The 54,524-nt window shown below is 62.3% G+C and carries 58 protein-coding genes and 1 tRNA gene (2 of these 59 running past the window's edge); 27 read left to right on the top strand and 32 right to left on the bottom strand.

All coding sequences use genetic code 11. The annotated features are described in order from the left end of the window. Together ACR30Z_RS10505 and ACR30Z_RS10510 are read right to left on the bottom strand one after the other, a co-directional pair. A protein-coding gene (locus tag ACR30Z_RS10505) for a glycoside hydrolase family 43 protein (protein ID WP_144652631.1) crosses the window boundary here: on the bottom strand, positions 1–511 show its 5' end (the start). The gene continues 1,070 nt to the left of window position 1, outside the view; the window shows 511 of its 1,581 coding nt (coding positions 1–511); its start codon is at positions 509–511; the stop codon falls past the left edge of the window. 5 nt (positions 512–516) lie between these two features. After that, positions 517–1,377: a PmoA family protein gene (locus ACR30Z_RS10510; protein WP_434372499.1), complete on the bottom strand. Its 861-nt coding sequence runs from the start codon at positions 1,375–1,377 to the stop codon at positions 517–519. 299 nt (positions 1,378–1,676) lie between these two features. Here ACR30Z_RS10510 and ACR30Z_RS10515 point away from each other — a divergent pair, with 299 nt between their 5' ends. The 5 genes from ACR30Z_RS10515 (at position 1,677) to ACR30Z_RS10535 (ending at position 8,387) form a co-directional block, all read left to right on the top strand. Further along, positions 1,677–2,987 carry an ABC transporter substrate-binding protein gene (locus tag ACR30Z_RS10515; RefSeq protein WP_434372500.1) on the top strand — a complete coding sequence of 437 codons (1,311 nt, stop codon included), beginning with the start codon at positions 1,677–1,679 and terminating at the stop codon, positions 2,985–2,987. A gap of 33 nt (positions 2,988–3,020) precedes the next feature. Beyond that, a complete protein-coding gene (locus ACR30Z_RS10520; protein WP_434372501.1) occupies positions 3,021–3,971 on the top strand; it encodes a carbohydrate ABC transporter permease in 951 nt (316 codons plus the stop codon). Positions 3,972–3,980: 9 nt separating this feature from the next. Next, positions 3,981–4,877 (top strand): carbohydrate ABC transporter permease, encoded by an 897-nt coding sequence (locus ACR30Z_RS10525; RefSeq protein WP_144652635.1) that lies wholly within the window; start codon positions 3,981–3,983, stop codon positions 4,875–4,877. A gap of 62 nt (positions 4,878–4,939) precedes the next feature. Beyond that, on the top strand, positions 4,940–6,922 hold the full coding sequence (locus ACR30Z_RS10530; protein ID WP_434372502.1) for a pectinesterase family protein: 1,983 nt from the start codon (positions 4,940–4,942) through the stop codon (positions 6,920–6,922). Between the two features lies 1 nt (position 6,923). After that, positions 6,924–8,387 (top strand): pectinesterase family protein, encoded by a 1,464-nt coding sequence (locus tag ACR30Z_RS10535; RefSeq protein ID WP_434372503.1) that lies wholly within the window; start codon positions 6,924–6,926, stop codon positions 8,385–8,387. 69 nt (positions 8,388–8,456) lie between these two features. On the opposite strand, the gene ACR30Z_RS10540 is transcribed toward ACR30Z_RS10535, so the two are convergent. Further along, the gene (locus ACR30Z_RS10540) at positions 8,457–8,888 is read right to left on the bottom strand and encodes a universal stress protein (protein WP_144652638.1); all 432 of its coding nucleotides are present in this window, start codon (positions 8,886–8,888) and stop codon (positions 8,457–8,459) included. A gap of 160 nt (positions 8,889–9,048) precedes the next feature. Between ACR30Z_RS10540 and ACR30Z_RS10545 the strand changes: the two genes are divergently transcribed. Together ACR30Z_RS10545 and ACR30Z_RS10550 are read left to right on the top strand one after the other, a co-directional pair. After that, positions 9,049–9,855 (top strand): SDR family oxidoreductase, encoded by an 807-nt coding sequence (locus ACR30Z_RS10545; protein ID WP_434372504.1) that lies wholly within the window; start codon positions 9,049–9,051, stop codon positions 9,853–9,855. A 106-nt stretch (positions 9,856–9,961) separates the two neighbouring features. Further along, on the top strand, positions 9,962–10,171 hold the full coding sequence (locus tag ACR30Z_RS10550) for a dodecin (protein WP_144652640.1): 210 nt from the start codon (positions 9,962–9,964) through the stop codon (positions 10,169–10,171). Positions 10,172–10,225: 54 nt separating this feature from the next. Here the strand turns inward: ACR30Z_RS10550 and ACR30Z_RS10555 are convergent, their stop codons facing one another. After that, a complete protein-coding gene (locus ACR30Z_RS10555; RefSeq protein WP_144652641.1) occupies positions 10,226–11,104 on the bottom strand; it encodes a helix-turn-helix transcriptional regulator in 879 nt (292 codons plus the stop codon). Between the two features lie 198 nt (positions 11,105–11,302). On the opposite strand from ACR30Z_RS10555, the gene ACR30Z_RS10560 reads away from it, so the two are divergent. Genes ACR30Z_RS10560 through ACR30Z_RS10580 form a run of 5 tightly spaced genes read left to right on the top strand, consistent with a single transcriptional unit; the run spans position 11,303 to position 16,086 of the window. Then, positions 11,303–12,124 (top strand): aldo/keto reductase, encoded by an 822-nt coding sequence (locus tag ACR30Z_RS10560; protein WP_434372505.1) that lies wholly within the window; start codon positions 11,303–11,305, stop codon positions 12,122–12,124. Positions 12,125–12,152: 28 nt separating this feature from the next. After that, positions 12,153–13,124 carry an aldo/keto reductase gene (locus ACR30Z_RS10565; protein ID WP_434372506.1) on the top strand — a complete coding sequence of 324 codons (972 nt, stop codon included), beginning with the start codon at positions 12,153–12,155 and terminating at the stop codon, positions 13,122–13,124. Then, a complete protein-coding gene (locus ACR30Z_RS10570; RefSeq protein ID WP_434372508.1) occupies positions 13,121–14,158 on the top strand; it encodes an SDR family oxidoreductase in 1,038 nt (345 codons plus the stop codon). Before ACR30Z_RS10565 ends, ACR30Z_RS10570 begins: the two co-directional genes overlap by 4 nt. Positions 14,159–14,218: 60 nt before the next feature. Continuing rightward, positions 14,219–15,049 (top strand): aldo/keto reductase, encoded by an 831-nt coding sequence (locus tag ACR30Z_RS10575; RefSeq protein ID WP_144652645.1) that lies wholly within the window; start codon positions 14,219–14,221, stop codon positions 15,047–15,049. 14 nt (positions 15,050–15,063) lie between these two features. Then, entirely contained in the window at positions 15,064–16,086 is a 1,023-nt protein-coding gene (locus tag ACR30Z_RS10580; protein ID WP_144652678.1) for a lactonase family protein, read from the top strand. A 72-nt stretch (positions 16,087–16,158) separates the two neighbouring features. Here the strand turns inward: ACR30Z_RS10580 and ACR30Z_RS10585 are convergent, their stop codons facing one another. After that, the gene (locus ACR30Z_RS10585) at positions 16,159–16,389 is read right to left on the bottom strand and encodes a hypothetical protein (RefSeq protein ID WP_144652646.1); all 231 of its coding nucleotides are present in this window, start codon (positions 16,387–16,389) and stop codon (positions 16,159–16,161) included. After that, positions 16,386–16,583: a hypothetical protein gene (locus ACR30Z_RS10590; RefSeq protein WP_434372509.1), complete on the bottom strand. Its 198-nt coding sequence runs from the start codon at positions 16,581–16,583 to the stop codon at positions 16,386–16,388. Before ACR30Z_RS10590 ends, ACR30Z_RS10585 begins: the two co-directional genes overlap by 4 nt. A 307-nt stretch (positions 16,584–16,890) precedes the next feature. Between ACR30Z_RS10590 and ACR30Z_RS10595 the strand changes: the two genes are divergently transcribed. Next, positions 16,891–19,698 carry an alpha-amylase family glycosyl hydrolase gene (locus ACR30Z_RS10595; RefSeq protein ID WP_434372510.1) on the top strand — a complete coding sequence of 936 codons (2,808 nt, stop codon included), beginning with the start codon at positions 16,891–16,893 and terminating at the stop codon, positions 19,696–19,698. Positions 19,699–19,935: 237 nt separating this feature from the next. Here ACR30Z_RS10595 and ACR30Z_RS10600 read toward each other — a convergent pair whose 3' ends face one another. From ACR30Z_RS10600 to ACR30Z_RS10610, 3 genes are all read right to left on the bottom strand, one after another. Continuing rightward, positions 19,936–20,499: a GNAT family N-acetyltransferase gene (locus ACR30Z_RS10600; RefSeq protein ID WP_434372512.1), complete on the bottom strand. Its 564-nt coding sequence runs from the start codon at positions 20,497–20,499 to the stop codon at positions 19,936–19,938. Positions 20,500–20,633: 134 nt separating this feature from the next. Further along, the gene (locus ACR30Z_RS10605) at positions 20,634–21,671 is read right to left on the bottom strand and encodes a hypothetical protein (RefSeq protein ID WP_144652650.1); all 1,038 of its coding nucleotides are present in this window, start codon (positions 21,669–21,671) and stop codon (positions 20,634–20,636) included. Between the two features lie 5 nt (positions 21,672–21,676). Next, entirely contained in the window at positions 21,677–22,186 is a 510-nt protein-coding gene (locus ACR30Z_RS10610) for an RNA polymerase sigma factor (protein ID WP_434372514.1), read from the bottom strand. Positions 22,187–22,339: 153 nt separating this feature from the next. On the opposite strand from ACR30Z_RS10610, the gene ACR30Z_RS10615 reads away from it, so the two are divergent. Further along, positions 22,340–23,317, top strand: coding sequence for a serine hydrolase domain-containing protein (locus tag ACR30Z_RS10615; RefSeq protein ID WP_434372515.1), 978 nt, complete (start codon positions 22,340–22,342; stop codon positions 23,315–23,317). On the opposite strand, the gene ACR30Z_RS10620 is transcribed toward ACR30Z_RS10615, so the two are convergent. The 8 genes from ACR30Z_RS10620 to ACR30Z_RS10655 all read right to left on the bottom strand — a co-directional run bounded on the left by ACR30Z_RS10620 (position 23,314) and on the right by ACR30Z_RS10655 (position 29,748). Next, a complete protein-coding gene (locus tag ACR30Z_RS10620; RefSeq protein ID WP_434372516.1) occupies positions 23,314–24,360 on the bottom strand; it encodes a HoxN/HupN/NixA family nickel/cobalt transporter in 1,047 nt (348 codons plus the stop codon). The two genes, ACR30Z_RS10615 and ACR30Z_RS10620, sit on opposite strands and share 4 nt — an antisense overlap. Then, complete coding sequence (locus ACR30Z_RS10625) at positions 24,360–25,280, bottom strand: urease accessory protein UreD (RefSeq protein WP_434372517.1); 921 nt, start codon at positions 25,278–25,280, stop codon at positions 24,360–24,362. Before ACR30Z_RS10625 ends, ACR30Z_RS10620 begins: the two co-directional genes overlap by 1 nt. 136 nt (positions 25,281–25,416) lie before the next feature. Next, the gene (gene ureG, locus ACR30Z_RS10630) at positions 25,417–26,034 is read right to left on the bottom strand and encodes an urease accessory protein UreG (RefSeq protein WP_144652655.1); all 618 of its coding nucleotides are present in this window, start codon (positions 26,032–26,034) and stop codon (positions 25,417–25,419) included. Positions 26,035–26,049: 15 nt separating this feature from the next. Next, positions 26,050–26,721 carry an urease accessory protein UreF gene (locus ACR30Z_RS10635; RefSeq protein ID WP_434372518.1) on the bottom strand — a complete coding sequence of 224 codons (672 nt, stop codon included), beginning with the start codon at positions 26,719–26,721 and terminating at the stop codon, positions 26,050–26,052. A 138-nt stretch (positions 26,722–26,859) separates the two neighbouring features. Continuing rightward, a complete protein-coding gene (ureE, locus tag ACR30Z_RS10640; protein ID WP_434372519.1) occupies positions 26,860–27,333 on the bottom strand; it encodes an urease accessory protein UreE in 474 nt (157 codons plus the stop codon). Positions 27,334–27,339: 6 nt separating this feature from the next. Then, positions 27,340–29,070 carry an urease subunit alpha gene (gene ureC / locus ACR30Z_RS10645; protein ID WP_434372520.1) on the bottom strand — a complete coding sequence of 577 codons (1,731 nt, stop codon included), beginning with the start codon at positions 29,068–29,070 and terminating at the stop codon, positions 27,340–27,342. Further along, complete coding sequence (locus ACR30Z_RS10650; RefSeq protein WP_144652659.1) at positions 29,067–29,435, bottom strand: urease subunit beta; 369 nt, start codon at positions 29,433–29,435, stop codon at positions 29,067–29,069. Before ACR30Z_RS10650 ends, ureC begins: the two co-directional genes overlap by 4 nt. Positions 29,436–29,445: 10 nt before the next feature. Next, a complete protein-coding gene (locus ACR30Z_RS10655; protein ID WP_434372521.1) occupies positions 29,446–29,748 on the bottom strand; it encodes an urease subunit gamma in 303 nt (100 codons plus the stop codon). Between the two features lie 198 nt (positions 29,749–29,946). On the opposite strand from ACR30Z_RS10655, the gene ACR30Z_RS10660 reads away from it, so the two are divergent. Next, positions 29,947–30,468, top strand: coding sequence for a flavin reductase family protein (locus ACR30Z_RS10660; protein ID WP_434372522.1), 522 nt, complete (start codon positions 29,947–29,949; stop codon positions 30,466–30,468). Here ACR30Z_RS10660 and ACR30Z_RS10665 read toward each other — a convergent pair. Genes ACR30Z_RS10665 through ACR30Z_RS10675 form a run of 3 tightly spaced genes read right to left on the bottom strand, consistent with a single transcriptional unit; the run spans position 30,465 to position 33,055 of the window. After that, on the bottom strand, positions 30,465–31,568 hold the full coding sequence (locus tag ACR30Z_RS10665; protein WP_434372523.1) for a D-TA family PLP-dependent enzyme: 1,104 nt from the start codon (positions 31,566–31,568) through the stop codon (positions 30,465–30,467). The two genes, ACR30Z_RS10660 and ACR30Z_RS10665, sit on opposite strands and share 4 nt — an antisense overlap. Before the next feature lie 17 nt (positions 31,569–31,585). Next, positions 31,586–32,590, bottom strand: a complete 1,005-nt coding sequence (locus ACR30Z_RS10670; protein WP_144652663.1) for a LacI family DNA-binding transcriptional regulator — start codon at positions 32,588–32,590, stop codon at positions 31,586–31,588. A gap of 57 nt (positions 32,591–32,647) precedes the next feature. Beyond that, the gene (locus ACR30Z_RS10675; protein WP_434372524.1) at positions 32,648–33,055 is read right to left on the bottom strand and encodes a RidA family protein; all 408 of its coding nucleotides are present in this window, start codon (positions 33,053–33,055) and stop codon (positions 32,648–32,650) included. 180 nt (positions 33,056–33,235) lie between these two features. On the opposite strand from ACR30Z_RS10675, the gene ACR30Z_RS10680 reads away from it, so the two are divergent. The 6 genes from ACR30Z_RS10680 to ACR30Z_RS10705 all read left to right on the top strand — a co-directional run bounded on the left by ACR30Z_RS10680 (position 33,236) and on the right by ACR30Z_RS10705 (position 36,642). Further along, on the top strand, positions 33,236–33,961 hold the full coding sequence (locus ACR30Z_RS10680; RefSeq protein ID WP_434372525.1) for a GAF and ANTAR domain-containing protein: 726 nt from the start codon (positions 33,236–33,238) through the stop codon (positions 33,959–33,961). Then, positions 33,958–34,233, top strand: coding sequence for a hypothetical protein (locus ACR30Z_RS10685; protein WP_434372526.1), 276 nt, complete (start codon positions 33,958–33,960; stop codon positions 34,231–34,233). The genes ACR30Z_RS10680 and ACR30Z_RS10685 overlap by 4 nt, the downstream gene beginning before the upstream one ends. After that, positions 34,230–35,024, top strand: coding sequence for a GAF and ANTAR domain-containing protein (locus ACR30Z_RS10690; protein WP_434372527.1), 795 nt, complete (start codon positions 34,230–34,232; stop codon positions 35,022–35,024). The genes ACR30Z_RS10685 and ACR30Z_RS10690 overlap by 4 nt, the downstream gene beginning before the upstream one ends. A gap of 124 nt (positions 35,025–35,148) precedes the next feature. Continuing rightward, positions 35,149–35,871, top strand: coding sequence for a GAF and ANTAR domain-containing protein (locus ACR30Z_RS10695; protein WP_434372528.1), 723 nt, complete (start codon positions 35,149–35,151; stop codon positions 35,869–35,871). Between the two features lie 9 nt (positions 35,872–35,880). Next, positions 35,881–36,168: a hypothetical protein gene (locus ACR30Z_RS10700; RefSeq protein ID WP_144652669.1), complete on the top strand. Its 288-nt coding sequence runs from the start codon at positions 35,881–35,883 to the stop codon at positions 36,166–36,168. Between the two features lie 99 nt (positions 36,169–36,267). Beyond that, complete coding sequence (locus ACR30Z_RS10705; RefSeq protein WP_144652670.1) at positions 36,268–36,642, top strand: hypothetical protein; 375 nt, start codon at positions 36,268–36,270, stop codon at positions 36,640–36,642. Here ACR30Z_RS10705 and ACR30Z_RS10710 read toward each other — a convergent pair. Then, positions 36,639–38,165: an alpha-N-arabinofuranosidase gene (locus ACR30Z_RS10710; RefSeq protein WP_434372529.1), complete on the bottom strand. Its 1,527-nt coding sequence runs from the start codon at positions 38,163–38,165 to the stop codon at positions 36,639–36,641. The genes ACR30Z_RS10705 and ACR30Z_RS10710 overlap by 4 nt on opposite strands. Before the next feature lie 125 nt (positions 38,166–38,290). Between ACR30Z_RS10710 and ACR30Z_RS10715 the strand changes: the two genes are divergently transcribed. After that, positions 38,291–38,911 (top strand): class I SAM-dependent methyltransferase, encoded by a 621-nt coding sequence (locus tag ACR30Z_RS10715; RefSeq protein ID WP_434372531.1) that lies wholly within the window; start codon positions 38,291–38,293, stop codon positions 38,909–38,911. A gap of 67 nt (positions 38,912–38,978) precedes the next feature. Here ACR30Z_RS10715 and ACR30Z_RS10720 read toward each other — a convergent pair whose 3' ends face one another. The 6 genes from ACR30Z_RS10720 to ACR30Z_RS10745 form a co-directional block, all read right to left on the bottom strand. Continuing rightward, positions 38,979–39,572 carry a hypothetical protein gene (locus ACR30Z_RS10720; RefSeq protein WP_434372532.1) on the bottom strand — a complete coding sequence of 198 codons (594 nt, stop codon included), beginning with the start codon at positions 39,570–39,572 and terminating at the stop codon, positions 38,979–38,981. Then, positions 39,562–40,041 (bottom strand): hypothetical protein, encoded by a 480-nt coding sequence (locus tag ACR30Z_RS10725; RefSeq protein WP_434372533.1) that lies wholly within the window; start codon positions 40,039–40,041, stop codon positions 39,562–39,564. The genes ACR30Z_RS10720 and ACR30Z_RS10725 overlap by 11 nt, the downstream gene beginning before the upstream one ends. 366 nt (positions 40,042–40,407) lie before the next feature. Continuing rightward, positions 40,408–41,040, bottom strand: a complete 633-nt coding sequence (locus ACR30Z_RS10730; RefSeq protein WP_144653392.1) for a DUF6037 family protein — start codon at positions 41,038–41,040, stop codon at positions 40,408–40,410. Positions 41,041–41,437: 397 nt separating this feature from the next. Continuing rightward, entirely contained in the window at positions 41,438–42,034 is a 597-nt protein-coding gene (locus ACR30Z_RS10735; protein WP_434372534.1) for a hypothetical protein, read from the bottom strand. Between the two features lie 19 nt (positions 42,035–42,053). Then, positions 42,054–44,081, bottom strand: coding sequence for an alpha/beta hydrolase (locus ACR30Z_RS10740; RefSeq protein ID WP_434372536.1), 2,028 nt, complete (start codon positions 44,079–44,081; stop codon positions 42,054–42,056). 125 nt (positions 44,082–44,206) lie between these two features. After that, a tRNA-Lys gene (locus tag ACR30Z_RS10745) sits at positions 44,207–44,279 on the bottom strand. Positions 44,280–44,507: 228 nt separating this feature from the next. Here ACR30Z_RS10745 and ACR30Z_RS10750 point away from each other — a divergent pair. Beyond that, a complete protein-coding gene (locus ACR30Z_RS10750) occupies positions 44,508–45,167 on the top strand; it encodes a hypothetical protein (RefSeq protein ID WP_144653209.1) in 660 nt (219 codons plus the stop codon). A 232-nt stretch (positions 45,168–45,399) separates the two neighbouring features. Here ACR30Z_RS10750 and ACR30Z_RS10755 read toward each other — a convergent pair whose 3' ends face one another. After that, positions 45,400–46,134 (bottom strand): hypothetical protein, encoded by a 735-nt coding sequence (locus ACR30Z_RS10755; protein ID WP_434372539.1) that lies wholly within the window; start codon positions 46,132–46,134, stop codon positions 45,400–45,402. 196 nt (positions 46,135–46,330) lie between these two features. Between ACR30Z_RS10755 and ACR30Z_RS10760 the strand changes: the two genes are divergently transcribed. After that, the gene (locus ACR30Z_RS10760; RefSeq protein WP_144653244.1) at positions 46,331–46,948 is read left to right on the top strand and encodes a DUF47 domain-containing protein; all 618 of its coding nucleotides are present in this window, start codon (positions 46,331–46,333) and stop codon (positions 46,946–46,948) included. 1 nt (position 46,949) lies between these two features. Further along, positions 46,950–47,966 carry an inorganic phosphate transporter gene (locus ACR30Z_RS10765; RefSeq protein ID WP_144653211.1) on the top strand — a complete coding sequence of 339 codons (1,017 nt, stop codon included), beginning with the start codon at positions 46,950–46,952 and terminating at the stop codon, positions 47,964–47,966. A 159-nt stretch (positions 47,967–48,125) separates the two neighbouring features. Here ACR30Z_RS10765 and pstB read toward each other — a convergent pair whose 3' ends face one another. The 4 genes from pstB to pstS all read right to left on the bottom strand — a co-directional run bounded on the left by pstB (position 48,126) and on the right by pstS (position 52,278). Then, on the bottom strand, positions 48,126–48,905 hold the full coding sequence (gene pstB, locus ACR30Z_RS10770) for a phosphate ABC transporter ATP-binding protein PstB (protein WP_011772968.1): 780 nt from the start codon (positions 48,903–48,905) through the stop codon (positions 48,126–48,128). Between the two features lie 63 nt (positions 48,906–48,968). Then, complete coding sequence (gene pstA / locus ACR30Z_RS10775) at positions 48,969–50,072, bottom strand: phosphate ABC transporter permease PstA (RefSeq protein ID WP_434372540.1); 1,104 nt, start codon at positions 50,070–50,072, stop codon at positions 48,969–48,971. Then, positions 50,073–51,005 (bottom strand): phosphate ABC transporter permease subunit PstC, encoded by a 933-nt coding sequence (pstC, locus tag ACR30Z_RS10780; RefSeq protein ID WP_144653213.1) that lies wholly within the window; start codon positions 51,003–51,005, stop codon positions 50,073–50,075. 151 nt (positions 51,006–51,156) lie between these two features. After that, positions 51,157–52,278 carry a phosphate ABC transporter substrate-binding protein PstS gene (pstS, locus tag ACR30Z_RS10785; protein ID WP_434372542.1) on the bottom strand — a complete coding sequence of 374 codons (1,122 nt, stop codon included), beginning with the start codon at positions 52,276–52,278 and terminating at the stop codon, positions 51,157–51,159. A 236-nt stretch (positions 52,279–52,514) separates the two neighbouring features. On the opposite strand from pstS, the gene ACR30Z_RS10790 reads away from it, so the two are divergent. Next, positions 52,515–53,642, top strand: coding sequence for an FUSC family protein (locus ACR30Z_RS10790; protein WP_144653215.1), 1,128 nt, complete (start codon positions 52,515–52,517; stop codon positions 53,640–53,642). A gap of 115 nt (positions 53,643–53,757) precedes the next feature. Next, positions 53,758–54,524: the 5' portion of a DNA repair protein RadA gene (gene radA, locus ACR30Z_RS10795; protein ID WP_144653216.1), read on the top strand. The gene runs 607 nt beyond the window's last position; only the first 767 of its 1,374 coding nucleotides appear in the window; it begins with the start codon at positions 53,758–53,760; its stop codon lies beyond the right edge, outside the window.

The following is a 54,524-nucleotide window of genomic DNA, read 5'->3' on the forward strand; positions in this document are numbered from 1 at the left end:
CCAGGAGCCGCGACGCATCGGGACTCATCCGGTGCACGGTGAGCCGGTTCTTGACGCCGATCCTGCTCTTGGCCCAGCCGTGGACCAGGAACGCCGTACCGTCCTCGTCCCACAAGGGGCAAGGGTCTATGAGGCCGCGACCGGCATAGAGAAGGTGCGGGCTGCTCCACGGACCTTCTGCCTTCTCCGCACTGAGAACGAAGATCCCGTGGTCCGGGTCCGGATAGAAGATCCAAAATTTGCCGTCGTGGTGGCGCAGCGCCGGCGCCCACACTCCGCTTCCATGCCGCACCAATGAATAGTGCCCTGATTGCGGGAGTTCCTGCAGCGCATGGCCGGCATGTTCCCAGTCAACGAGGTTCTGCGACTTCAATACCGGGAGGCCGGGAACCCTGTTGAAGCTCGAGGCGATGAGGTAGTAGGTGCCGTCGACCTGGACCGCATCGGGATCCGGCCAATCGCCGTTGAGGATGGGGTTGATGTAGACGGGGATGCGGTGTCGATTTCCCATGGTTGTCATGATGTCCTGTCGGGAGAGCTGCTGAAGTGGTGAAGAAGGAGTTCCTCGACGTGCTGCCTGCTGGTTATGTGGCCGTCGTGGACCACTGCGTGCAGGCTGAGCTTGAGGGGATTGTTCCGGTCCGCCGTGGCCGGCTTGTCCCATGCGGCGGAAGGTCCTGCGCCCAGGTAGCCTTCCGTACGGACGAACCACGGCCGCAGTTCGATGGTGTCCTGAGCGAGGATGACGGTGACCCGTTTACCCTTTTGCCGGGTCCCGACCATGAGCCAAGGGGACCTGGAACCATGGGCTGCATCCGTCCCGGCGCCTTCTGAACACAAGAGACTCACGGGTGCATCGCCAGACGGAAAGCGCCAGAAAATGCCTCCGTAGCCTGCCCCCACGCGCCCTTTGACAGCCGACGACGACACGGACAACCGCTCCACGCCACCGGCCGGGCGGAGCACTGAATCAAAGGAAAGGCTCCAGCTGTGGTCGGCTGGATGGCTTAGGTACGTGTAGCTCCGTTGCTCGGAAGCCAACTGGTGCCCGTTCCTGTCCAACCACGTCACCGTTCCTTCTCCCCGCCCTTCCCGGTCGCGCCATTCCGAAAGCACCTGGCGGCCGTGATTGGGAAGGACTGCCGGGCCACTCTCGGTGAACGTGGACCCGCCCCAGAAGTTGGTTCCATTCAGGTCCGAGAAAGCAAGCGACAGCCCGAGGTGATGTGGGTGGTCGGCTGGACCGGCCTCCGTGAGGGGCACTCCGGCCAGACTTCGAATGGGGTGAAGATATGGCCTGGGAGCCAGTGTCGCCACCAGATCGCTTCCGGCGTTCACTTGCAGCACGGTTGCGCCGCGGAGTTGGAAACCTCCCATTCGACCTCCTCGTGATGGGTTCTGTTGCGTGGGGTTCAGCATAAACATGACGGAAAGAAGTCGGCAAGTCTTAAAGAAAGTTTCTTGAAGATATTTCGCACATGTGGATCCGAATGTGTTGACAGTCACAGTCATTCGTTGCTAGAAATCGTTTACTCGATGTTTTTTAGCTCTCACACAGCCACCCTCGGGGGCCTCATGCCTCCAATGCTTCCTATTTCCACTCAGAAAGTTTCTGCCTGAATCCGCCGTGGACCTCTATCTGGTCCATGGCCCAGGCATCAGAAAGGCGTCATTCAATGAAGAAGACAACAACCACTCACATCCCGCGCAGGACTGTCCTGGGTGCCGCTGTAGTCGCGGCGGGGCTGGCCCTTAGCGCCTGCGGAGGAGGTGGCACAACCCCCTCCGGGAGCAGCGGCTCCGTTGAACTGAACTTCGTCTTCTGGGGCGATGCCAACCGGGCCAAGATGACTGAAGCAGCGCTGCGGATCTTCGAGAAGAAGAACCCGGGTATCACCGTGAAGACCGAATACCAGGACAGCGGCCCCTACGCGGACAAACTTGCCACCCGCTTCGCCGGCGGCAACCCTCCGGACGTCCTGGCCATGGCCAACCGCAGCCTCTTGGAGTATGCGCAACGCGGCACCCTGGCCGATCTGAAGTCCTTTTCAGAGCTGAACCTGGACAAAGTCCCGGAATCTACCCTGAGCCGGGGTGAGGTTGACGGCAAGCTGTACGGCCTCGCCACCGGAGTAACCACTATCGGCATGGTGGTGAACAAGACCATCACGGACCAGGCCGGCGTCACCATCCCGGATGACAAGACCTGGAGCTGGGACGACTACGCCAAGTTCGCCACCGAAGTTACCCAGAAAACCGGAGGCAAGGTCTACGGCGCCGGTTACGACGTCGCCACGGAAACCGGCCCCATCCTGCTGGCCCGCCAACGAGGCGAAGATTTCTACACCAAGGACAACAAGCTCGGCGTCAGCGAAAAGACCATCGAGGACTGGTTCCAGTACAGCGTGGATCTTCGAAAGTCCGGCGGATACCCTCCAGCCGGCTTCTTCGAGCAAATCGGGGGATCCCCGGCACAGTCCTATCTGGCAAAGGGAACGGTTGCTTCCCAAATCATCCCCATCAACAACTTCCGCGGCTACAACGAGGCTGTGGAGGGAGAAGTCGTCCTGCTGCGCATTCCAGGCGAAACCACCGACGAGCGCCGCGGCTACTCCGCGGATCCCACCATGCTGTGGTCCATCGCCGCGAAGTCAAAGCATCCCAAGGAAGCCGCCAAGTTGGTGGACTTCCTGACGAACGATGCTGACGGTGCTGCAGAAGTCCTCACGCAACGCGGGGTCCCGATCAACCCGGAGGTAGCCGCCGCCATTACGCCCAAGCTGAGCGCTGACGACAAGACGTTCGTGGACATGATGGCCGCCATCCAGGAAGACGATCTGCCACCTGCCTACGTGTATCCGAAGGGCGCAAGCGTCGTAGCGGACACCCTCAAGCAGCTCACTACTGAAGTGGAGTTCGGCCGCGTGAGTCCTGCCGATGCAGCGAAGACCTTCATGGAGAAGAGCAATGCAGCAATCAACAAATAGGCCCGGAACTATTCGCGAGGGAGTCGTGTCGCTATGTCGGTTCTGACCAAACAACCACCCGACGCCGCACCGGCGGCGGCCGCAGCGGGCGGCAAGCCGCGCATCCGCCCTTCCCGGCGCAAGAAGCAACGCTCAGGGTACCTCTTCCTGCTTCCCTGGTTTCTGGGGATGTTGTTTACCGTCATCCCGTTCTTTGCCTCGCTGTACCTCGCCTTTACGGACTACAACCTCTTCACCGAGCCGAACTTTGTGGGGCTGGCGAACTTCCAGGCGATGTTCGAGGATCCCAGGCTTCTCCAGTCGCTGAAGGTCACGTTCATCTACACCTTCGTGTCGGTGCCCATTTCCCTCGCTGTTGCCCTGCTGGTTGCTTTGGTGCTGAACCGGGGACTGCAGGGTCTTTCGATCTACCGCTCCGTTTACTACCTGCCGTCCCTCCTGGGCGGGAGCGTCGCAATCGTGATGCTGTGGCGCTACATCTTCGGCAATGATGGCATCGTCAACGGGTTCCTGGGATTGTTCGGAATCCAGGGTCCGGCGTGGGTGACCGACCCCCAGTTCTCGCTGAGCACCCTCATTGTGCTGAACGTGTGGACCTTCGGTTCCCCCATGGTGATCTTCCTTGCAGGCCTCCGGCAGGTCCCGGGGATGTACTACGAAGCTGCCTCGATTGATGGTGCATCAAGGTGGCGGCAATTCCGCAGCATCACCCTGCCCCTGATCAGCCCCATCATCTTCTTCAACCTCATCATGCAGCTCATTGGTTCCTTCCAGACCTTCACCCAGGGCTATGTGATGAGTGGAGGGACGGGTGGTCCGGCGGATTCCACGCTGTTCTACAACCTGTACCTGTACCAGAAGGGCTTCACCGAGTTCGAGATGGGGTATGCCTCGGCCATGGCCTGGCTGCTGTTGATGATCATCGCGATTTTCACCGCCATCAATTTCATCGCATCCAAGTTCTGGGTCTTCTACGACAATTAAGGCAACTCCATGGCACTCCTTGATCTACCTCTCAAGCGCAAGCTGGCCAAACAAGAACAACCGGAAGACGCCCTGACGGGAACGCCGGTCTCCCGCTTTTCACGGCACCTGATTCTCTGCCTGGTGGGGCTGGTAATGCTCTATCCGCTCCTGTGGCTGGTTTCCAGTTCCATGAAGCCCAGCAACGACATCTTCCGGCAGCTGGGGCTGTGGCCGGAAAACTGGGACTTCTCCAACTATGCGCAGGGCTGGACCGCTCTGGACCAGCCGTTCCATGTGTACCTGATCAACTCGATGATCGTCGTGATCTTCTCCATCATCGGCAACATCTTCTCCTGCGCGCTGGCCGCCTACGCTTTCGCCCGGATGGAGTTCACCGGCCGGAAACTGTTCTTCGCACTCATGCTGGGAACACTGATGCTCCCGGGCCACGTACTCTTGGTCCCGCAGTACATCATCTTCTCCCAGTTGGGATGGCTGGATACCTACCTGCCGCTCATCGTTCCCAATTTCATGGCCACCAACGCATTCTTCATCTTCCTGATGGTCCAGTTCATGAAGTCGTTGCCCAAGGAACTGGACGATGCCGCCCAAATCGACGGCTGCGGCCCCTTCCGGACGTTCATTCGCGTGATTCTCCCCCTATGCGTTCCAGCCATGGCCACCACTGCAATCTTTACGTTCATTTCCACGTGGAACGAGTTCTTCGGCCCGTTGCTCTACATCCAAAACCAGGACCTTTACACAGTTCCCCTGGCGCTCCGCGCCTTCATGGACTCGGAAGGCCAAAGCATGTGGGGCCCCATGTTCGCCATGTCAGTGGTGTCCATCGCGCCGATCATCGGCTTCTTCATTGCAGGGCAGAAGTACCTCATCAACGGCATTGCCACCACCGGACTGAAATAGCTCCACCAACCAAGCAGACCCAAGCCTTACCCACCCAATAGGACAAGACAAAGGAGTTTTGCATGCGCCTGCGACGCCTACTCGGCGCGGCCACCGCCGTCGTCATTCTTGGAAGCCTTACCGCCGTGCCCGCACGGGCAGAACCTCAACACAGCGGCAGCGAATCCCCGGCCAGTGCAGCCGCCCTCTGGAAGCAGCTGCCGGATGGTTTCGCGGCGCTGCCCGGTAACGGACTCGCCGGGACCACCGGCGGACAGGCGGGGAGGCACGTCAGCGTCTCGTCGCTGGAAGAATTGCAAAGCTATGCGGCCGCCCCGGAGCCGCTGGTGATCTTCCTCAAAGGCAGCATCACCGCGCAGGACTACGTCAAGATTCCCGTCACGTCCAATAAGAGCTTCATCGGCATCGGTGCGGGTGTGGAACTGGTCAATGCGGGCTTCAAGCTCATCAACGTCTCCAACGTCATCTTCCGGAACTTCACAGTGCGCGACTCCTACATTCCCAGCGACTGGGACGGGAAGCGTCCGGACAATGATCGCGACGGGATCCAGCTGGATACCTCGCATCACGTGTGGGTAGACCACATGAAGTTTGAGCGCATGGGTGACGGCATGATCGACACCCGCAAGGACTCGGACTACCTGACGTACTCGTGGAATGTCTTCGCGGACAACAACAAAGCCCTGGGTGTGGGATGGACCAGCAACGCCGTCACCAAGATGACCATCCACCACAACTGGATCCGCAACACTGTCCAGCGGAACTTCAGCCTGGACAACACCGCCGCCGCACACGTCTACAACAACTACCTGCAGGACATCGGCCAGTACGGAATGATGGGCCGGAACGCTGCCAAGGTGGTTCTGGAAGGTAACTACTTCACCGCCGTGGCCGACCCTGTGGTGGCCAAGGACCAAGCCACGGAAATCGTCAACCGTGACAACATCTTTGATGCCACCCGTGGACGCAAGGACAACATCGGCGGCGCCTTCGACCCCACGCAGTTCTACGCCTACGCCAAGGATGACGCCGCGAAGGTTCCGGCACTGGTCACCTCAGGCGCCGGACCGCGTGAAAGCCAAGCGCCCAGTACGACGACGGACATCACCGTCGCGCTGGACGGCACCGGCGACTTCGGCAGCTTGCAGGCGGCGATCGGCTCAATTCCCGTGGGCAACACCCAACCGCGGACCATCACCATCAAGCCTGGTTTCTACCGGGAAATGGTGAACATCTGGGCTGACCGGCCCCACGTGACCCTCCAAGGAGCAACTGGTGACCCGGCCGACGTCGTGATTTCCTACGACACGCCAGCCAACGGCGCCAAGTTCTTCGGCGGAACCTGGGGCGCGGCCGGAAGTGCGACGCTCAACGTCCTTGCCGAGCAAACCACCGTCCGCAACCTCACCGTGGAGAATGCCTACGATGAGGCCACCAACGGCGGGAGCCAGGCCCTCGCGGTCCGGACCGTGGCCGACAAGGTAATTTTCGACAACACCAGGTTCCTCGGCAACCAAGACACCTACCTCGCGGACACCACCGGACGCGACGCGACCGCCCGAACCTACCTGAAGAACTGCTACATCGAGGGTGACGTGGACTTCCTCTACGGGCGTGGAACCGCAGTCTTTGACGGCTGCACCATCCACTCCCTGGACCGCGGCAGCGACACTAACAACGGCTACATCGTGGCTCCCAGCACCAAGAACTCCAACCCGTACGGCTTCCTGATCGTGGACAGCACCCTCACCTCCAACGCCGCACCCGGAACCGTCAGTTTGGGACGCCCTTGGTTTGCCAGCAGCGACCCCAACGCACACCCGATGGCCGTCATCCGCGACTCGAATCTGGGCAGTCACATCGCTGAGCAGGGCTGGTCCGATATGAGTGGGCACTCCTGGACAGAAGGACGCTTCGCTGAGTACAACAACACGGGACCCGGAGCGCACATCAACGGGTTCCACCCCCAACTCACGCCGCAGGAAGCCGTGAACTTCACCAAGGAGAAATTCCTCGGCGACTGGATCCCGGCGGCAGGTGCTTGAGATGGCGAAACCACAAGGCACGAACATTCGACGCCGGACCCTGCTTTCCGCAGGACTCGCTGCCGGCACGTTGGTCTCCACCGGCTTCTTCCACCCGGCAACTGCGGCGCCAGCCACGGAAGTTACGCCCTCCGGCGTCGGCCTCAACGGTTTCTATGAAGCCGGGCTGCCGGCAAACCGTGGGAAGGGCGGCGTCTGGACGGAGGCACCGGCGGGGTTTGCCGGCGTCGCGTCCCACGGCCGCGCAGGCACCACCGGAGGGGCCGGCGGCAGGCTGGTCCACGCCGCTACGCCAGACCAACTCCGCACGTACGCCAGCAGTGCCGAACCGCTGGTGGTGATCCTCCACGGTGAACTGGTCTTCGCGCAGTACGAGAAACTGACGGTGGCCTCCAACAAATCCTTCCTTGGCGCCGGCAGCGGAGCCGCAGTAGTGAACGCCGGTTTCAAACTCGTCAATGTCGCCAACGTCGTGTTTCGCAACTTCACTCTCCGGGACTCCTACATTCCCGGCGACTTTGCCGGGAAACGGCCGGACAACGACAGGGATGGAATCCAGATGGACACCAGCACCCACGTCTGGGTGGACCATATGCATTTCACCCGGTTGGGAGACGGCCTGGTGGATATCCGCAAGGACTGCGACAACGTCACCTTGTCCTGGAACGTCTTCTCGGACCACAACAAAGCCCTCGGAGAAGGATGGACCCAGAATGTGGTCACGCGGGTGACGCTGCATCACAACTGGATCCGGAACACGCACCAGCGCAACGCCAGTTTGGACAACACTGCGGCATCCCACGTCTACAACAACTATTTGGAGGACATTTCCAGCTACGGGATGTTGGGGCGGAACGCTGCCCTTCTGCTGGTGGAGGGAAACTACTTCCGGAATGTCCGGAATCCGCTTCACCATCAGGGTCCCGGGGGTGCCTTGGCTGCCCGCGATAACGTGTTTGACGAGTGCACCGGGAACACCGGCCAGGAACGGGGAGCGTCATTCGAGCCCACGTACCCGTATGACTTGACCCCAACAAGGGCGGTTCCCGCGCTGGTGCGTGCTTTCGGCGGGCCACTGGGAGGGACTGTTCCACCGCTCCGGAACGTGCTCACGGTGGCTTTGGACGGAACCGGCGACTTTGCCAGCATCCGTGCAGCCGTGGGTGCGATCCCGCCGAACAATGCCGGTGCTGTGACCGTGCTGGTGCAGCCCGGCGTCTATCACGAGCCGGCGGTTATCTGGGGCGACCGGCGCAATGTCACCCTCGCCGGGGCAACGGGAAACGCCGCGGATGTGGTCCTGACCAACAGCGAGGGTGTCACCCTGCTGGTGGCGGCGGACGGTACGACGCTGCGGGACCTGACTGTCACGTCCGATACCCCGCAGCCTGGCCACGTTTTGCACGTCACTGGAAAGGGCATCACCCGCAGCAACGTGACGGTGCTCAACGGTACATTCGGCTAACCCCCACTACATAGCAAAAGAGGCCGTCGTGAGCATTCACAACGGCCTCTTTTGCTACCTGCTTCGGTGTTACGCGTCGATGTCCGTGTTCACGATGTAAACATCGCACGGAGCACCGTGCGCAACGCTGTTGGCGATGCTGCCCAGGACGCGGCCCAAGCCTTTCATGCGCTTGTTGCCGACCACGATCAGCGAGGCGTTGTTGGTTTCCGCGTAGTTGATGAGGGCGTTGGCCGGGGTGCCGCGGGCAGCGAAGTATTTGATGTTGCCGGCGGGTACGTCCAGCTCCTCAGAGACCTTGCGGGCCACGTATTCGGCGGAGTCAGCCGAGGAGACCGTGATGCGGTCGCTGCCGCTGCCGAATTCTTCGATGCGGTCGTCCGAGAAGCCGCTGATCACGTGCAGTTCGGCACCGAGTGCCGTGGCGAGCTTCGCTGCTGCCACTGCTGCCCGCTTTGCCGTTTCGCTGTTGTCAACGCCGACCACAATTACTTCTGACATGAGTACTCCTGGTTGTGGGGATTCACTGGTTGGTGCTGCAAGAAATCTACACTCCATGGCTACACACCGGGGTGACCCTTTTGCGCCGGGAGTGTTTACAGGACGGATCCAGGGGTAGGGATAAAGCATCGGAACGATCAACCGACCGAAAGGCAGGACCATGAGCGACGCACCGTTTTCCCCGCAAACCGCCATCGTCACGGGATCGGATTCAGGCATCGGGCGGGCCACTGCGGTGGCGCTGGCCAAGGCCGGCATGGACGTGGGTATCACTTGGCACTCGGACCAGCAGGGCGCCGAGGACACGGCTGAGGAGGTCCGCAGCCTGGGGCGCAAGGCCGTGGTCCACCAACTGGACACCACCGATGTCCGCGGAACGGCGGCCACCGTGGAAACCCTCGCTGAAGAACTCGGTGGTGTGGATGTCTTCGTCAACAACTCCGGAACCGGCGACGGAACCAAGTTCCTGGACCTCGACTACGAAACCTGGATGACCACGCTGGACACCAACCTCAATGGGGCCTTCGTGGCCATGCAGACGGCAGCCAAGCGCATGGTGAAGGCGGGCCGAGGGGGACGCATCATCGCCGTCACCAGTGTCCACGAGTTCCAGCCCCGCGTTGGAGCCTCGGCTTACGATGCCTCCAAGCACGGCCTGGGCGGGCTCATCAAGACCATGGCGCTGGAACTCGCCGAGCACGGGATTACCGCCAACAACGTGGCCCCCGGCGAGATCGCGACTCCCATGACTGGCCAGGAAGACGAGGACCCCACCAAGAAGGAACGGCCAGGGGTGCCGCTGGGACGCCCCGGAGACGCACGCGAAATCGCAGCCGTCATCGCTTTCCTGGCGTCCCCGGCTTCCAGCTATGTCAACGGCGCGTCGTGGCCCGTGGACGGTGGAATGCTGCAAATGGGACCCCAGGCGGGCTCGCACATTACCAGCAACGACTGGCGTGAAAGCTGAGCGTCAACACCTCTGGCCGCACGGTGTTCCGTGGGCTAGGCTGCATGAACGGCCTGCCTGGCGGGCCGGATTTTCCAGAGATTCAGGGACGATGATGAGGAGCACCATGGCTGGCCACACATATAGCGTTTCCGAGATTGTAGGAACTTCCACCGAGGGCGTTGACGATGCGATCAAGAATGGCATCGCGACAGCCTCCCAGACATTGCGGCACCTGGACTGGTTTGAGGTCAAGGAGATCCGCGGCCACCTGGAGGACGGCGCAGTGGCCGACTGGCAGGTCACCATCAAGCTCGGTTTCAGGCTGGAGCGCTGACCGACCTCACCGCGAGTTGACAGTTAATGCCAATGTTTCTGGAAAACATTGGCATTAACTGTCGTCTCGGCGGGCGGGTTCGGGGACCTCGGCGTGGGTGCCCACGTCCCCAAAGTTCAGCAGCGTCAAAGCGTCCGACGACGGCGATCCCACCTTCGCTGAATAGACCCGAAGGAGCTGGTCGGGGTCGTCCGGGAGACTGAGTGTCTCAAAGTTCAGTTCCAGGTCTCCCACCACTGGGTGGTGCAAGCGCACGGTGCCTGCCGACCGCGTGGCCACCCTGTGCCCGGCCCACCACTGCCGGAAATGCTCACTGTTCACGGCCAACTCACCCACCAGTTGGTTGGTCTGGGGATCGTTCGGGTGGCGGCCAACATCCATTCGCAGTGCGCCTACAGCTTCCGCGGCCACGGTCTTCCAGTCCCTGAACAGCTCCCCGGCGGATGGATCCAGGATGATCCAGCGCGTCAGGTTCCGCTCAGGGGCCGGCAGCGCGGCGAAGTCTGCGAACAGCAGGTAGGCCATCCGGTTTCCGGCCAGGACGTCTGCGCGCCTGCCCAGCACCATGGCCGGAACATCCCCGACGGCGTCCAGCAACTGGCGCAGGGCCGGCCTCACCTTTTGCACGGGTCCTGGATTGCCGGCGGAACTGGCGCAGTGCTCCAGCAGGTCCATCATGTGCGCCTGTTCCCCGGCGTCAAGGCGGAGGGCCCGGGCCACAGAATCCAGCACGGCCTTGGAGGGGTGGATGTTCCTGCCCTGTTCCAGGCGCGTGTAGTAGTCGGTGCTCACGCCGGAGAGCCGGGCGACTTCCTCTCGCCGGAGCCCGGGCACGCGTCGGGAACCGCTGGACTCCTGCGCCCCGGCATCTTCGGGCGAGAGGCGGGCACGCATGACTTTGAGGAACTTACCGAACTCGGCGCTTTGACCCATCCGTCCATTCTGCCGCTCGCTGCGTGTGAAAGACCACCATTTTGGGTAGGACTACCAGACCTAGGAAAAACAGGATCAGGCTGGATTGCTGACTCTGCCACCAAAACTGCATAGGCTCAGTACAGAGCCTCCGAAAACGCTTTCTGGAACAGCAGCGTGGAGCGCCAGGCCATAACCATCCCGTCGAAGGAGACCGTCATGCCAGAGCTGACATTGAACAACGGCATCACCATCCCCCAGCTCGGATTCGGTGTGTTCCAAGTACCTGCCGATGAAACGCAGAAGGTAGTGGAAGACGCGCTGGAAGCCGGCTACCGCCACATCGACACCGCCGCCGCGTACCGCAACGAGGCTGGCGTGGGCGCCGCGATCGCCGCCTCGGGGATCCCCCGGGAGGACCTCTTCATCACCACCAAGCTCCGCAACGGCGAGCAAGGCGAAGCCTATGACGCCTTCCAGCGAAGCAGGGATGCCCTGGACCTCGAGGTCGTCGATCTCTACCTCATCCACTGGCCGGTCCCGTCGCAGGGGCTCTTCACGCAGGCGTGGAAGGAGATGGAGAAGCTGTACCAGGACAAGCAGATCCGGGCCATCGGCATCTCCAACTTCCTCCCGGACCACGTGGACACTCTGCTGAAGGAAGCGGATGTGGTGCCGGCCGTCAACCAGATCGAACTCCACCCCACATACCAGCAGGCCGAATTGGCCAACAAGTGCCGCGACCTGGGTATTGCCGTTGAGGCTTACAGCCCGTTGGGCCAGGGCAAGGACCTTAACGCGGAGCAAGTGGCCCTGGTGGCAGCTGCCCATGGCACTACTCCTGCACAGGTGATCCTGGCTTGGCATCTCGCGCAGGGAACCATCGTGATTCCCAAATCCGCAGACTCCGCCCGTATGCGCGAGAACTTCGGCGCAGCGGACCTCACCCTCACCGAATCCGAACTGGCAGCAATCACGGCACTGGAGGCGGGCGCCCGCATCGGTTCCGATCCCGCCGTCGCGGCCTTTACCCAGTTCTAAAACCCAACGAACAAAGGACTCAACAGCTATGCAGTACACGCATTTGGGCCGTTCCGGCCTTAAGGTTTCACGTCTCTGCCTGGGCACCATGAACTTCGGCCCGCAGACCGACGAGGCAACAGCCCACTCGATCATGGATTCCGCACTGGACTCCGGCATCAACTTCTTCGACACCGCCAACGTCTATGGCGGCACCGGCCACCGCGGCTGGACCGAGGAAATCATCGGCCGCTGGTTCGCCAAGGGCGGCGAGCGCCGCGAGCGGACCGTCCTTGCCACCAAGCTCTACGGCACCATGACGGACCGTCCCAACGAGTCCAAGTTGTCCGCCCTGAACATCCGGCGAGCCTTGGACGCGAGCCTCAAGCGCCTGCAGACGGACTACATCGACATCTACCAGTTCCACCACATCGACCGCGATACACCGTGGGACGAGATTTGGCAGGCCATTGAGGTGGGCGTCCAGCAGGGCAAGATCCTCTACTCGGGCAGCAGCAACTTTGCCGGTTGGCACATCGCCCAGGCGCAGGAAGCTGCCCGCAGGCGGAACTACACGGGCCTGGTCAGCGAGCAGTCCATCTACAACCTGTTCCGGCGTGAACTGGAGCTCGAGGTCATCCCGGCTGCGCAACAGTACGGCCTTGGTTTGATCCCGTGGTCGCCGCTGCAGGGCGGCTTGCTGGGTGGCGTGCTGAAGAAGGAAGAGCAGGGTGTCCGCCGCACTGAAGGACGGGCGCTTGAAACCCTCAAGAAGCACGAGGACCAGATCCGCCTGTACGAGGATTTCGCGGACGAACTGGGCCACACACCCGGCGACGTTGCGCTGGCTTGGCTGCTTCACCAGCCTGCCGTGACGGCTCCGATCGTTGGGCCGCGAACCCAGGAGCAACTGGACGCAGCCATCCGCGCACTGGACGTTTCCCTGAACGAGGACGCCCTCAAGCGCCTCGACGACATCTTCCCGGGCCACCGCCCCGCCCCCGAAGACTACGCCTGGTGAGTAATCTCCTCCCCGTCAGCCTGGGAACGGCGGCGGACACCGTCTCGCCGCGGAACATCCTGTTCATCGGCGGGACCGGGGTCATCAGTGCGACGGCGGCTGAACGCGCCGTCGCACTGGGCCACCGTCTGACCCTCCTCAACAGGGGACGGTCAGCCGGTCGGCCGGTTCCCGATGGCGCCGAAGTACTGCACGCGGATATCCGCGATCCGCAGGCCGTGCGTGAGGTACTTAAGGGAAGGGAGTTCGACGCCGTTGCGGACTTCATCTCCTTCACCCCGGATCAGGCGCGGGCCGGTTTGGAGATGTTCCGCGGGCGGACGGGTCAGTACGTCTTCATCAGCTCCGCTTCGGCTTACCAAAAGCCGCCCACGACGCTGCCCATCCGGGAATCCACACCTTTGAAGAATCCGTTCTGGAAGTACTCGCAGGACAAGATCGCCTGCGAAAACCTACTGTTTGAGGCTTATCGCGAGCAGGACTTCCCTTTGACGGTGGTGCGGCCTTCCCACACTTACGATCGGACCAAGATCGCCATGGTGGGCGGCTGGACTGACATCCACCGGATGCGTGCCGGGATGCCGATCATGGTGCACGGAGACGGGACCTCGCTCTGGACGCTGACGCACAGCCGGGACTTCGCCAAGGCTTTTGTTGGACTTCTGGGCAGGCCGCAGGCTGTGGGCGAGAGCTACACGATCACCTCGGACGAGTACCTGCCCTGGAACCAGATCTACCGCCTGTTCGCCCGTGCCGCCGGAGTTCCGGAACCCGAGCTGTTCCACGTTTCCTCGGAGACCATCGCAGCCCACAGCCCGGAACTCGGACCCAACCTGCTCGGTGACCGCTCGCACTCCGTAATTTTCGACAACACCAAGATCAAGGCACTCGTTCCTGACTACCGGGCCACCATCCCGTTCGCGGATGGGGCCAGGGAAATCGTCGAGTGGCATGATCAGCATCCCGAGCTTCAGGTAGTGAAGGAAGACTTCATGGAGTTGAGTGATCGGCTGTATGACTGGTCGCGACGGTAGCTGTTGCCAAGCAGCAAGCGGCCAGCGTAGAAACAAAGAAAACCGGAGGAGACCCAGCCCATGACACGTGCACCGCTTATCGAACTCAACGACGGCCACAAGATCCCACAGCTCGGGCTGGGCACCTGGCCCCTGAATGATGCCCAGGTGGAGGACGCCGTGGTGGAGGCGGTGGCGCACGGCTACCGGCACATAGACACCGCGAAGAAGTACGGCAACGAGAAGGGCGTGGGCAACGGCATCCGCACGTGCGGGGTGGATCGAGGGGAGCTCTTCATCACCACCAAGCTCGATGGCGAATTCCAGGGTTCCGGCAAGGCTGTTGCCGGGCTGGACGGATCCTTGGAACGTCTGGGGCTGGACTACGTGGACCTGCTCCTCATCCACTGGCCGCTCCCCCGCCGCGACGAATTCGTGTCCACGTGGAAGACCTTTGAGGAACTTCAAGCGTCAGGGAAGGTACGGTCCATTGGTGTTTCAAATTTCAAGCCGGCGCACCTTGACCGGCTGTTCCGCGAAACCGACGTTGTGCCGGCAGTGAATCAGATCCAGGTGAGCCCCTCCATCCCAAGGCCTGCCGCGAGGGCCTTCAACGAACGCAACGGAATCATCACAGAGTCCTACAGCCCGTTGGGTGCCAGCAGTGACCTTCTGAACGCTCCGGTGTTGGCCAGCATCGGCGGGAAGCACGGAAAGACACCGGGCCAGGTGGTTCTTCGCTGGCACGTTCAGCAAGGACTGGTAGCCATTCCCAAGACAGCAAACCCTCAGCGCATGCAGGAGAACCTGGACGTCTTCGACTTCGAACTGGACCAGGACGACCTCACCAGGTTGCAGACCCTCGACGCCGGTCCGGACGCGGGCGTCGACTCTGACGTTCAGGGGCACTGACGGTGGGAACACTGATCTGGGCCGGCTGCTACACGGCTGACAGGAACGGAAAGGGCGAGGGCATCACGGCGCTCTCTGCGGACGACCATGGGAAGCTAACGTCCCTTGGCGTGGCCGTCGAGGCCAATTCACCGTCTTTCCTGGCGTTGCACCCAACGCTTCCCGTGGTTTATGCCGTGGCGGAGGAAGGCAAGACGGTGCGGGCGTATCGCCGAACCAGCGACGCCACTCTGGAGGCCTTCGGTGAACCCTGGCCCGCCGGCGAGGCCACGTGCCACGTCGCTGCAGATCCACAGGGACGCTTCATCGTGGCCACCTGCTGGGGCGACGGCCAGGTCATTCTCTACGAACTGGACAACGACGGCGGCATCACCTCGCGCACAACCGCGGTGGCCGCCGTCGATCCCCACTCCACGGCACCCGTCGACGATGAGCGGCCCAGCCGCGCGCATTCCAGCCTGATGCTCCCGGACGGACGGGTGATGACAACTGACCTTGGGCATGACCTGGTCCGCGTGTGGCAGTACATACCGGGCGAAGGCCTGCAGCCTGACCATCAGGTGATCCTGCCCAAGGGTTCGGGCCCCAGGCATATGGCCCGCCACCACAGCGGAACCGTCTTTGTGGATACCGAGTACTCGGTGGAGGTGGCGACCGTCCGGATGGAACCGGACGGAACGTACGAGCTTACGGCGATCGTTCCGGCCAGCGTCAACAAGCCGTTCGACGGCGACTCCGGGGCCGAGATCGCGTTGTCCCCGGACGGCCGATTCGCGTACATGGGGGTGCGCGGCAGCAACCGTATTTGCATCCTGAAGGTGTCACACAATGGCAGCGAGCTGGAGCCCCTCGCGGACGTCCCATGCGGCGGCGATTGGCCGCGACATCACCTGGTCCGCGAAGGCTGGCTGTACGTGGCCAACGAAGGTTCCAACGACGTCGTGAGTTTCAGTCTGGACCCGGACACCGGGCTGCCGGACGGCCCCGTCAGCCGAGTGGAAACCGGCTCACCCAGTGCGCTGGTGCTGGCCGGTTAACTGACGCCGAGACGGCACTTAATGACAATCATCCGCTCAGACATTGTCATTACTTGCCATCTCGGCGGGTCTTTAGACGGACCAGACCTCGACGTCGTCCGTGCCGCAGATCAACTTGCGACCCGTCGGTTCGAGGACCACCCAGAGCAGTTCCTGGTGCTTGGAAACATCGTCAACGCGACCCGTTCCGGCACCCCATGCGACGTCGTAAATCCACACCGGATCACCGGCGCTGAGGTCGGCCCACTCCGCTGCGGGCACGTGCCGGTAGTCGGCTGGCCTGTTCAGGATGGTGCTGGTCATGCCGACACTTCAGCGGCAGTTCGCCGCCGCCAGACCGTGGCCACGCCGTTGTGGGCCGGAAGCAAGTGGCCTTCAGCGAAAACCTGGACGGCGTCCGGATCGGAATCGGGGCTCCACAGGCCTGACGCCGGGCAGTGGGAACCAGTAGGCATGACGCGGGTGGCTCGTTCGCGCAGGAGGGCGATGCTCTTCATCGTTGAAACTCATCCTTGGGGATAGATCGGGGCACTGCGTGGTGTGAAGCAGATCTCTTCAACCCTATGCAAGTCACGTGGGCTTGGTTATGGGCAAATGCATAACGTTTTCGAGTGAAGCCATGCAGGGGCACAGTGAAAAACAGGCGCGATTTCAGCTAGAAGAACTGCAAGCGCTTCCAACTCTGAAGAACTTACCCGATTCTTCACATCACGTAATCCCAATAATTCGTAGATTAAGCGAACGGAAGCGCTTACAGTTGTGACTTGTCCCACAGCACTGTCGCTTAGCGGAAGGTTCCATCACTTGTTATCTCGCAGCTATAGATCCCACGCCAGCCACCTCCCCTACCAGCGCCACCCCCTTGGGCGCGTAGTCGCCGTCGTACTTACGACGGCGGCACTCACCGCCGCCGCGGTCCTCCCCGCGAGCGCCGCTGCCTCCACCAAAAAGCCCGCGCCCGACCCCGCTGCCCAGCACTCGGTCCGAGGCGGCGTCAGCGATCAGAACTTCTACTTCGTTATGGCGGACCGCTTCAGCAACGGCACCACAAGCAACGACGACGGCGGGCTGGGTCCTGATCCGATGGTGTCCGGCTTCGATCCCACCCGCAAAGGGTTCTTCAACGGCGGCGACCTGAAGGGCCTGCAAGACCAGCTGGACTACATCCAGGGCATGGGCACCAACGCCCTCTGGCTCACTCCCAGCTTCAAGAACAAGGCCGTACAAGGTGACGGAACACTGGGGAACAGCTCCGCCGGGTATCACGGGTATTGGGTTACCGACTTCACCCAGATCGATCCCCACCTGGGCACCAACGCCGAGCTCAAGACGCTCATCGATGCCGCCCACGCCCGCGGCATGAAGGTGTACTTCGACATCATCACCAATCACACCGCGGACGTCATCCAGTACCAGGAGACGTCCTCGGCTCCGTACATTTCCAAGGAAACCGAGCCCTACCGCACCGCCGCGGGCGAGGTCTTCGATGACCGCGATTACGCCGGGACGCAGGACTTCCCTGCCTTGGACGCGGCCACGTCGTTCCCCTATACGCCCGTAGTCCCCGCGGCTGAGAAGGACATCAAGATTCCTTCCTGGCTGAACGACCCCACGCTCTATCACAACCGCGGCAACACCAACTTTGCCGGCGAAGATTCCCTGTACGGCGACTTCTTCGGACTGGATGACCTGTTCACCGAGAACCCCAAGGTGGTCAACGGGATGATGGACGTCTACAAAACATGGATCCGTGACTTCGGTATCGACGGTTTCCGGATCGACACCATGAAGCATGTCAACGACGAGTTCTGGCAGCAGTTCGGCCCCCAGGTGCTCAGCTACGCCAAGGAGCAGGGCAAGGACGAGTTCTTCATGTTCGGCGAAGTCTTCGATACCTCCAAGACCGTCACATCCAAGTTCACCACCAAAAACAAGATGCAGGCCGTGTTGGACTTCGGCTTCCAAGGTGCAGCCCGCAGCTTCGCGTCCCAAGGCAGCAAGGCCAGCGGCTTGGCGGACTTCTTCGACGGAGACGATTGGTACACGGATGCCGATTCCAACGTCTACCAACTGCCCACATTCCTGGGTAACCATGACATGGGCCGCATCGGCACCTTTATCGCCCAGGACAACCCGGGAGCATCCGACGCGGAACTGGTGGAGCGCGACGAACTGGCCCATGAGCTGATGTACTTCTCGCGCGGCAACCCGGTGATCTATTACGGCGATGAGCAGGGTTTCACCGGCGCCGGCGGGGACCAGGACTCGAGGCAGACCATGTTCGCCAGCAAGGTCCAGGAGTATTTGGATGACGACCTTTTGGGAACCAACGCCACTCACGCCACGGACAACTTCAACACCGAGCACCCGCTGTACAAGAAGATCAGCGAGCTCGCGGCACTCGCAGCAGACCACCCCACGCTCCGCACCGGTGCCCAGCAAGACCGCTACGCCGCTGATGGGGCCGGGATCTATGCCTTCTCACGCATCGACGCCAAGGAACAGCGTGAGTACATCGTGGCTGTGAACAACAGCGAGACCGCACAGACCGCGGTGATCCCAACGTATGAAGCGAAACAGCCGTTCAAGCTGGTCTACGGTGAGGCCGCCAAGAACGCCAAGTCCGGGCAGGACGCGAAGCTGGCTGTCACCGTCCCGCCGCTTTCCGCAGTGGTTTATGAAGCAGCGGGGCGACTCGCCACATCGAAGGCCGCGCCCGCCGTCGTACTCAAGAAGCCGGTCACGGCGGCTGGGGACGCCACCCGCCAGAAGGTGACGGCCGACGTCGACGGTAACTCGTTCTATGAGGTCACCTTCCAAGCGCGTACTGCAGGTGGCGACTGGGCGTCGATCGGCACGGACGACAACGCGCCGTACCAGGTGTTCCACGACGTCTCGTCGCTGGAGTCCGGCACGTCCGTGGAGTACCGCGCTGTGGTGCTGGACAACCGCGGGCAGACGTCCGCCAGTGAGCCGCGCAGCGGTGTGGTGGGAGAACCGACGCAGCCTGAGACAGTCACTGTGGCCGGCAGCCTCAACACCGAACTCGGTTGCGCCGAAGACTGGCAGCCGTCCTGCGAGCAGGGGCTCATGAGCTATGAGCCGACGCACCGACTCTGGCAGCTGAATGTCCCCAACCTGCCCGCGGGCACGTACGAATTCAAGGCCGCACTCAACGGCACGTGGGACGAAAACTATGGCGCGGGTGGCGAGTTGAATGGCCCCAACGTGGTGCTCACGCACCCTGGCGGCGCCGCCACCTTCCTGTACGACCACGCCACCAACGTGATCAGCGCGGTCACCGCGGGCCCGCAGCCAGCGGCCGTCTCGGTACCCGGCAGCCTGAATTCGGAGCTTGGCTGCTCGGGCGACTGGATGCCGGACTGCGCCCAGGCGCAGCTGCAGCTGGACCCGGCGGATGGGATCTGGAAGCTGTCAGTGCCCAACCTGGCCGCCGGCAGTTACGAGTTCAAAGCCGCCATCAACGGCTCCTGGGCTGAGAACTACGGTCTCGGCGGCGCCCCGAACGGCAGCAACATCGCCTTGAAGCACGACGGCGGCCCGGTCACCTTCCGGTACGACCCCGCCGGCCATCTGGTCACCGTCCGCTAACCCAAGCTGGCCCCAGCAAACGTCGCTCCGGGCTGCCAGCTGCCGGGCTGCCAGCTGCCGGGCTGCCAGCTGTACCTGGAGCACGGAAATACCTTGGACGTTGTGAGCGCAGCCGTCATTGGCCCGGCCGATGACGGCTGCGCGGCCACCCAAACACGTCCTGTCCTTTGCTGTTCGCTTGTCAGGCCCCGATGGCGGTGATGGCGCAGTGGTTGATGGGGGGGGACCCTGCAGCTGTTATCGGGGTGCCCGGCTCATTGAATGGACAGTGGGCCCACCCGGAATCACAGTGGTGTCCGTGACAAGGAAACCAAGGCGTCTGTAAAGGCGCACGTTACGCTCGTCCGAGGTTTCAAGCACCACGGCACCTGCCTCTCGGTCTATTCGCGTGAGACCCTCCGAGGCCACGGCCGTGCCCAGCCCTTTGCCTTGATGTGCCGGGTCTACGCCCACGGTGGCCAAGGTCCACGCCGGCCCCTTTGGCTGGGGCAAGCTCAGATCAATCAACGCGGTGGCTCGAGAACCCAGCAGTTCCAGAACTTCGATCTGCATATCGGGACCAGGTTCGGGCGCATCAGGACGAAGGAATGCAGCGACGGAGCGCAGTTGTTCATCCACCAGGACCAACCCATGGGTAAGCGCATGTCCCAGGTAGAGGTACTGCAGCCGTTCGAGTCTCTGTTCATAATCAACGTCAGGAATCGACCATCTCGTCCAAGGGTAAGTCTCAAAGGCAAGGCCAAGTACTCGGGCAGCAACCCTGAGGTCTGCGCCGGTTGCCTGGCGAACCATATCGGTCATGAGAAATACTCCTAGCGAATAAAGGCCTTCTGCCAAAGTACCTGAGATGACGGCAGCACCAGTCAAGGTCCCCTCAGGGGACAGCAAACGTCGCTCGGGGCTGCCAGAGCGACGTTTGCTGGCCCCCGGATGGGCTACTTGTAATTCAGGCTAAGCAGCATGGACTTCAGTTGGGCGTACTGCGTGCTGCCCATCCAGTCCTTGGCCGCTGCAGGGGTGGCGAAGGCGGGGTTCTTGGTGGAATCGAACTGCACGTAGGCGCTCATGATGCCGTTGGGAACCCGGACCTGGTTGGTCCCGGAGGAGCTGACTCCGGCCTTGAGCTCCGAGGAGCGCCGCACATCCATAATGTACGTCGGAGGACCTTCGGCAGGTCCCGATCGGGGTGAGGGCATTCCCTCGTAGGGGGGCCCTTCGTAGGGGATGTACTGCAACTGGTTCGAAGAGAAACCGAACTCCACCAGCTCACCCGAATTATCCCGAACACCGGGAACCACTGCCCGATCAAGGATGGTCCGGTCCACCAAACCCGCAGTGCCGTCGCCATAGTTGCCGTTGAATATCACGGCGACCTCAGTGCCTGCGCCGTCCAGGACCTTGGCGATAATGGACCCAGCCTTGTCCGCCTCGGTCGCATATGGCCCCTGCTCCGTCTTGACGCTCCAGCCAACGGGAAGAGTGAAGGAAAGGTGCCCGTCGGGGAAGGTGAACTTTTGGGGGTCCGCGGCCGGCGCCTGGGTGGGAGCCGTTGTCGGTGCAACCACCGGAACCGTGGGAACCACGGGCGGAGTGGTGACAGGGACAGCCGCCTCCGGTGTGGCAGACGGCGTGGCGGTGGGTGACGGCGCCTGCGTGACTGTAGCGGTCGGAGTCGGCGTCGCTTCCGTGGAGTTCACTGTGACTGCCGGCGCGGGAGCAGCCGTGAGTGGGCCAAAGTTGGCCGCTACAAGGACGCCCGCGGTGACAGCCGCGGCACCTAGCAGCAGGCCGCCTGCGATCCGGGCCTTCCGGCGCCTGCGGTCTTCAAGGGACACCACGCCGGCTGGTGGATTGTTGTCACTGAAGACGCGTGGGCCGGTGAGCATGCGCGCCAAAGCTTCTTCTGAGTTGACCTCGTTTGGCTCGTTCGCCAGCGGGTCAATCGCTGAAATCTGGTTCTTGATCGGATCCATTGTCTTCAGACCCCCATCTTCTGTGTGGTCGGTTCGGCCCCGGCAGGCATCTGTTTCCGGAAGGCTGTCCGTGCCCGGTGGAGACGGACCTTGGCGGCGGACTCACTGCACTGAAGCACCCTGGCGATGTCGGTCGTGCCCAGGCCATCCCAGTAAGCCAGCTGTAGAATGTCACGGTCCTGCGCCCGCAGGCGATCCATCGCATCCTGTACCGCGACGTTCTCGGAATCGTCCCCGAAACGCTGCACCGCCGTCGTGCGCAGTTTTTCCTGCAGAGCCTGCTGCCGGCCGCGGCTACGGTAGGCATTACCCACCAAGTTGCGCGCAACGGTCAGCAGGTAGGCGAGATCGGGGCGGGCATCATCCGACCATTTTTGCCACATGACCCGGAAAACGTCGGCAGCGATCTCTTCAGCCATCTCCGCTGATTCCACGCGTCGGCGCACAAACCTGAAGACGGATGGATAGCTGTCTTTGTGAATGGCGATAAACGCCAATTCGCGCTCTGAAAGCACGATTGTCCCCCTGAAAAGTAGAGCCCTGAACTGCAGGATACTTGTATAGTTTCCGGCTCGGCCCCGGCAGTTACACGTGGCGGTAAGTTTCTTCGCAGGGCCATCACGATAGATTCAGATCACCAAAACCCCGAGCGAAAGCGTGGCACAGCAATGGTGGAAACAGGACCCGCAGCAGACTGGGCCCGTAAGCAGGTAGACCTGGGTCGGGTGCCCGTGGCAGTGCTCGGCATTGCCTCGAGCCAAGGCATCGAGGACGTTGTGGCGTTCGGGACCGACGGCGGCAGGCAAGCCACAGCCGACCACCACTTTGCGCTGTTCTCCGTCTCCAAACCGATCAGTGCCATGACCGTCATGCGGCAGGTGGAATTGGGGAAGTTGTCGCTGGGCAATGCGTTGAGTGACGCCCTGCCGGGCTTCGGCGCAGGCCGCACGGACACGGTGACGCTGGAGCACTTGCTGAGTCACCGCTCCGGGATCGCAGACCCGGCGCTCGACGGCGGCACGCCCCTCCGCGAGGACCTCACCTCCGCCGAACAGGCCTTCTATGCGGGTTCCCTTGTCCAGTATTGCAACATCGCCTTCGAAGGTGCTGCAGCGATGGCCGAGTGGGCTGACGGGCGCCCGTTCGAGGAGCAACTCCTGTCCCTGGCCAGCGATACCAGCGCCAGCGGCCTGACATTCAGCACCGAATGCAACCCGCACACCATCCACGGCACCGAAGCGGCCGGCCTGAACGTCAACGGCATGTACCGGAAAAAGCACCCGGGTGCCGGGCTGTTCGGTACTGCCACGGACCTACTCAACCTGGGTTCGGAGCTTCTGGGAGAGACCGGAAAGGCCGTTCGACCCGCCACGCTGGCCGCCATGCGTCGCCCGCGGACCACTGAGGTTTCCCACATCACCACCCGGCCCAAGCCCCTCCGCCATACCGGCCTGGGGTTCCAGTTGCCCGCCAACCAGTCCGAGCTGCTGGCACAGGGAATCTACGGCCATCCCGGGTGGGCGGGAACAGAATGGTGGATGTTCCCGGAGCAGGACCGCTGCGTGGTGTTCCTGACCAATGTGCTGGACACCCCGGATCTCGGCGTGGACACCACCGAGCTGTTCAACGCCGTGGCCGTTTCCTAGGACCCAGCCCTGACGCCCCGGCCACGCCAGGCTGATACGGTCCACACGAGCACGAAGAGTCCCACCAGGATCAGCCCTGCGTCCCCAAGGTCGATCTCTCCGAGCCACGTTGTCAGAGGGTCCTCAAGCTCGAAGGCGGCGTTGATGAAGCCACCGAGGGTGATCACGGAGATGAACAGCGCCGAGACGGCCGAGATTCCAGTGATCACGGCGTTGAAGCCGAGCTTGCGCTGCGGGTTGTGGATGGCCGACTTGTACATCTTCATCATGGCCACGCCGTTGGCGGAATCGCACAGGGTCATGGCGGCGGTGAACGCGAGCGGGAGCGCCATCAGGGCGAGCGGCGAGACTCCGGCGAGTGACGCCGTCGTGGTGATGACCAGCAGCCCGATGGTGGTGGCGGTATCGAACCCAAGACCGAAAAGGAAGCCGATGACGTAGATGTTCCGCGGTCGCTCGACCTTGGACAGGGGTTTGGCGAGCAGCCGGGCCACGAAACCTTTCGCCTCAAGGTCTTCGGGTCGGACTTCGCCGCCGGCCTGGACGTTCCGGTACGCCTGCGTGGCACGAACGAACGCTGAGCCGTTGAACAGTCCCATGGTCAGCAGGAACAACCCGGACACTCCGCTGCCGATCAGCCCCAGTACCTTGTTCCCGGTGGTGCCATCCTCCATGAACTGCCCGATCAGCGTCGCGCCTGCCACCACCAGCAAGCCGGCCAGGATCACCACGGAGCTGTGGCCAAGGCTGAACGCAAAGCCCACGCTCACTGGATCCTTGTGCTGCGCCACGAACTTGCGCGTGGAGTTGTCGATCGCGGCGATGTGGTCCCAGTCGTAGCTGTGCTTGATACCGGCCACATAGGCCGTGATCACCAACCCGAGCGCCAGCGGTTGAGCCGCCCCTGCGGAACCGGCCAGCAGAAGCACGACGGCGGCAACGTGCAAAGCGGCCACGGCACCAAAAGTGAACAGCAGCCGGGTCCGCAGGGATAACGTCTCCCGCTCCCGATACATGCTGGCGAACTCGGTCAGAGCAGTCATCAGTACTTCCTCAGGTTCAAGGGCGCCTGCCCATACCAACGTTCCCGGAGAACGCCGGTGCAGGCACCCAGCAATGTGTTGAGTTCCTCAGTGCTGTTCGACAACGATCGCAGCACAAGCCCACAGGTCCCGGCAATAGTCATCGTCAAAGAAACCCCTGTATACGCGTCAAAGTCCCGGGCTACGTGGGCCAGCTCGTCAGCCAGTGCCTGGTTCACCCGCGGATCCACCACCACCAACGACCCCAGATGGCTGAAGCCCTCCATGAACCCCATACCGGTCACATCGTTGACGGGTGGGAGAATCAGGAGGTTGTCGAGCGCCAACAGCTTCGCTCCGCTTCCGTCCTCGATCCAGATCTCATTACGCAATCTCACTTCTTCGTACTTGAAGGATGCGCCGTCCGGCGACCACCCCGGAGTGACCACCTCAGCCATGACGAGGCTCGACGACGGGTGGAGACGGATGCGCGAATTCTGCCGGTAGCTGGCCTCCCGGTACGCAATCAACTGATCGGGCACCAACTCCAACCGCGAGCCCTCCCCCAGCTGGATGTTCATCCGCTGCTCGGCGAACGACCCCGGAGTCCGGTACACCTTGGTAGCCGACTGCGTGGTCAACAACAACGCGGCATTGTTTTCAACCTCCACATCAATGAGGAACAAATCCGCCCCAAGGTACGCCCCGCCAGGATTGACCATGACGTAGCAAACCTGCCCGGACCCATCCAAGTAATGCGGCCTGAGTACCCTCAAAGCGCCCTCATGAAACTGCCGCGAAGCAACGGACCGCCCACCCCGCACACTAACGCCCAACTCCAACCGCCCCCGCACAGGCCCTTCGCCCAAGGCCAACGTGGAGCCGGGCCCCAGGTTCCCCACAACGTCTGAGCCGAAATCGACCTGCGTCGTCGTGTTCATACGCGCATCTCGCATGGTGTCGTAACCACCGAGGCGGCGGAGCCGGGGATAAGGAACTGGCCTTTTGTCGCGGCAATGCGGGTGGGGCGATCCGCGAACGCGGATGAAGGTGACTTAACCGCCAACTCGCATCGGTTCATTGGGCCAAGTCGAGCATCAGGACGTCGCGGCGGATCCAGTTCAGGACTTCCTCCAGGCCGTCGTCCGTCTTGAGGTTGGTGAAGCAGAACGGTTTGTTGCCGCGGAATTCCTTGGAGTCCCGCTCCATGACGGAGAGGTCCGCTCCGACGTGGGGTGCCAGGTCCGTTTTGTTGATGATGAAGAGGTCGGACTTGATCATGCCTTGGCCGGCTTTGCGGGGGATCTTTTCGCCTTGGGCGACGTCGATGATGTAGATGGAGAAGTCGACGAGTTCGGGGCTGAACGTGGCGGAGAGGTTGTCGCCGCCGGATTCGACGAAGATGACTTGCAGGTCGGCGTGCCGGGTTTTGAGTTCTTCGATGGCCGCTGTGTTCATGGAGGTGTCTTCGCGGATGGCGGTGTGGGGGCAGCCGCCGGTTTCGACGCCGATGATTCGGTCCTCGGGCAGGATGCCGTTGGCGGCCAGGATTTTGGCGTCTTCGATGGTGTAGATGTCGTTGGTGATGGCGGCCATGGAGATGTCGCGGCTCATGTGGCGGGTGATGCGCTCCACGAGCTGGGTTTTGCCTGCTCCGACGGGTCCGCCGATGCCGATTTTGATGGGTTCAGACATGTGTCCTCCTGATGGTTAGCTCATGAACATGCGGGCACGTTGCCGTTCGTGCCGCATTTGTGAAATTTCCAGTCCGGGGCTCACGGCCCCGAAGTCGTCCCAGCACAGCTGTGCTACATCCAGGACGGCGGCAGCAACGGCATCGTGTGCGTGGCGAAGTACCCGTTGCCCGGCGTTCTGCCCCAGCGGGATGGCGCGCACGGCGTTCTGCGTCAGCGAAGTAACCGTGGCAAACATGTAGGCGGAAAGCGCCTCGTCGAAAGGGACCTTCAGCGACCGTGCAATAACCCCAAAAGCCAGGGGCTGATGCCCCATGGCGCCACCCTCACGAACAAGTCCCCGATAGACCTCCAACTCCCCCGACGGAAAAACCTCCCCGCCAATCTCAAGCAACCGCCCACCCATCTTCAAAGAAGCCTCCCGAACCTCCCGAGCCAACAGCTGCCCGGTAAGAACAGAATCCAACAAGCCCACATCCACCCCCTCATAAAGGAAGCGCAGAGCCAACCCATCTGAATAGACCAACTGCTGCGCCACAAAAGCAGCAAGCCACCCCCTAAACGACCCCTCATCAGTGACCAGCCCACGATGTATATAGCTCTCAAACCCCAAAGAATGAGCAAACGCCCCCGTAGGCAAGGCCGAGTCAGTCAACTGTTGAAGAGCCAGCTGATACGTCGCACTCAAAGCACACCGCGCTGGAACTGGGCTCGACAAGCGGAGGCGGGTGATAGGGGCCGCGGTGTGGAGGGCATCGCGAAGCGGGCACGGCCCCTATCACCCGCCGGAGGCTTGCCAACCCTGAAAGCCAGCACCGGTATGCGCCTAGTGCGAGTGCTCAGCATGGCGGAACGGCACCGGCATGACCCGCTCTTGCCTGTCGTAGGGGACGCCGACGCTCTTCAGATAGTCCTCTACGGTGTGGTCGTACTGGCACACCATGACTTCGGCCTCATATTCGGACGCGGCATCAAAGAACTGTGCCTGCAGATGCCGGTTGCCGAGCGAATGCGCCACTACCCCCATTTCGTGGATGCTCCTGGGCGCTATCACCAGGACGTCCGTGGGCAGCACGGAGATGACAATGACGTTGTGGTCGTCTTCGGCGAGGATGTCGCCGTCGCGGAGGTCGCCGGTGCCGCTGGGCAGGCGGATGCCGAGTTCCTTGCCGTGGTCGGTGGTGACGCGTTGGATGCGTTTGACCAGCAGGGCGCTGGGGAGCACTACTGTCTCTTTGTGGCGGCTGGCGTAGGCGTCGGGTTGTTCGTGCAGGTTGCCAAGGATTTCTTCGATAATCATGGGGTCCTAGAAGAGGAAGTAGCGCTGCGCCATGGGCAGCACGTCGGATGGCTGGGAGGTGACTTCGACGCCGTCGACCGTCACTTTGTAGGTTTCGGGGTCGACGGCGATGTCCGGAGTTTCGCCGTTGTATTTCAGGTCCGCTTTGGTGAGGTTGCGGATGCCGGACACGGGCTTGATGATGCGTTCGAGGCCGAGGTCGGCGGGCACTCCGGCGTCGATGGCTGCCTGGGACAGGAAGGTGATGGACGTTTGCTGGAGCGCCTTCCCGTAGGTGGCGAACATGGGCCGCATGGTACGGGGTTGGGGCGTGGGGATGGAGGCATTGGAGTCTCCCATCAGCGCGTAGGCGATCTGGCCGCCTTTGATGACGAGTTCGGGTTTCACGCCGAAGAACGCGGGGTCCCAGAGGACGAGGTCCGCGAATTTGCCTTCTTCGACGGAACCGATCACGTCTGCCATTCCCTGCGCGATGGCCGGGTTGATGGTGTACTTGGCGACGTAGCGTTTGAGGCGGAAGTTGTCCGATTCGGCGGATCCGTGGGCTGTTCCGGTTGGATCCGTCAGAACTCCCCGCTGCCGTTTCATGGCGTCGGCTACCTGCCAGGTGCGCGTCACTACTTCGCCTACCCGGCCCATGGCCTGGGAGTCCGACGACGTGATGGCGAAGATGCCGAGGTCGTGCAGGACGTCTTCGGCGGCGATGGTTTCGGCCCGGATCCGGGAGTCGGCGAAGGCCACGTCTTCGGGAATGTCCGGGTTGAGGTGGTGGCAGACCATGAGCATGTCCAAGTGCTCTTCGATGGTGTTGCGCGTGTACGGCAGCGTGGGGTTGGTGGAGGCGGGAAGGACGTTGGGCAGCCCGGCGATTTTGATGATGTCCGGGGCGTGGCCGCCGCCTGCGCCTTCGGTGTGGAAGGTGTGGATGACCCGGCCGTCGATGGCCCGGATGGTGTCTTCGACGAAGCCGCACTCGTTGAGGGTGTCGGTGTGGATGGCCACCTGGATGTCGTATTCGTCGGCGACGCGCAGGGACATGTCGATGGAGGACGTGGTGGAGCCCCAGTCTTCGTGGACTTTGAGGCCCACGGCACCTGCGCGGATCTGCTCCGCGAGGGGCTCGACGGCGGAGGCGTGGCCCTTGCCGAACAGGCCGATATTGACTGGGAGGCCTTCGGCGGCCTGCAGCATCCGGGAGATGTGCCAGGCGCCGGGCGTAATGGTGGTGGCTTTGGTTCCTTCGGCCGGACCCGTGCCACCGCCAACCATGGTGGTGATGCCGTTGCACAGGGCCGCGGGAACCTGCTCCGGGGAAATGAAGTGGATGTGGGTGTCGATGCCGCCGGCCGTGAGGATCTTCCGTTCGCCGGCGATGATCTCTGTGCTGGCGCCGATCACGATGTCCACGCCGTCAGTGATCTGCGGGTTCCCGGCCTTGCCGATCTTGAAAATATGCCCGTCTTTGAGCGCGACGTCGGCTTTGTAGATGCCGGTGTAGTCCAGGACCACCACGTTGGTGATCACGGTGTCCGGAATGTTCTCCACGCGGGTCAGCTGGCCGTTCTGGCCCATGCCGTCGCGGATCACCTTGCCGCCGCCGAAGACCACTTCTTCGCCGTGAACTGTGTAGTCCTTCTCGATTTCGAGGAACAGCTCGGTGTCGGCCAAGCGGATGGCGTCTCCGGTTGTCGGGCCGTACAGCTCGGCGTATTGCCTGCGGGGAATCTCGAAGCTCACTGGTGGTCCCTTTCCGCTGCGACGCCCGGGCGGGATTCCCCGGCAACGCCAGTGCCGCCGTCGAGCTTTCCGTTGACTGCGTTGCTCAGGCCGAACACTTCGCGCGACCCCGCGAGCTGGATCAGCTGGACGGTCTTCCTGTCGCCTGGTTCGAACCTTGCGGCCGTGCCGGCGGGGATGTCCAAGCGGCGGCCATAAGCCGCTTCGCGGTCGAATTCCAGGGCGCGGTTCGCTTCGGCAAAATGGTAGTGCGAACCGATCTGCACGGGCCGGTCGCCGTGGTTCACAACCTCGACGGCGATCGCCTCACGGCCGCTGTTGCAGGCAATTGTTCCGGGCTGGAGCCTGTATTCACCGGGGATCATGGGGGGGCTCCTATCGGATGGGATCGTGGACGGTGACGAGCTTGGTGCCGTCAGGGAAGGTGGCTTCGATCTGGACGTCGTGGATCATCTCCGGGACGCCTTCCATCACGTCTTCGCGGCGCAGCAGGGTGGTTCCGTAGCTCATGAGCTCGGCCACGGTTTTGCCGTCACGGGCGCCTTCGACGAGCTCGTAACTGATGATCGCCACCGCTTCCGGGTAGTTCAGTTTGAGTCCCCTCCCTTGGCGCCGCCGCGCAAGATCTGCGGCCACCACGATCATGAGTTTCTCCTGCTCACGGGGCAAAAGATGCATCGATTCTCCTAGTGTCCGGGCACGGCGGTGTCAGTTGTGTCCAGAGTAGGGAGCGCAAGTTTCAGCTACGTTTCCACGGCGTCACAGGTGGGGGTCGGAATCACCCGAATTGACCTCAACTTAAGTTGAGGTCCTAGCATCAGTCAGGTGTGCGCCGGCAAAGCGGCGCCATCCAGACAACCCCACGAAGGTGCATTAATGACCTCTTCCCCATCCGTGCCATCCGCGCCCGTCGGCGAACTGTTCAGGGCCGCCTTCCGTGCCCATCCGGCGGGAGTCGCCATCGTTACGGCTTCCGGACCAGAGGGAGCGGTGGGGCTCACGGCATCGTCGGTGGCATCAGTGGCGGTGGATCCAGCGACGCTCGCATTTTCAGTGACCGGCGGCCGCTCAGCTTCCTTCATTGCCTCTGCGCAGACAATCGTGGTGCACCTGGTGGGCGCCGATCAGCTGGACCTGGCGCGGACTTTCGCGGACCCCGCCGCCCCGCGCTTCACCCACAGCATGGACTGGGAGCTGCTGCCCACCGGAGAGCCCCTCCTCAGGGAGGCCCAGTGGGCGCTCCGCTGCGAGATCGTCCATCGGGCACCACTGGGTGGCTCGGTACTGTTGGCAGCGGAGGTCCTGGATATCCGGTCGAATCCGTCCAATTCAGCTCCGCTGGTTTACCACAACCGGGAGTTCCATACGCTTTTCCAGAGCGTATCCGCAGTGGCTTAGTTGTTGCGTCCCCGGGCGGCCACGGACCACGTGTCCACCACGGACCCATCACGCACAACAGTGACTTCGTCCACCAGGTTCATGGCCAGGCAGACGTGGTTCGGGATCACCCTGAGCCGCGTGCCCAGCGCTGGAAGCTCAGACGAGTCCGGCCAAACAACCGTGGCGTGGTGTTCGGACAACGCCGTAACGCGGGCCTCCGGGTACTCGGGAAGCCTGGCGAATCCCGTGGCCCAATCCGGACGGTCGCTGCCCAGGATCTTGCTGCCGGCATCAACCACCACCCGACGCACGTTTCCACCAGCTGCCTCGTGACGGCTGACCACAGTGGCGGCCACGGTCAACGCAACGTCGTCCCATGTGCACCGTTCGAGTTCCAGCTGTTGTGCGTCACAGAAGACGTAGACACCGGGGCGCAGTTCCGAGGCCATGGTCTCCCCGGAGATCAGGGCAGTGGGTGTGGAACCCCCGCTGATGGTCCGCACCTCGAAGCCCGCGGACGTCAAAGCGGCAGCTGCCCGCCCAAGGGCCTCGTTTTCATTGCTGGCCGCACCGGTGGGCATGCCGGGCTTGTAACTATGCCCCGGGAAGGTGAAGACCCCTGCCACGTTCAACCCAGCCGAGGATGCCGCGCGGGCAACGTCCACCACTTCCTCGGGAAGCACTCCGCTGCGGTGATGCCCGCTGTCCACTTCAATCAGCACCTCAACGCTTCCCGCATCCGCGCCGAGCCGGCGACCCATCGCCGTCGCGCTTTCTGCCGAATCCACGCCGACCGCGAGGCGGCACTTGGCCGCCAGCGCCCGAAGGCGTTCCGCGTGCGGGGCTTCAACCCACAATGGGTAGGCGATGAAGATGTCATTCACACCGTCCGCTGCGAAGACCTCAGCCTCGCCGATGGTGGCTACGGTGATCCCTACAGCTCCGGCTGCGAGCTGCTTGCGCGCGATCTCCAGCGTTTTATGAGTCTTCACGTGCGGACGGAGCTGAAGCCCACGGTTCAGCATGTTCGACGCCATCCGGTCGATGTTCCGGTCAAGGATGTCAACGTCGATCAGGACGGCAGGGGTAATGACTTCGGCAGGGATCACGTGGTTCACCCTTAGACACTAACGCCCTACGGCGCAGACTGGCGGACACGCAGCGAGAACGCCGCCTCCGGCTGCTGCACGTCGCTGATACTGCCCTTCGCTTCGATCCGGTTGATGAGAAGTTCGACGGCGCGCTCCGCAATTTCCGTACGACCCGGCGCCACCGTGGTCAACGACGGCGACGCGAAACGGGCCTCATCAATGTCGTCGAACCCTGCAACGGCAACGTCGTCGGGAACTTTCTTTCCACGGACCAGAAGCTCGTGAAGCGCACCCAGGGCAAGGGCATCGTTGAGCCCGAACACCGCGTCAAAAGCCACCCCGCTGTCCAGCAGCCGGGCCGTGGCGTCAGCTCCGCCGTCGCGCCGCCAATCGCATCCGACTACCAGCGCCGGGTCGTACTCAACACCGGCGGCAGCGAGCGCAGCCTGGTATCCGCTCAGCCGCAGGCCATTACTGCCGGTCGTGTCGCCGTCGTTCGCACCAAGGACAGCTATACGACGGCGGCCTCCCGCCAGCAGGTGCGTGGTGACGGCAGCGGCGGCACTGTGGTTTTGGATGAGGACCATGTCTAGCCGCGGGTCCTCTACGAATTCGCCGAGGAGGACCAGGGGTTTGTTGCCGGCGGCCTCAATGATCTGCTCGGCATCGAGGGCGAGCGGGATGAACAGGAGGCCGTCGGTGAGGCTGCGGAATTGTCCTTGGAGGGCAGCTTTCTCGTGGTCTGCCTCGTTGCCGGACTGCTCCACCAACACCCGGTAGCCGCGGTCCCATGCCGCCTTCATGATGTCCGAGGCCAGCTCGGCGTAGTACGGGATGGAGAGGTCCGCCAGGACCAGACCCAGCATGCTTGTCTTGCCGGACCGGAGGCTGCGGGCCGTCAGGTTGGTCTCGTATCCGAGCTCATCGATGGCGTTCAGGACGCGTTGCTTGGTGGTTGGCCGGATGAACTCGTAATTGTTGATGACGTTCGACACCGTCTTCAACGAGACTCCGGCCGCGCGCGCGACGTCGTTCATGGTGACGGCCATGCAGATGCTCCTTTTGTACTGGTGGATACATCGTTGCAGATGAGGCCTGCGTGTGGGCTAGTCCGTTACGGCCGCCACGGCCTCGATCTCCACTAACTGGTGGTCGTAGCCGAGGACTGTGACGCCCATGAGGGTGCTGGGCACATCGTGATCCGCGAACGCCTCCCGGACAACCTCCCAGGCAGTGACCAGATCGGCCTGGTCGGCTGACGCCACCAACACACGCGTGGAAATGACGTCCCCCAAATCCGCTCCTGCGGCATCCAAAGCCAATCGCATGTTGCTGATGGCTTTCTCCGCCTGCGCCTTGTAATCGCCGATACCCGCTGTGGTTCCGTCCTCGTTCAAGGGGCAGGAACCGGCCAGAAAGATCAGCCGGGCATCGCTGGGGGCTGTGGCCGCGTACGCATACTGCGCGACGGAACTGAGTTGATGGGAGCGGATGAGGGTGACTGCACTCGGCATGGGAGTCCTTCGGCTATGGTCCGTCTGTATCTTGTCGCAGGGCACCAGCGTAGTGTTTGAAGTAGGAGATTTCGGGTGTCGTCTATGTCCGGGGTTGAATATCCGGGCTTTGCGCGACCGCGAGCGCACAGCCGCCAGCCGGGGATGTGTGGACTCCGGCGTTGCTGGAATTGAGGCCGCATGGCCCAGAACAACGCAGTACCCACAGCCGAAGAGTTGCAGGACCTGCTCCTGGAAAGCCCTGGCTTCTCCGAATTCCTCCTTGGACTCACCACTATTTCTGCGTCCCTCCTGGGTGGCGACACACCCATGCTGTGTGCCATCACCGTTGAACGTGACGACGGTCCCGCCACGGTTGCCAGCAGCACAGTTTCCGCGCGCGTTTTGGACGAGAAGCAATACGAATTCGACGACGGCCCTTGCCTCACAGCGTTACGGACAGGTCAGCTCGTCCAGATTCCGGATCTGCACTCCGATGATCGATGGGCGGGCTACGCCGAGGCGATATCCGGGGCGCATGTCCGCAGTATGCTCGCCGTTCCCATCGGCACGGACCACGGGTCCCGCGCGGCCCTGAACTGCTATTCCACCGCAGCGGAGGCCTTCGATCCAGACACGTTGGAAGCTGTGCAGAGGCACGCCGACTCCCTGTCCAGGATCCTGCGGCTGGCCCTTCGGATGCATTCGGCAGACCCTTACCCTGCGGAGTTGCGGTCTGTGCTGGATTCACGAGCTGTGGTGGATGCGGCAATTTCCCTCATCATGATGCAAAACCGCTCCAGCAGGGAGTCCGCCATGAAACTCCTGCATCTGGCCGCGAGGAACAGCGATCAAGGGCTCCACGAAATCGCCAGGGACATGCTGACCCGGACAGGGGATGCTGAGCCGGAAAGCGGGAACTCATGACTGGCGCTCCCCTCGATCCGGCGGATCCGGAGCCGGAACAACCACACAAGTTTGCGGCCGACCGATTCAAGAACGCAGGCCTGAGCCTCAGTGGCTTGTGGGCCTACTATTACGGCATCGGAGGAACGGCTGACGAATTTGACCTCGACGGGTATCTCAATGGGCTGACAACGCTCGATCAGACCCAAATGGCACTCGTGGACACCGCACTCGAAGAGCTGGACGACGAGGGTCGCGGAGGTCCGGCCAGCGGCAGAAGGGGCAGTACATGACAGACACCCATCCATCGCAGCACGTCGGAAGCCCTCCCAACGGGCTGCGTCAGTATTACGAGGGAGTGGACCTGACGGACTTCGTAGTGCACCTCCAGGATCTCCTCGTGGAGAATGCGGACATCCGCGAGTTCCTCCAGGACCTCGCGGACATGACTGCCGCGAAGTTGACCACCGAGGGAAACACCATTGCCTGCGGTGTCACTGTGATCCGGCAGAAGCAGCCAGTAGCAGTTGCGGACAGCGATGCCTTCGCCAGGACCTTGGACAAAGTGCAAAACAGCTTCGGCGACGGCCCTTGCCTGACGGCCCTCCGCACCAGCCTCGTCGTACACGTCACGGACGTGGTTAACGAGCGACGCTGGCCGCGGTATATGCAGGCGGCCGCGGCCACAAGAGTAGGCTCCATCCTTGCCCTCCCCATGAGGTTGGGAGGCACGGGAGACGCCGTGGTGAACCTCTACCCCACGCGACCCAACGGATTTTTCCAAGAGAACATCGCTGTGGCCGAACGCCTCACAGCTACCGGCTCCAAAGCGCTGCATCTGGCCCTGAAAATAGCCCAGTTGCAGGACGCGCGCCAGCACCTCACCGCCGCCCTGGAGTCCCGCGCAACGATCAATACCGCCGTCGGAATCATCATGGCGCAGAACCGCTGCAGCCGCGATACAGCTTTTCAGGTCCTCGTCAAAGCTTCCAATCACCGCAACGTCAAATTGCGGGCCGTGGCCGCAGCTGTCATCGCCGGAGTCTCCGGCGACCAAGAGTTTCGAACAGCTTTCGAGGACTGAGAACCTGCCCGTTTACGCGGACGTACTCCACGAAAAACCACTAGGCTGGGACAGTAGGGCGGACGCCAAGCATCCGCTTGTATTCCTATGTCGGCCAGCCGACACCAACGGCCGGAGAGAACCCATGACGAAGAAGCAACTTCCTCTGGATGAACTCTCCACCGCCATCGGCAGGATTCTGGGCCTCCTCCTGACCGAGGAAAAGGTAGACCACGCAGTCCAAAGCCTTTCGCAGGCCATCAGGGAGTCCGTTCCCGGGACCATCGGCGCGGGGGTATCCATCCTTGACTCCCAGGGCCGACGAACCAGCCGGGGCTTCACGGACACGGTGGTGGAGCAGGCTGATTTCCTCCAGTACCAATTGGGCGAGGGGCCGTGCCTTACCGCGTGGGCTTCAGAAGAGACGGTATTGGTCCATGATCTCAGCGCCGACTTCCGGTGGCCGGAGTGGACCGCAGCCGTCAGTGACCTTCCCATCACGTCGGTGATCAGCACGCCGCTGATGGCAGGTGGACAAAGCATCGGCGCCATCAAGGTCTACTCACCGGAATCGTCAGCCTACGATGCCGCCACCGCAAACCTGTTGGAGCTTTTCGCAACGCCCGCAGCCACCCTTCTCTCCCACATCCAAAGCGCCGAGACTCCCAAGCGCATCAGCGAGGGTCTCCAATCAGCCCTGCATAGCCGGGACTTGGTCAACCGGGCATGCGGCATTCTCATGGAACGCCACCAGATCCCCCATGAAGTTGCCCTCCAGCGCCTGCTGAAGCACACCCGCGACCACCGCAGTTCACTGCAAGCAGTCAGCGCCGAGATAGTAGCCGGGATCCCGGCAGACCAGAACTAAGGCTCAGACATGGGCTTCGACACCAACGAACCCGAACAACGGCGCAAACTCCGGGCCGCGATCGATGCCGGCGACATCAACATCGGCAACCTCTGGTTGTACTACTTCAGCATTGGTGGATCAGTAGGCGAATACGAGGTTGAGGCCTATCTGCAGGGCATGATCTCCATCCCGGAACTCGAACGGGACCTGCTCGCAATGGCAGCCAACGACCTCCTGAACAACCATGGCGGCCCCCGGGCACCGTACTCGGACGAACTCCCCGAGGATGGTTCACCGACCTCCGAGGACCCCTGAACCTCACCCGTCACACATCGCTCATACCCTTGCAACGCCCCCGCAACAAACATGCGCAATGCTGGGGTCAACGGACGGCGACAGCTGAGGGGAGCACACATGAGCATCGCAAACAGGGACTTGTTCCAGGCCCTGAAGACACAGGCAAGCTTGGCACAGGCATTTGGCACCATGCCGGGGAGCGCTGAGGAATCCCACGCGTTGAGCCCTGGAGACTACATCGAGGCTTGGCACAACGGCCGCCTCTACCACCGGGGCACGGTGGTCAAGACCGTCGCGGGGACCGACCTTTTCTGGCTTCAGGACCACACTGGGAGCCGACGACTTCTGGACATGGAGTCGATGGACATTGTGACTGTTGACCAACCCGCTCCGGCACCTGCAGCGCAGGCACCGGAGCTTACCCCGACGGCCACGGTCACACCGATCTCGCCGTATCCGATCTTCCGGGACGGTTCGCAGCAAATCGCCTAGGAGTCCAGCGCGAGCCTGATCATGCTCCAGCTCACGGCCGGAAGCTCCGCGGTGAGCCGACCGCCGTCGAGCTTTGCACTGACGTTTTCGGACGGAAGGACCGACGTCGAATCGTCGGCTGTCGCCTGCCAGTACGGGTCCTTGTTCGAGTAGGTGACCGCCTCAATGACTTTGCTTGCATTGAGGCTTACGACGGCGGCATCCAGCGTCAGTGCGTCCGTCGCCGAACGGTTCACGGCGAAGACGACGGCTTCCCTTGCCATGGCGTCATAGGTCGCCACTGCCGAGAGAGACGTGAAGCCCGACGTCTTTTCGCTGGCCAGCTGCGGGGACTCGACGGCGAGATTGAGCACCGTGCCTGCGGCGTGCTGCGAGGTGAGCGCGAAGGGGTGGAACGTGGTCTGCTTCCACGCACGTCCGCCAGGCTCGGTCATGATGGGTGCGATCACGTTGACCAGCTGCGCGAGGCTCGCTGAATGGACGCGGTCCGTGTTGCGCAGCAAAGTGATGAGCAGGTCGCCCACCACCACAGCGTCAGCAACCGTGTAGCGGTCCTCCAGCAGCACAGGCGCCACCGGCCAGTCGTCACCCGTGGGCGCTTTGGACTCGTCCCGGGACATGTGCCACACGTTCCACTCATCAAAGGAAATGTTGACCTGCTTTTCGGATTTCGTTGCCGACTTCACATGGTCGATGTGGGACACCAGATCCTTGATGAACGCCTCCATCCGATACCCGGCGGACAGGTGTTCCTGCAGGTCGCCGAAGTCCTCGAAGTACTGGTGCGCCGAGATCAGGTCCACCAGTTCGTAGGTCTCGTTGAGGACCACGCGTTCCCATTCGCCAAACGTGGGCATGGTGGGCGCCGAACTACCGCACGCCACGAGCTCCAGGTCCGGATTGACCATGCGCATGGCCCTTGCCGTTTCGGCGGCGACCCGTGCATACTCCCCGGCCTTCTTGTGGCCGATCTGCCAGAAGCCGTCCATCTCGTTCCCGAGGCACCACATCGTGATGTTGTGAGGCTCGACGGCGCCATTCGCCTTGCGCTGTTCGGACAAGGCCGTTCCACCCTTGATGTTGGAGTACTCCAGCAGGTCCAGCGCTTCCTGCGTGCCCCTGGTGCCCAGGTTCACCGCCATCATGGGTTCGACGCCGGCCTTCTGTGACCACTTGGCGAACTCGTCCACGCCTACCAGGTTGGGGTCCGTTGAATGCCAAGCAAGGTCCAGTCTTGTTGGGCGGTCTTCCTTGGGGCCAACCCCGTCTTCCCAGCGGTAGCCCGAGACGAAGTTGCCGCCAGGGTAGCGGACGGTGGAGACACCGAGTTCTTTAGTGAGTTCAAGGACGTCAGTGCGGAAGCCGTCTTCATCCGCCTTGGGGTGTTCCGGTTCGAAGATACCCGTGTACACACAGCGGCCCAGGTGCTCGACGAACGCCCCGAAGGTCTTCCGCCTGACAGGGCCCACGACGAACGCGGCGTCGATGGTGATTTTGGCGATGGGTTTTTCTGGAGTTCCCAAAGGGTGGGTCCTTGTCTGCTCGTTTTGCTGGTTTCTATAACGTTGTAGAAACTATGCTGACGGGGTGTTGATGCGGGAGTCAAGAGATTTCTTGCTGTGGCCGCTCGGCCCCTAGTCTGAGACCCATGTCTTCCGCTGTGGTGAGAGCCGCCTATTCTGCGCGTTCCGCCGAGTACACCTCGTTGTTCGGGTCCCTCAGCAGCACCCATCCTGCCGACAGGGAGCTCGTGCTGTCATGGGCCCAGGAATTGTCCGGGAAAGTCATCGATGCCGGCTGCGGGCCTGGGCAATGGACAGCCTTCCTGCACTCCGCCGGGGTGGACGTCCAAGGCGTGGACTTGGTACCGGACTTTATTGAGACGGCCAAGCAATTCTGCCCGGATGCCCAGTTCTCTGTCGGGTCACTTGAACGGCTGCCCACCCCGGATCACTCATTGGCGGGAATCCTCGCTTGGTACTCCCTGATCCACATCTCCCCTGCTGAAATCAGCCGGGTTCTGAACGAGTTTGCCCGGTGCCTCAAACCAGGCGGGAGCCTCCTGCTCGGCTTCTTCGATGGCCCGGCGGGTGAACCGTTCCGGCACGCAGTGACTCGCGCCTATTTTTGGTCTGCGGAGGAGATGTCTGGACTGTTACAGGAAGCCGGTTTCAGCATTGTCGGCACCCACTCCCGCGTCGACCCCGGAGTCCGTCCCCATGCGGCTGTCGTCGCGAAGCGGGGGCTTACCCCCGGTCGCGTTGGCTGAACGCACCTACGCGCATTGATAACTGTGCACCAGCCCAGAGTCAACAAGGGGCCGGGGCTCTTCAGCTCTACTTCGTGATTGGCGAGGGACTGGCGCTTGCTTCCTGCCTGTCCAATTCCTTGTAGATTTCGTGTTGGTTCCCGGCGATGCAGACAGTGTCCATTTCCAGGCCGGAGCCTTTGACATTCGCGGTGAAGGATATGAGGTTTCCGCCGTTCTGATTGGCGTAGAGGCGGATGAGACCAGGGTCCAACGGGTTGGTTTCCACGCGGGTGGTAAAGCCCTTCGATTCCCAGAACATTTTGACGACGTTGACTGATGCTTCCAGGTCGACGGGATCAGGGGTTTGGCTCATGACGCTGTAGTTCACACCCTCCCTTTCATCACCTGCATTGCAGGCGCTGTTTCGGGTGCCTTTATCGACCCATTTCTGGGGTCCGATGGCTTTCTGGGTTTCGGTTTTGAACGCTTGGAGATCCTTGAGGGCTTGTTGTAGTTCTTCTACCTGGGCTTTGACGGCTGCGGGGTCGCTGGGATTGCTTGAGCCGGCCATGGGGTTCTCCGTGGCAGCGGGCGTGCAAGCGCTCAGCGCTACGGCCGCGCCGACCAACGAGGCGAGCAGGCGGCGGCCCGCGAGCCGGGCCTTGGGTTCAAAGGGCATGTGGTTCACTCTTCCTGAAGCGGCTGGTCTTTAGACGGAAGGCGCGGGATTGGGACACAAATTCGCGCAGCTTGCCAGGATCAGCTGAGCTGGTTGCGCCTCCCACTCCGCCGGCGAATCGAACCCGGTCGCTCGCGGCAAACACCGCAGAAATCGTGGGTGCAGCGACCGGCCATTCCATGGGCATCGGATCGATCGCCACGCTCTGGAAAGTCTGAAAGTGTTGTTCACGGACATCGGCGCGTTGCTGCCAGGCAAGCCGGCCCCGGTCATCGGCCCGGACAGCCAAAGCGTGGTTGAACAAGGTCGCATAGCCGCCCTTAAAGTCCTCCATCGCATAACCCGTGGCGACACCCAGGAAGCTACCTTCGGAGCGCAGGGTCTGATCCGCGGAATCAGCAGCGCTAATCAGAGCGTCGGCGGCGCCATCGTCGAACGCAATCTCCACCGCCGAATCAAAGATCCCCACGCCGAGCCCTCTCACCTGAATAGTTAATCCATCGAATAGCATAACCAATGGAATCAGCGTGTGGGACGTGACCGGGAAAATAAAAACAGGCCGGAGACTTAGCGTCTCCGGCCTGTCTTGGAGGGTGGGCCCTGTGGGGATCGAACCCACGACCCACGGATTAAAAGTTTGGCCCTGGGGTGTTTTTGCGTGTTGCTGGTTGACTGAAAACGCCTAGATTCCGGGGTTTCTTCACCAAATATCGTTGCAGGTGATCCGGGATCATTGGATCCATATCCCACCAAAACTTTCACCAAATCCACACCGTGATCCACGACCGCCGCGGCTTGGGACGAAGAGATTGCAGACCGGGTTTAGATGTCCAGGTCACCTTCTGCAGTTGAAGCTCTCGAGGATCTCTGTATCGGACCGTTCATCTTCCGGGTGTTCCGAGTAGTAGAAGCTGAGATTTTCATCAGCTTTCAAGGCTTCGTAAAGTGTCGGCCGAAGCATCTCAGTCTTCTGCGAATTGAACGGCGACCGCTGGTTTAGTGTGCCGTTTGACCGCGTCCCATTTCGGCGCACGTCGAAACAGTGGACCTTATTTGGGTCCTCGCTGGAGCTTCTACCTAGCTGACTCAGAACCACCGTCTTCTCCTCGGGAGACAGGGCGGTAGGCAGTCTTGAAGGAATGAACTTTCCCAGTTGCTCGCAGAACTGGGTCAAAATCTCCCCGAGATTTGGCGCGTACTCAATACCGAAGTACTCTCGGAGCTCCCTCGCCCCAGCCGCTATACGCTGTGTGTTCGCTGCCGCCGTCAGAGTGCGGCTAGTATCACGGCCATCGATGAAGGTCAGCTTCACGAGCTGGTACTGAGGGGTCTCCTCGGGTGGCATATAGCGTTGGACCAGAGTGAAATATCGTCGTTGCCTATACGTGAAGGGGAAACAAGCAATGACCCATCCGCGAACAGCCAACTCGTCACGGATGGGTCGAAGGTTCTCCAACGGCGCATTCATGTTGCTACTCTCGCACTCGCCCTCTGACAAACATTGTGAGCTGGAGTCAACCATTCGTGTAGACATGGTGCGTCCCTCACCCCACTTGGCCATTACACCTAGGTCGATGAGCATCGATGCGGGCATCTGTTTGCCCCATGGGCCACGTGGCTATATCCTGGCTGCCACCCAGGGGAGTACCAGCGCGATCTTGTGCGGAAGCCCGCTGAAGTAGACGGACTCAGCGTCTCTCCCTTTGGTGTTGGAGTAGGTCGCTTGTCATCGAAAATCCGCTAATTCTAGGGGTTTTTGAACTTCGGGAGTTGCTCTACGTTGCCCGTTATCGGATTCAATGCCCACCAAAAACGATATGCGGCCGGACTTTTCGTCCGGCCCTGGGTACAAAGGTCATGCGATTCTACGGTGAGGGACTGGGGCTGGAAGGGAGTCCGAAGTTTTCGGGATACAGCTCCTTGTAGATTGCCGCCTGGTCTCCTGCGACGCAGGCGCTGTCCATTTCCAGGCCGGAACCCAGCACGTTCGCCGTGTAGGACACGAGCTGTCCGCCGTTCTGGTCAGCGTAGAGGCGGATGAGGCCCGGGTCCCGGGGGTTGGTTTCGATGCGCGTATTGAAGCCCTTAGATTCCCAGAACGATTTAACGACGTCTACTGACGCCTCCAGATCAACGGGGTCGGGGGTTTGGCTTAGGACGACGTAATTCACGCCCTCTTCACCGTCGGGTGTGGTACAGAAACTGTTGCGGAGGCCTTCGTCGGACCATTTTTGAGGCCCGATAGCTTGCTGGGTTTCGGTTTTGAAGGCGTGAAGGTCCGCGAGGGCTTGCTTGAGTTCTTCGACCTGGGCTTTGACGGTTGCGGGGTCGCTGCGGTTGCTTGAGCCGGTCATGGGGTTCTCCGTCGTGGTGGGCGTGCAGGCGCTCAGCGTCATGGCCGCGAAGACCAATGCGGCGAGGAGGCTGGGGACCTTGTGTCGGGCCTTGGGTTGGTAGGACATGCGGTTCACTCTTCCTGGGCTACTTATTTGCCGCAACTCCGACGAGGGGCGAGACAGGTCTTTCGCCTGGGAGGATGCGATCTCCGTGGCCTGTTGTTGTCAGGGCTGCCTCGTACAGTGCGGTGGTTCCTCGATCCAGGTACCCGTACCCGTCTCCGTCCTTCCGGTGCACCAGCGAGTTGTGTTCGGTCGTGCCGTGAAATTGGGTCCCGTCGATGGTGGCTGCTTCCGAGGAGAACACCTTCGCGTGAAATGATTCCATACGCGGATCCTGGCGCTGGGAACGGCCCCATCTGGCCAGGGCGTCAGGTTCGGCTTCACTGGCGTAGACCTGGCCTTCAGGCACGTGAAGCTCTTCGGCATTCCGAATCTCTTTCTCGACGCCGGCGGAGCCGAGCATTGTGAACGAGGCGACGCGTAAATCTGCAGCGGCGAGGGCGTCGCTGGTTACTGTCGTGCCATAGGAATGGCCTAGTACGTTCAGGGTTTCCGGGGTCCTGTTGCCCAACCCATCCCTGACAGCATTGAAACCGCGCAGGTCCGCGACAAACTGCTCGCCACCTGCCCGTGCAGCATCACCGCTGCTCACGGTTGCCGGGTTGGGCGGGTCGTAGTTGATCCATGCGACCACCGCAAACGACTTACTCCGGTCGTTCAGCCTTTGCCGCGATTGCAGGTTAGCAGCGTTTGTTGCCCAGTCGTTGAAGCCGCTTTGGGGGGTAATGAGCATGCCGGACACGGCGTAGGTAACGTTGTCGGCTGTGTCGGGGTTGGCCGCAGAGACCTGTGCCTTTGGGGAGCCGTCGGTGAGGTCGAAGCCGAGCAGGACAGCTTGTCCTGACGCACCCGCGTTTACGAGGGCTTGACCGATGCCGTCTAGGGCTTTCTGTTGGGTTTGCAGACGTATCCAGTGCGGGTTTGGAATGGACCGCCCTGTGCTGGTGAACAGGGACTCGGGCGTCCCGGCGAGTTCAGCCTTGATGCGCTTCTGTTCGGTGACGAGGCGTATCCGCTTGGCAAGGTTCCGGGCGGTGGCGGTGACGCCGTTCAGGTTCCCGATAGCCCACGGGAGGGTTTCGATCAGGAGCTTCTGACCCTCGCCGGGTTCGATTGATCCGTCGTCGGCGGCTGTGTGGCCGAGACCGGCCCACCACTTGGCTACCACTACAGGGTCCAGTCCTGGTTCTTTCAGGAGTACTTCGAGCCGGGCGACGTTGCCGGCACCGCCGAGCCAGGCTTTCAGTTGCGCGGCGTTCAGGGCCCCGATGTCGTTCAAACCGACTTGCCCCGGTGGTGCGTACTGTATGAGGGCGCTGTTGAGCGCGGTCTCGGGCAGGGAGCCGCTGCCGGCTGCTTCGAATGCCGCGGCGATCTGCTCAAGCCACGTCGCGTCAGCGGCGTTCTCAGTCAGCAGTTCCTCGAACCCCGACACAAACGTGACACTGCCGCTATTCACCCACGAACACGCTGAGGTGAAACCGCTCCACGCGTTCCGGATTCTCCCCAGCTCCGCGTCCAGGATGTTGGTAAAGGCGCGGGATTGGGACACAAATTCGCGCAGCTTTCCAGGATCAGCCGAGCTGGTAGCGCCCCCCGATCCACCGGCGAATCGAACCCGGTCGCTCGGGGAAAACACCGCTGAAATCGTCGGAGCAGCGACCGGCCAATCCATCGGCATGGGATCACTCAACGGGCTCACGAAAGACTGAAAGTGTTGTTCACGGATATCGGCGCGTTGCTGCCAAGGGTTAAGGTCCTTCAGCCGGGACTTCTCTTCCCGCGCCTTGAGCTTTGCTTGCCTGACCTCCTCCGCCAACGCCGCGAGGACACCGGCAAGCCGGCCCCGGTCATTGGCCCGGACGGCCAAAGCGTTGGCGAACAAGGTCGCATAGCCGCCCTTAAAGTCCTCCATCGCATAACCCGTGGCGACACCCAGGAAGCCACCCTCGGAGCGCAGAGCCTGATCCGCGGAATCAGCAGCGCTGATCAGAGCGTCGGCGGCGCCATCGTCGAACGCAATCTCCACCGCCGAATCAAAGATCCCCACGCCGAGCCCCCTCACTTGAATAATTAATCCATCGAATAGCCTAACCGACGGAATCGGAGTGTGGGCGTGACCAGGAAACAAAAAAACAGGCCGGAGACTTAGCGTCTCCGGCCTGTCTTGGAGGGTGGGCCCTGTGGGGATCGAACCCACGACCCACGGATTAAAAGTCCGATGCTCTACCAACTGAGCTAAAGGCCCCTCCAGCTGTAGAAACAGCCATGAATACTGTACCCCAAGGTCAAGGCCAGCAAGGAACTCAACGTGACGTGCGCCGTCGTCACCTTGTTTAGGCGAACGTTCGACGGCGGCGCGCGGCGGCAGCGGGGTGTCGGGCCCAAGGCGGCGGCAAAGTAGGTGGTGGCGGCCCGCCAGCAACAACGGCAACCGTTACTCGACCCCACCAGAGCACAGGAGTACGGTGAAGTCATGAGCGAACAGCCAGGACCACCTGCGTACGGCGGAGCAAACAGGCACCACAAGCCCAAGCCCTTCGCGCCCATCGATTTCGAACCGTTCGCTGGTGGCGCCGACCCCGCGCGCGTCTCCGAGGCGGCACACCTCGCTGCCCAAGCTCTTGTCAGACGAGGCCGCGACAGCGACGATCCCAAGGTCACCCGTCGCTTGGTAAAACTGGCCGACGAGCAAGGCTTGGAAGCCATCGCCGAGATGTGGGCGGAAAGCCCCGCACGGAGCCTTCCCGGCGCGCTCTGGAGGCTTTACGCCCTCCGCGCCGCCACCATCCAAAACCCCGAGAAGATCTCCGTCTACTTCCGGGCTGGGCGCGACACCGCGCAGGTTTCCAACGTAGTGGCGGGCGCTGCCGAGCCACCGGGAGCCGATGAAATGAAGACCATGGCTGACGCCATTTTGTCCGGCGCTTTCGACGGCGAGTTCGACGTCGCGCTGGAACGCTCCGCTGCTTTCTGCCGCGTGGTGGCGCTCGGCCAAGCTACTCTCGCCGATGGCGCGGAGCACAGCAACGAGGGCCACGCGAGCAAGCTCACGCGCAACTCGCACCAACTGGTGAAGACCGCCGAAGACCTTGAGCACGCCGCCAATGCGTGGCGCCTAGGGGAGCTCGACTAAGCAACAAAAGGGGCGAAACGTACCCACGTCGGCCCCGGACTGTCAATGTTGACTTACCCAGCCTGACGGTGAAAACTAAAACTGGTGTCGAACCGCGAAACCCCCGGGCTTCAACTTATAGCCGCTTCGAGCGGCCTACCGCCGAGAGGCGTATCCGGTTCGGCACCATTTTTATGCCCGAACGCAGTTTGCCCGGGTCGGCACTGAGGCGGACCCGGGCAAACCGGCAGGATTACTTCAGCGTGACCGTGGTTTCGGCCTTTTCCTTCTTGTCGTGGTCGAGGTCGCCGGCAGCGTCCTGAGGCGTCAAAGTCGCTTCGATTCCGGTTTCCTTTCCCGCGGTGTAGGCAAAGTTCTCGGCAAGGTTGAAGGACTCACCGGGCTTCAGCACGAACGGATCCTTTTCCTTCAGCTTCACACCGGAGCTGCTCAGCCCGTGCTTCTTGTACCCGTCGCTGCTGGAATCGGACGGCATGCCGCCCATGTACTTCCAGTCCAGGTACTTTGCCTTGGGCGTGACCAGCGAATGACTCAGTGGGATGTCTGCTGATGAGGTGTTGGTGACCACATAGTTCAGGTACACGATCGGATCGCCCTTCTTCAGGAGGTTTTCCTTGGTCTCCTTATCCACGAACATGCTGTCCTTGGACGCTACGTCCGTGGCCACCTGGTAAATGTCCACGCTGAAGCTATCGCCCTTGATGGCGCCGAGCTTGTCGCCCTTATCCGTGATGGGGAGTGCCCAGGCAGCTGCCGTGTAGGCGCCCGTGGACGCCCCTTCGGCAGCGGATGACGACGCAGCCGCCGACGACGAAGAGGCGGACGATGGTGCTGCGGACGAAGAGGCGGACGACGGCGATTCGGTACCACCCGCCGTCGAGCCCGCCGTGGTTGCGCCGCAAGCTGTCAGGGCCAGCAGTCCGGCCGCCGCGAGGCTGGTGATCTTCACTACATTGTTGATGCGCATAATTCCCCCATTGATTGGATTAACTCGAAGACTTGCTAAGTCTTGCACGGATGGGCGGCGCCAGCGATGGGGACAACTGCCCGCAACGTTCCGGGCACTTCCCAGACCGCGCCAGCGGACCGGTAAAGTTATGACCGAAACGGGCAGCGTCAAGTCAAGCAGCCCGCGCCCCATCCGTCCCCAGCCCGGAAGCGAAATGAAGCTGCGCCTTTTCCCCCAGGAACCCGCCGGGCTCGTACTGCTCGCGCAGATGGCCGGCGTGATCGTGGCTGGCACCGGAACGCTCTCCGAGATCCTCGGCGCTCCTGCCAGCGAGCACGACCGCCTCGCCGAAGAACTCCATGAGCACGAGTCCAAATCCTTGGACCTGCACTTCGCCTTGCTGACGCACATGCGCACCAGCTTTGTGAACCCGCTTCCCCGCGAGGACATGTACACGCTCTCCCGCCACCTTAACGAGGCCATGGAGAAGCTGGATGCCGCCGGCGATCTGGTGGCCCTCTACAAACTGGACCGGCTGCCCAAACGTGCAGCGGACCAACTGGAAATCATCAGCCGCCAAGCCGAGCTCACCGTGGATGCCATGCGGAAGCTCGAGGACTTGGACGAGCTGGAGGACTACTGGATCGAAATCCTGAGGCTCGCCAAACGCGCAGAGCGGACGCACCGGATCTGGGTGGCCGAGATGCTCAAGGACATGAAGTCCACGCAATACGCGCGGCACAGGGATATCGCCAACCAGTTGGTGGAAGTTACCAAGGATATGCGGAAGGTCGCCACGCAGGTAGGCAGCATCATCGTCAAGGAATCATGACGTGACCATTGCCATCCTGGTCTTGGTAGTTGGCTTAGCCTCTGGATTCGCGTTCCTCAACGGCTTCCGCGATGTCTCCAACGCCGTCGCCCTATCCACCCGGACCCGTGCCCTCACTCCGTCCATCGCGGTGCTTCTGGCGGCACTCTTCAACTTTGTGGGTGCCATGCTCAGTGGCACCTTTGTCCTTGCGTTTACGCAGTCGTGGATCACTTTGCCCACAGGCACCAGCGGGCTGACCATTCTCGCTTCGGCGCTCACTGCAGCCATCCTGTGGGGCGTGTATGCGTGGTGGCGGGGAATTCCGTTGTCCTCCACCAACTCCCTGGTGGGTGGCCTGATTGGTGCGGGCGCCGCAAGCGTCCTAGTGGGCGGCAACGCGGTGGGTGGCATGGACAACGTCCTGCTGACGCAAGTGGTCCTCCCGCTGGTTTTATCGCCCGTCATCGCCTTTGTGGCGGCGTACTTGCTGGTATGGCCAGTGACATGGGCTGCCCGCTACACGCAGCCCAACGTGGTGAATAGGCGGTTCCGAAGGGCTCAGGCCGTGTCCACCGCGGCCGTCGCGTTCGGCCATGGCCTCCAGGACGGCCAACGAACCGCGGCGGTGGTTGTGCTGGCCATGGTGGCCGCCGGGTTGTCCAGTGGAAGCACGGTTCCCCTTTGGATCCTGCTGCTCACAGCGGTCATGCTCACGGCGGGAACAATGTTCGGCGGCTGGAGGATTTCACACACGCTGAGCCACAAGCTCATCCGGGTGGATCCACAGCGCGGTTTCGTGGCGCAGACCCTGACTTCCGTGATGCTCTTTATCGGCGCCATCGGCTTCCATCTTCCCCTCTCCACCACCCATACACTGACGGCGTCCGTGCTGGGAGCGGGCATCAACCAGCGGTTCCACACGGTCAACCGGCGGCTGGTCCGGCGGATCCTGCTGTTCTGGGTGGCGACTCCCCTGGTTACCGCTGCGGCGGCCTTCATCCTGGAGCTGGCGTTCTCGCCCCTCGCGGACCTGTAGACCCAACTGACTGGCATTAGTGGTTGTTTTGAGGGCTCAGAATAACCACTAATGCCAGTCAGTTGGGCAACAAAAAACGACGGCGGCCGTACCCCCAAGGCGACGGCCGCCGTCGTTATGTGCCGACTCCCCCCATAGAAGCCGGAACCCGTAGAACCCTTATCCGAAGCGGCCGGAGACGTAGTCTTCCGTTGCCTTCTGGCCAGGGTTGTTGAAGATGCTGGTGGTGTCAGCGAACTCGATCAGCTTGCCGGGCTTACCGGTGCCTGCGATGTTGAAGAACGCGGTCTTGTCGGACACACGTGCGGCCTGCTGCATGTTGTGGGTCACGATCACCACGGTGTACTGGTCCTTGAGCTCGTTGATGAGGTCCTCGACGGCCAGCGTGGAGATGGGGTCCAAGGCGGAGCAGGGCTCGTCCATGAGGATCACCTGCGGCTCAACGGCGATGGCGCGGGCGATGCACAGACGCTGCTGCTGGCCACCGGAAAGACCGGACCCCGGCTTGTCCAGGCGGTCCTTTACCTCGTTCCACAGGTTGGCGCCCACCAGGGACTTTTCCACCAGGGCATCGGCTGCGCCCTTGGAGATCTTCTTGTTGTTCAGCTTCACACCGGCCAGCACATTGTCGCGGATGGACATGGTGGGGAACGGGTTGGGGCGCTGGAAGACCATGCCTACCTGCGTGCGAACGGTGACGGGGTCCACGCCGGGGCCGTAGAGGTTGTCGCCGTCCAGGAGGACTTCGCCCTCCACGCGGGCTCCGGGAAGGACCTCGTGCATGCGGTTCAGCGTGCGGAGGAAGGTGGACTTGCCGCAGCCGGACGGGCCGATAAAGGCGGTGACGGACTTGGCTTGGATGTTGATGTTGACGTCCTCGACGGCCAGGAAGTTGCCGTAGTAGACATTCAGGTCTTTGACGTCGATGCGCTTGGACATGGTGTTCCTTTGTTCCTTGGGGGTTCTGGAAGTTTTGAGTGCCGGGCGGCCCGGCAGACCCGTTTAGCGTCCCGTTTTGGGTGCGAACAGACGGGCGATGAGGCGGGCTCCCAGGTTCAGGAGCATCACCAGGATGATCAGCACCAGCGCGGCGCCCCAAGCACGCTGGTCGGAGGGACCAGGGTTGGACGGCGACGTCGGGTTGAGGATCTGCGTATAGATGAACGTCGGCAGCGAAGCCATCCAGCCACCGAACACGTTGTTGTTGATGGTGGTGGCGAAGCCCGCGGTCACCAAGATCGGCGCAGTTTCGCCGATAACGCGGGCGATCGCCAAGGTAACGCCGGACGCGATGCCGGAGATCGCCGTCGGAATAACCACCTTGGTGATGGTGCGCCACTTACGCACACCCAGCGCGTAGGAAGCCTCGCGGAGCTCGTTCGGGACGATCTTCAGCATTTCCTCGCTGGAGCGGACCACCACCGGGATCATCAGGACGGAAAGCGCGACGGCGGCTACCGCGCCGGTCTTGGTGCCGGGGCCCACAACTGCGAAGAAGAACGCTGCCGCGAAAAGGCCGGCCACGATGGACGGGATGCCGGTCATGACATCCACGAAGAACGTGATGGCGCGGGCCAGCGGTCGGTCGTTGCCGTATTCCACCAGGTAGATCGCGGTGAGCAGGCCCACAGGGACGGAGATGACGGTTGCCAAGAGCGTGATCTGAAGCGTGCCCATCAGCGCGTGGTAGATGCCACCGAGGACGGGAGCGCCTTCCTCCACTGCTTTGTTGTCGAACGCGCCCGTGACGCCGTTCATTGATGTGCCGAGGAAACCGGGCGTGATAAGGCCCGGAATGCCGTTGACCAGCACGGTAAAGATGACCGAGATCAGCGGCAGGAGCGCGATCAGGAAGGCGCCAACAACCAGGCAGGTAGCGAGCTTGTCCTTGGCTTTGCGTGCGCCTTCAACTGCGCCGCTCCAGGAGACCAGGCCTACGGCGAACAAAATGGCCGAGACAATGCCCCAGCCGAAGGCGTTGAAGCCGATGAGCGCCAGGATGGCCGCGCCGACGATCAGCGCGACGGCCAGGACAATGTAGGGCGCGAACTTGGGCAGCTGGCCCTTGGTGAGCGCGGAGCGCTTCCGGACTACTGTGGCGGTCATTTAGTTGGCTCCCGAGAATTCTTTGTGCCTGGTGATGATCCAGCGGGCGATCATGTTCACGCCCAGGGTGATGACGAACAGCACCAGGCCTGCGGCGATCAACGTATTGACCTTGATACCGCTGGCTTCGGGGAAGTTCAGGGCAATTTCGGCAGCGATGGTCTGGTTGCCGGACTGGATGAGGCTGGCGGTCAGGACGCCGGAGGAGAGGACCAAGGCAACAGCCATGGTCTCGCCGAGTGCGCGGCCCAGGCCCAGCATGATGGCGCTGATGATGCCCGGGCGGCCAAACGGCAGCACGGCCATCTTGATCATTTCCCAGCGGGTGGCTCCCAGGGCGAGCGCTGCTTCCTCGTGCAGCTTGGGGGTCTGCAGGAAGATTTCGCGGGACAGGGAGGTGATGATGGGCAGGACCATGACGGACAGGACGATGCCGGCGGTCAGGATGGTCTTGCCGGTGGCGGATGCCGGGCCTTCGAAGATCGGGATCCAGCCGAGGTTATTGGCCAGCCAGTCGTAGGCCGGGGAGATTTCCTTGGCCAGGAAGGCTGCACCCCAGGCGCCGTAGACAACGGATGGGATGGCGGCCAGGAGGTCAACCACGTAGCCGAGGCCCGAAGCGAGCCGGCGCGGTGCGTAGTGGGAGATGAAAAGGGCCACGCCAATGGCCACGGGGGTGGCGATGACGAGGGCGATCACGGCGGCGATGAGCGTGCCCACCACGATCGGTGCGATGTAGGCGAAGAAGCCGTTGCCGCCCTGGATGTCTTCAGGCGGGGCGGTGAGGGCGGGGATCGCCTGCACCACAAGGAACAACGCGACTCCGAAGAGAACCGCGAGAATCAGGCACCCTGCGGCCATTGCGGCCCCGGAGAAAACCTTGTCCCCGGCGCGTCCTGCGCCTTGGGAGGTTGTCAGGGAGTTGGTGGTCACTTCACGATCCTTCAGTCTCAGTGAACTGGTCTTACATGGCTAAGTTCCCTATCCCGCGCGGCGGACCTTACAGCCAGCGGCTTGGCGGCCACTCCGCGCGGGACAGGGAACTTCAGTGTTCAGCCGGGTTCAGCAAACCCGCGGGAAACCCTTAGGCCTTGGCCTTGATGGTTTCGATAGCGGCCTTGGCCTTGTCCTGCAGCGTCTTGGAGAGCGGTGCGGACTTTGCGGCGTCGGCTGCGGTCTGCTGTCCTTCGTCGGAGACGACGTAGGTTTCGAAGGCCTTGACCAGGTCAGCAACTTCCTTGGTTTCGTAGGTGGTGCACACTACGTGGTACGAAACGAGGACTACCGGGTAGGCGCCCGATTCGGTGGTCTTGCGGTCCAGCTTGATGGCGACGTCGTTGGCGGCGCGGCCGTCAACGGCCTTGCCGGCTTCGACGGCCTTGGCTGCAGCGTCGGCGGAGATCTTGACGAACTCTTCGCCCACCTTGATGGAGGCGGTGCCCAGCTTGCCGGAGACAGCGGAGTCGTCGGCGTAGGTCACGGCGCCTGGGGTGTCGGTGACGGTCTTGACGACGCCGGAGGTGCCCTTGGCGTTTTCGCCCGCGAGGCTTGCGGGCCAGATGCCGGCAGCCTTGTCCGTCCACACCTCGGGAGCAGCAGATGCGAGGTAGTCGGTGAAGTTGGTGGTGGTGCCGGAGTCGTCAGAGCGGTTCACCGGGGTGACCTTGAGGTCCGGCAGGGTGACGCCTTCGTTGAGGGCGGCGATGGCGGGGTCGTTCCAGTTGGCGATTTCGCCGCGGAAGATCTTGGCGACGGTGGCGGCGTCGAGCTTCAGTTCGGTGACGCCGGGAACGTTGAAGGCGACGGCGATCGGGGAGATGTACACCGGGATGTTGATGGCGCCGTCGGGGCCGCACTTGGCCTTGGAGCTCTCCAGCTCTTCGTCCTTCAGGTAGGCGTCGGAGCCGGCGAACTGTGCCGAGCCGTCGATGATGGCCTTGCGGCCTGCGCCGGAACCGTCCGGGGAGTACTGAACAGTGGCGCCCGAGTTGGCGGTGGAGAAACCGGCCTTCCAAGCGTCCATGGCCGCGCCGGTGGAGGAGGCGCCGATGCCGGTCAGGGTGCCGGTAACCTTAGGGCCGGATGCGGCCGACTGGGTGCCGGCGGTGGTGCCCGTTGCGTTGTCTGAACCGCAAGCAGTGAGCGCGAGAGCGCCGGCTGCGATGACCGCGATTGCCGCGTTGCGGCCGAAGTGAGTTGCCTTCACTTGGATGTGCCCCTTCCAGGGATTCTTCGATGCGGGCCGAACGGAGATTTCGGCGTGCGCGAGCTGAGGACCTTTTGTTCCTTTACTGAAGGTAAGGAGCGCAGGTAACGGGACCTGCGGTGGAAGGTGAACAGAAGGTGAACGACGGCGGACCATTGGGTTATGTGGCGCGCGCCACCTTGAGCGCCGCCCGGGTTGCGGTCGTTGCGACGGGCTGGGCAAATAGACTGGGAGGCATGGCTGCCGCGAAGGGATTTTCTGCAAGCAAGAGGTTCCTGCGTGCCAGAGTCCGAACGGGTTTGGTGCGGAGCCGGAACTCGTTGACTCCCGCCATCCAAATGACTGTGTGCGCGGTGGGAGCCTACGCCTTCGCTGAATATGTACTGGGCCACCAAGGGCCGTTGTTTGCTGCCACGTCTTCCTTGATTGCCTTGGGCTTCTCCCGCGACCCAAGGCTGCGTCGAGTCATAGAGGTGGGCCTGGGCTGCACACTGGGCATCGTGGTGGGTGATTTGCTGCTCCACTGGCTGGGCGCTGGGATCTGGCAGGCCGCCGTCGTGCTTCTTTTCTCTATCCTGCTGGCCAGGTTCCTGGACAGCGGCACGATCTTCACCACCCAGCTGGGACTGCAGTCGTTGCTGGTGGTGCTGCTGCCGGCGCCGGCGGGCGGCCCGTTTACGCGCAGCCTGGATGCCGTGGTGGGTGGCGTGTTCGCGTTGCTGGTGACCATCCTGGTGCCGAAGGATCCGCGACGGGAGCCGAGGAAGGACGTGCAGAAGATCCTGCATGAGCTCGCGGAGGTACTGCGCGAGTGCGCCAAAGCCATGATCGACAGCGACTCAACAACGGCCTGGCACGCGCTGATCCGCGGCCGGAACTGCCAGCCTTTGGTGGACCGGATGCGGCAGACCCTGCGGGCCTCGGGCGAGGTGGCAACCCTGGCGCCGGCGCACCGGCGGCATCGCGACGAGCTCGCCGGCTTGGAGCATTCGCTGGAGTACATTGACCTTGCGCTGCGTAACAGCCGCGTGTTTGCGCGCCGGCTCACCAGTGCCATCAACCATGCGGCGTTGTCAGATGAAGCGATCGAGAGCATCTCCGAAGTCCTGCAGGAAACTGCCGCGGCGATCGACGAGATGACCATCGGGTTGTCCGAGCAGAGCGAAGGTACCCGCCGGGTTCATCTCCGCCGAGCCAGGAACGACCTCTCGGACATCGCTGCCCGGCTGCACCCCAAAATGCTCGACGTCCAGAGGCTGGAGGGCGAAACCGTGGTGATGCTGTTCCGCCCACTCATGGTTGACCTGCTGGAGGCGAGCGGCATGGAGCCCGAAGAGGCGCGGGCCGTACTCCCGGCGCTTTGATTGCGCGCCGGGCCGCGCCGAGATGGCATTTAATGCCAATCCCAGGGACTGACATTGTCATTAAGTGCCAACTCGGCGGCTAATAGTGTCAGTCCCCGCGACTAACCTTGAACCCATGGCTTCCAAGACCTCCCGCGCATCCAAGACACCCGCCTACAAATGCGCCGAATGCGGCTGGACAGCCATCAAGTGGGTGGGGCGCTGCGGCGAGTGCCAGGCCTGGGGAACCGTTGAGGAGTACGGCGCCACGGTAGCGCGTACGACGGCGGCCGCTACCGTTCTGGAACCGGCCCGCCGTATCGCTGAGGTGGATGGCACTACGGCAGCTTTCCTTCCCACCGGGGTGGACGAACTCGACCGCGTCCTGGGCGGAGGCCTCGTGCCAGGTGCCGTCATCCTGCTCGCTGGGGAACCCGGCGTCGGGAAGTCCACGCTCCTCTTGGACGTAGCGGCGAAGTTCGCGCGCACCGGACAGGACGTCCTCTACATCACCGGCGAGGAGTCCGCGGCGCAGGTGAAGCTGCGCGCTGAGCGGATCGACGCCGTGGCCCATACCCTTTATCTGTCCGCCGAGACCGACCTGGGGCAGGCACTTGGGCAGGTGGAGAAGCTGGAACCCAAGCTGCTGATTGTTGACTCGGTGCAAACGCTGAGCAGCGCGGACGTGGAGGGCAGCGCCGGTGGCGTCTCGCAGGTCCGTGAGGTGGCAGCATCGATCATCGCCGCAGCCAAGCGACGCAACATGACCACGCTGTTGGTGGGCCATGTGACCAAGGAAGGCACCATCGCCGGCCCGCGGCTGCTGGAACACCTGGTGGACGTCGTGTGCCAGTTCGAAGGCGAGCGCCACTCCCGCCTGCGCCTGCTGCGCGCGGTCAAGAA

It is taken from the genome of Paenarthrobacter sp. FR1, assembly GCF_051106045.1.
In the GTDB taxonomy this organism is placed as follows: domain Bacteria; phylum Actinomycetota; class Actinomycetes; order Actinomycetales; family Micrococcaceae; genus Arthrobacter; species Arthrobacter nitroguajacolicus_A.

Excerpts from the sequence above, each read along its gene's own strand:
- ACR30Z_RS10510 (WP_434372499.1), bottom strand. The coding sequence starts at position 1,377 with ATGGGAGGTTTCCAACTCCGCGGCGCAACCGTGCTGCAAGTGAACGCC.
- ACR30Z_RS10515 (WP_434372500.1), top strand. The coding sequence starts at position 1,677 with ATGAAGAAGACAACAACCACTCACATCCCGCGCAGGACTGTCCTGGGT.
- ACR30Z_RS10520 (WP_434372501.1), top strand. The coding sequence starts at position 3,021 with ATGTCGGTTCTGACCAAACAACCACCCGACGCCGCACCGGCGGCGGCC.
- ACR30Z_RS10525 (WP_144652635.1), top strand. The coding sequence starts at position 3,981 with ATGGCACTCCTTGATCTACCTCTCAAGCGCAAGCTGGCCAAACAAGAA.
- ACR30Z_RS10530 (WP_434372502.1), top strand. The coding sequence starts at position 4,940 with ATGCGCCTGCGACGCCTACTCGGCGCGGCCACCGCCGTCGTCATTCTT.
- ACR30Z_RS10535 (WP_434372503.1), top strand. The coding sequence starts at position 6,924 with ATGGCGAAACCACAAGGCACGAACATTCGACGCCGGACCCTGCTTTCC.
- ACR30Z_RS10540 (WP_144652638.1), bottom strand. The coding sequence starts at position 8,888 with ATGTCAGAAGTAATTGTGGTCGGCGTTGACAACAGCGAAACGGCAAAG.
- ACR30Z_RS10545 (WP_434372504.1), top strand. The coding sequence starts at position 9,049 with ATGAGCGACGCACCGTTTTCCCCGCAAACCGCCATCGTCACGGGATCG.
- ACR30Z_RS10550 (WP_144652640.1), top strand. The coding sequence starts at position 9,962 with ATGGCTGGCCACACATATAGCGTTTCCGAGATTGTAGGAACTTCCACC.
- ACR30Z_RS10555 (WP_144652641.1), bottom strand. The coding sequence starts at position 11,104 with ATGGGTCAAAGCGCCGAGTTCGGTAAGTTCCTCAAAGTCATGCGTGCC.
- ACR30Z_RS10560 (WP_434372505.1), top strand. The coding sequence starts at position 11,303 with ATGCCAGAGCTGACATTGAACAACGGCATCACCATCCCCCAGCTCGGA.
- ACR30Z_RS10565 (WP_434372506.1), top strand. The coding sequence starts at position 12,153 with ATGCAGTACACGCATTTGGGCCGTTCCGGCCTTAAGGTTTCACGTCTC.
- ACR30Z_RS10575 (WP_144652645.1), top strand. The coding sequence starts at position 14,219 with ATGACACGTGCACCGCTTATCGAACTCAACGACGGCCACAAGATCCCA.
- ACR30Z_RS10585 (WP_144652646.1), bottom strand. The coding sequence starts at position 16,389 with ATGACCAGCACCATCCTGAACAGGCCAGCCGACTACCGGCACGTGCCC.
- ACR30Z_RS10590 (WP_434372509.1), bottom strand. The coding sequence starts at position 16,583 with ATGAAGAGCATCGCCCTCCTGCGCGAACGAGCCACCCGCGTCATGCCT.
- ACR30Z_RS10600 (WP_434372512.1), bottom strand. The coding sequence starts at position 20,499 with ATGACCGATATGGTTCGCCAGGCAACCGGCGCAGACCTCAGGGTTGCT.
- ACR30Z_RS10605 (WP_144652650.1), bottom strand. The coding sequence starts at position 21,671 with ATGGATCCGATCAAGAACCAGATTTCAGCGATTGACCCGCTGGCGAAC.
- ACR30Z_RS10615 (WP_434372515.1), top strand. The coding sequence starts at position 22,340 with ATGGTGGAAACAGGACCCGCAGCAGACTGGGCCCGTAAGCAGGTAGAC.
- ACR30Z_RS10620 (WP_434372516.1), bottom strand. The coding sequence starts at position 24,360 with ATGACTGCTCTGACCGAGTTCGCCAGCATGTATCGGGAGCGGGAGACG.
- ACR30Z_RS10625 (WP_434372517.1), bottom strand. The coding sequence starts at position 25,280 with ATGAACACGACGACGCAGGTCGATTTCGGCTCAGACGTTGTGGGGAAC.
- ureG (WP_144652655.1), bottom strand. The coding sequence starts at position 26,034 with ATGTCTGAACCCATCAAAATCGGCATCGGCGGACCCGTCGGAGCAGGC.
- ureE (WP_434372519.1), bottom strand. The coding sequence starts at position 27,333 with ATGATTATCGAAGAAATCCTTGGCAACCTGCACGAACAACCCGACGCC.
- ACR30Z_RS10650 (WP_144652659.1), bottom strand. The coding sequence starts at position 29,435 with ATGATCCCCGGTGAATACAGGCTCCAGCCCGGAACAATTGCCTGCAAC.
- ACR30Z_RS10655 (WP_434372521.1), bottom strand. The coding sequence starts at position 29,748 with ATGCATCTTTTGCCCCGTGAGCAGGAGAAACTCATGATCGTGGTGGCC.
- ACR30Z_RS10660 (WP_434372522.1), top strand. The coding sequence starts at position 29,947 with ATGACCTCTTCCCCATCCGTGCCATCCGCGCCCGTCGGCGAACTGTTC.
- ACR30Z_RS10670 (WP_144652663.1), bottom strand. The coding sequence starts at position 32,590 with ATGGCCGTCACCATGAACGACGTCGCGCGCGCGGCCGGAGTCTCGTTG.
- ACR30Z_RS10675 (WP_434372524.1), bottom strand. The coding sequence starts at position 33,055 with ATGCCGAGTGCAGTCACCCTCATCCGCTCCCATCAACTCAGTTCCGTC.
- ACR30Z_RS10680 (WP_434372525.1), top strand. The coding sequence starts at position 33,236 with ATGGCCCAGAACAACGCAGTACCCACAGCCGAAGAGTTGCAGGACCTG.
- ACR30Z_RS10685 (WP_434372526.1), top strand. The coding sequence starts at position 33,958 with ATGACTGGCGCTCCCCTCGATCCGGCGGATCCGGAGCCGGAACAACCA.
- ACR30Z_RS10690 (WP_434372527.1), top strand. The coding sequence starts at position 34,230 with ATGACAGACACCCATCCATCGCAGCACGTCGGAAGCCCTCCCAACGGG.
- ACR30Z_RS10695 (WP_434372528.1), top strand. The coding sequence starts at position 35,149 with ATGACGAAGAAGCAACTTCCTCTGGATGAACTCTCCACCGCCATCGGC.
- ACR30Z_RS10700 (WP_144652669.1), top strand. The coding sequence starts at position 35,881 with ATGGGCTTCGACACCAACGAACCCGAACAACGGCGCAAACTCCGGGCC.
- ACR30Z_RS10705 (WP_144652670.1), top strand. The coding sequence starts at position 36,268 with ATGAGCATCGCAAACAGGGACTTGTTCCAGGCCCTGAAGACACAGGCA.
- ACR30Z_RS10715 (WP_434372531.1), top strand. The coding sequence starts at position 38,291 with ATGTCTTCCGCTGTGGTGAGAGCCGCCTATTCTGCGCGTTCCGCCGAG.
- ACR30Z_RS10720 (WP_434372532.1), bottom strand. The coding sequence starts at position 39,572 with ATGCCCTTTGAACCCAAGGCCCGGCTCGCGGGCCGCCGCCTGCTCGCC.
- ACR30Z_RS10730 (WP_144653392.1), bottom strand. The coding sequence starts at position 41,040 with ATGAATGCGCCGTTGGAGAACCTTCGACCCATCCGTGACGAGTTGGCT.
- ACR30Z_RS10735 (WP_434372534.1), bottom strand. The coding sequence starts at position 42,034 with ATGTCCTACCAACCCAAGGCCCGACACAAGGTCCCCAGCCTCCTCGCC.
- ACR30Z_RS10750 (WP_144653209.1), top strand. The coding sequence starts at position 44,508 with ATGAGCGAACAGCCAGGACCACCTGCGTACGGCGGAGCAAACAGGCAC.
- ACR30Z_RS10755 (WP_434372539.1), bottom strand. The coding sequence starts at position 46,134 with ATGCGCATCAACAATGTAGTGAAGATCACCAGCCTCGCGGCGGCCGGA.
- ACR30Z_RS10760 (WP_144653244.1), top strand. The coding sequence starts at position 46,331 with ATGAAGCTGCGCCTTTTCCCCCAGGAACCCGCCGGGCTCGTACTGCTC.
- pstB (WP_011772968.1), bottom strand. The coding sequence starts at position 48,905 with ATGTCCAAGCGCATCGACGTCAAAGACCTGAATGTCTACTACGGCAAC.
- pstA (WP_434372540.1), bottom strand. The coding sequence starts at position 50,072 with ATGACCGCCACAGTAGTCCGGAAGCGCTCCGCGCTCACCAAGGGCCAG.
- ACR30Z_RS10790 (WP_144653215.1), top strand. The coding sequence starts at position 52,515 with ATGGCTGCCGCGAAGGGATTTTCTGCAAGCAAGAGGTTCCTGCGTGCC.